At 62.5% G+C, this 56,086-nt stretch carries 57 protein-coding genes and 1 other RNA gene (2 of these 58 cut by a window edge); 19 read left to right on the plus strand and 39 right to left on the minus strand.

Annotation, left to right across the window (positions count from 1 at the left end; all coding sequences use genetic code 11):
- Positions 1-680, minus strand: partial view of a thymidylate synthase gene (locus tag B0G81_RS20450; RefSeq protein ID WP_134138150.1) — the 5' portion only. 292 nt of this gene lie to the left of the window's left edge; 680 of the gene's 972 nt are visible here — the first part of the coding sequence; the start codon lies at positions 678-680; the stop codon falls past the left edge of the window.
- Between the two features lie 96 nt (positions 681-776).
- On the opposite strand from B0G81_RS20450, the gene B0G81_RS43760 reads away from it, so the two are divergent.
- Complete coding sequence (locus B0G81_RS43760) at positions 777-923, plus strand: hypothetical protein (protein ID WP_166679044.1); 147 nt, start codon at positions 777-779, stop codon at positions 921-923.
- Positions 924-967: 44 nt separating this feature from the next.
- Here the strand turns inward: B0G81_RS43760 and B0G81_RS20455 are convergent, their stop codons facing one another.
- Positions 968-2,362, minus strand: a complete 1,395-nt coding sequence (locus B0G81_RS20455; protein WP_106283797.1) for a sigma-54 dependent transcriptional regulator — start codon at positions 2,360-2,362, stop codon at positions 968-970.
- Between the two features lie 535 nt (positions 2,363-2,897).
- Between B0G81_RS20455 and B0G81_RS20460 the strand changes: the two genes are divergently transcribed.
- Together B0G81_RS20460 and B0G81_RS20470 are read left to right on the plus strand one after the other, a co-directional pair.
- Complete coding sequence (locus B0G81_RS20460; RefSeq protein ID WP_134138151.1) at positions 2,898-3,380, plus strand: hypothetical protein; 483 nt, start codon at positions 2,898-2,900, stop codon at positions 3,378-3,380.
- A gap of 323 nt (positions 3,381-3,703) precedes the next feature.
- The gene (locus tag B0G81_RS20470) at positions 3,704-4,204 is read left to right on the plus strand and encodes a dihydrofolate reductase (protein ID WP_106283800.1); all 501 of its coding nucleotides are present in this window, start codon (positions 3,704-3,706) and stop codon (positions 4,202-4,204) included.
- A gap of 155 nt (positions 4,205-4,359) precedes the next feature.
- On the opposite strand, the gene pmbA is transcribed toward B0G81_RS20470, so the two are convergent.
- Positions 4,360-5,730, minus strand: coding sequence for a metalloprotease PmbA (gene pmbA, locus B0G81_RS20475; protein ID WP_106283801.1), 1,371 nt, complete (start codon positions 5,728-5,730; stop codon positions 4,360-4,362).
- Between the two features lie 321 nt (positions 5,731-6,051).
- Here pmbA and yjgA point away from each other — a divergent pair, with 321 nt between their 5' ends.
- Positions 6,052-6,660: a ribosome biogenesis factor YjgA gene (gene yjgA, locus B0G81_RS20480; RefSeq protein WP_134138153.1), complete on the plus strand. Its 609-nt coding sequence runs from the start codon at positions 6,052-6,054 to the stop codon at positions 6,658-6,660.
- Positions 6,641-7,285, plus strand: coding sequence for a molybdopterin adenylyltransferase (mog, locus tag B0G81_RS20485; RefSeq protein ID WP_134138154.1), 645 nt, complete (start codon positions 6,641-6,643; stop codon positions 7,283-7,285). Before yjgA ends, mog begins: the two co-directional genes overlap by 20 nt.
- Positions 7,286-7,291: 6 nt before the next feature.
- On the opposite strand, the gene orn is transcribed toward mog, so the two are convergent.
- Positions 7,292-7,903 carry an oligoribonuclease gene (orn, locus tag B0G81_RS20490; protein WP_116118010.1) on the minus strand — a complete coding sequence of 204 codons (612 nt, stop codon included), beginning with the start codon at positions 7,901-7,903 and terminating at the stop codon, positions 7,292-7,294.
- A gap of 145 nt (positions 7,904-8,048) precedes the next feature.
- Here orn and B0G81_RS20495 point away from each other — a divergent pair, with 145 nt between their 5' ends.
- Genes B0G81_RS20495 through B0G81_RS20505 form a run of 3 tightly spaced genes read left to right on the plus strand, consistent with a single transcriptional unit; the run spans position 8,049 to position 10,577 of the window.
- Positions 8,049-9,308, plus strand: coding sequence for a M48 family metallopeptidase (locus tag B0G81_RS20495; RefSeq protein WP_106283804.1), 1,260 nt, complete (start codon positions 8,049-8,051; stop codon positions 9,306-9,308).
- On the plus strand, positions 9,305-10,255 hold the full coding sequence (rsgA, locus tag B0G81_RS20500) for a ribosome small subunit-dependent GTPase A (protein ID WP_134138155.1): 951 nt from the start codon (positions 9,305-9,307) through the stop codon (positions 10,253-10,255). The genes B0G81_RS20495 and rsgA overlap by 4 nt, the downstream gene beginning before the upstream one ends.
- 1 nt (position 10,256) lies before the next feature.
- Positions 10,257-10,577: a DUF2007 domain-containing protein gene (locus B0G81_RS20505; RefSeq protein WP_106283806.1), complete on the plus strand. Its 321-nt coding sequence runs from the start codon at positions 10,257-10,259 to the stop codon at positions 10,575-10,577.
- Positions 10,578-10,777: 200 nt separating this feature from the next.
- Here the strand turns inward: B0G81_RS20505 and B0G81_RS20510 are convergent, their stop codons facing one another.
- The 6 genes from B0G81_RS20510 to rpsP form a co-directional block, all read right to left on the minus strand.
- The gene (locus tag B0G81_RS20510; RefSeq protein WP_106283807.1) at positions 10,778-11,716 is read right to left on the minus strand and encodes a CobD/CbiB family protein; all 939 of its coding nucleotides are present in this window, start codon (positions 11,714-11,716) and stop codon (positions 10,778-10,780) included.
- 113 nt (positions 11,717-11,829) lie between these two features.
- Positions 11,830-12,552 carry a CoA pyrophosphatase gene (locus B0G81_RS20515; RefSeq protein ID WP_116118011.1) on the minus strand — a complete coding sequence of 241 codons (723 nt, stop codon included), beginning with the start codon at positions 12,550-12,552 and terminating at the stop codon, positions 11,830-11,832.
- 92 nt (positions 12,553-12,644) lie between these two features.
- On the minus strand, positions 12,645-13,034 hold the full coding sequence (rplS, locus tag B0G81_RS20520) for a 50S ribosomal protein L19 (protein ID WP_106283809.1): 390 nt from the start codon (positions 13,032-13,034) through the stop codon (positions 12,645-12,647).
- Positions 13,035-13,179: 145 nt separating this feature from the next.
- On the minus strand, positions 13,180-13,947 hold the full coding sequence (trmD, locus tag B0G81_RS20525; RefSeq protein WP_106283810.1) for a tRNA (guanosine(37)-N1)-methyltransferase TrmD: 768 nt from the start codon (positions 13,945-13,947) through the stop codon (positions 13,180-13,182).
- Positions 13,948-13,972: 25 nt separating this feature from the next.
- The gene (gene rimM, locus B0G81_RS20530) at positions 13,973-14,701 is read right to left on the minus strand and encodes a ribosome maturation factor RimM (protein ID WP_134138156.1); all 729 of its coding nucleotides are present in this window, start codon (positions 14,699-14,701) and stop codon (positions 13,973-13,975) included.
- 120 nt (positions 14,702-14,821) lie between these two features.
- Positions 14,822-15,076 (minus strand): 30S ribosomal protein S16, encoded by a 255-nt coding sequence (gene rpsP, locus B0G81_RS20535; RefSeq protein ID WP_007180912.1) that lies wholly within the window; start codon positions 15,074-15,076, stop codon positions 14,822-14,824.
- Positions 15,077-15,248: 172 nt separating this feature from the next.
- Here rpsP and B0G81_RS20540 point away from each other — a divergent pair, with 172 nt between their 5' ends.
- Both B0G81_RS20540 and B0G81_RS20545 read left to right on the plus strand, forming a co-directional pair.
- The gene (locus B0G81_RS20540; protein WP_134138157.1) at positions 15,249-16,433 is read left to right on the plus strand and encodes a PQQ-dependent sugar dehydrogenase; all 1,185 of its coding nucleotides are present in this window, start codon (positions 15,249-15,251) and stop codon (positions 16,431-16,433) included.
- Between the two features lie 352 nt (positions 16,434-16,785).
- On the plus strand, positions 16,786-17,253 hold the full coding sequence (locus B0G81_RS20545; RefSeq protein ID WP_134138158.1) for an NINE protein: 468 nt from the start codon (positions 16,786-16,788) through the stop codon (positions 17,251-17,253).
- Positions 17,254-17,269: 16 nt separating this feature from the next.
- Here B0G81_RS20545 and B0G81_RS20550 read toward each other — a convergent pair whose 3' ends face one another.
- Both B0G81_RS20550 and B0G81_RS20555 read right to left on the minus strand, forming a co-directional pair.
- Entirely contained in the window at positions 17,270-18,415 is a 1,146-nt protein-coding gene (locus B0G81_RS20550) for a PA0069 family radical SAM protein (RefSeq protein ID WP_134138159.1), read from the minus strand.
- 106 nt (positions 18,416-18,521) lie between these two features.
- Entirely contained in the window at positions 18,522-19,010 is a 489-nt protein-coding gene (locus B0G81_RS20555) for an Lrp/AsnC ligand binding domain-containing protein (protein WP_106283820.1), read from the minus strand.
- Between the two features lie 167 nt (positions 19,011-19,177).
- Between B0G81_RS20555 and B0G81_RS20560 the strand changes: the two genes are divergently transcribed.
- Entirely contained in the window at positions 19,178-20,464 is a 1,287-nt protein-coding gene (locus B0G81_RS20560; protein ID WP_116118016.1) for a D-amino acid dehydrogenase, read from the plus strand.
- A gap of 124 nt (positions 20,465-20,588) precedes the next feature.
- Here B0G81_RS20560 and B0G81_RS20565 read toward each other — a convergent pair whose 3' ends face one another.
- The 6 genes from B0G81_RS20565 to B0G81_RS20590 all read right to left on the minus strand — a co-directional run bounded on the left by B0G81_RS20565 (position 20,589) and on the right by B0G81_RS20590 (position 26,929).
- Positions 20,589-22,379, minus strand: coding sequence for an acyl-CoA dehydrogenase (locus B0G81_RS20565; protein WP_134138160.1), 1,791 nt, complete (start codon positions 22,377-22,379; stop codon positions 20,589-20,591).
- Positions 22,380-22,482: 103 nt separating this feature from the next.
- Positions 22,483-23,418, minus strand: coding sequence for an FAD-binding protein (locus B0G81_RS20570; RefSeq protein ID WP_116118018.1), 936 nt, complete (start codon positions 23,416-23,418; stop codon positions 22,483-22,485).
- A gap of 14 nt (positions 23,419-23,432) precedes the next feature.
- On the minus strand, positions 23,433-24,182 hold the full coding sequence (locus B0G81_RS20575) for an electron transfer flavoprotein subunit beta/FixA family protein (RefSeq protein ID WP_116118019.1): 750 nt from the start codon (positions 24,180-24,182) through the stop codon (positions 23,433-23,435).
- Between the two features lie 237 nt (positions 24,183-24,419).
- Positions 24,420-25,217 carry a MetQ/NlpA family ABC transporter substrate-binding protein gene (locus tag B0G81_RS20580; RefSeq protein ID WP_134138161.1) on the minus strand — a complete coding sequence of 266 codons (798 nt, stop codon included), beginning with the start codon at positions 25,215-25,217 and terminating at the stop codon, positions 24,420-24,422.
- A gap of 34 nt (positions 25,218-25,251) precedes the next feature.
- Entirely contained in the window at positions 25,252-25,905 is a 654-nt protein-coding gene (locus tag B0G81_RS20585) for a methionine ABC transporter permease (RefSeq protein ID WP_106283251.1), read from the minus strand.
- Positions 25,895-26,929, minus strand: a complete 1,035-nt coding sequence (locus B0G81_RS20590) for a methionine ABC transporter ATP-binding protein (RefSeq protein WP_012433961.1) — start codon at positions 26,927-26,929, stop codon at positions 25,895-25,897. Before B0G81_RS20590 ends, B0G81_RS20585 begins: the two co-directional genes overlap by 11 nt.
- Positions 26,930-27,169: 240 nt before the next feature.
- Here B0G81_RS20590 and B0G81_RS20595 point away from each other — a divergent pair, with 240 nt between their 5' ends.
- Entirely contained in the window at positions 27,170-28,087 is a 918-nt protein-coding gene (locus B0G81_RS20595) for an alpha/beta hydrolase (RefSeq protein ID WP_134138162.1), read from the plus strand.
- 18 nt (positions 28,088-28,105) lie between these two features.
- On the opposite strand, the gene B0G81_RS20600 is transcribed toward B0G81_RS20595, so the two are convergent.
- Both B0G81_RS20600 and B0G81_RS20605 read right to left on the minus strand, forming a co-directional pair.
- Positions 28,106-28,915 carry an enoyl-CoA hydratase gene (locus B0G81_RS20600; RefSeq protein WP_134138163.1) on the minus strand — a complete coding sequence of 270 codons (810 nt, stop codon included), beginning with the start codon at positions 28,913-28,915 and terminating at the stop codon, positions 28,106-28,108.
- Between the two features lie 48 nt (positions 28,916-28,963).
- Entirely contained in the window at positions 28,964-29,887 is a 924-nt protein-coding gene (locus tag B0G81_RS20605) for a histone deacetylase family protein (protein ID WP_106283255.1), read from the minus strand.
- Between the two features lie 294 nt (positions 29,888-30,181).
- Here B0G81_RS20605 and mltB point away from each other — a divergent pair, with 294 nt between their 5' ends.
- On the plus strand, positions 30,182-31,330 hold the full coding sequence (mltB, locus tag B0G81_RS20610; RefSeq protein ID WP_243856783.1) for a lytic murein transglycosylase B: 1,149 nt from the start codon (positions 30,182-30,184) through the stop codon (positions 31,328-31,330).
- A 105-nt stretch (positions 31,331-31,435) separates the two neighbouring features.
- On the opposite strand, the gene cysM is transcribed toward mltB, so the two are convergent.
- From cysM to serC, 15 genes are all read right to left on the minus strand, one after another.
- Entirely contained in the window at positions 31,436-32,338 is a 903-nt protein-coding gene (gene cysM / locus B0G81_RS20615) for a cysteine synthase CysM (RefSeq protein WP_134138165.1), read from the minus strand.
- 272 nt (positions 32,339-32,610) lie between these two features.
- Positions 32,611-32,976, minus strand: coding sequence for a helix-hairpin-helix domain-containing protein (locus B0G81_RS20620; protein ID WP_106283258.1), 366 nt, complete (start codon positions 32,974-32,976; stop codon positions 32,611-32,613).
- Positions 32,977-33,053: 77 nt separating this feature from the next.
- The gene (rfaD, locus tag B0G81_RS20625; RefSeq protein ID WP_134138166.1) at positions 33,054-34,046 is read right to left on the minus strand and encodes an ADP-glyceromanno-heptose 6-epimerase; all 993 of its coding nucleotides are present in this window, start codon (positions 34,044-34,046) and stop codon (positions 33,054-33,056) included.
- Between the two features lie 145 nt (positions 34,047-34,191).
- Entirely contained in the window at positions 34,192-35,199 is a 1,008-nt protein-coding gene (gene rfaE1 / locus B0G81_RS20630; protein ID WP_116139604.1) for a D-glycero-beta-D-manno-heptose-7-phosphate kinase, read from the minus strand.
- On the minus strand, positions 35,165-36,568 hold the full coding sequence (locus tag B0G81_RS20635; RefSeq protein WP_106283261.1) for a UDP-glucose/GDP-mannose dehydrogenase family protein: 1,404 nt from the start codon (positions 36,566-36,568) through the stop codon (positions 35,165-35,167). The genes rfaE1 and B0G81_RS20635 overlap by 35 nt, the downstream gene beginning before the upstream one ends.
- Before the next feature lie 156 nt (positions 36,569-36,724).
- Positions 36,725-37,900 carry a lipopolysaccharide assembly protein LapB gene (gene lapB / locus B0G81_RS20640; protein WP_134138167.1) on the minus strand — a complete coding sequence of 392 codons (1,176 nt, stop codon included), beginning with the start codon at positions 37,898-37,900 and terminating at the stop codon, positions 36,725-36,727.
- Positions 37,901-37,968: 68 nt separating this feature from the next.
- Positions 37,969-38,262, minus strand: a complete 294-nt coding sequence (locus B0G81_RS20645; protein ID WP_012433972.1) for a LapA family protein — start codon at positions 38,260-38,262, stop codon at positions 37,969-37,971.
- A 598-nt stretch (positions 38,263-38,860) separates the two neighbouring features.
- Positions 38,861-39,184, minus strand: a complete 324-nt coding sequence (locus tag B0G81_RS20650; protein WP_012433973.1) for an integration host factor subunit beta — start codon at positions 39,182-39,184, stop codon at positions 38,861-38,863.
- A gap of 21 nt (positions 39,185-39,205) precedes the next feature.
- Positions 39,206-40,939 (minus strand): 30S ribosomal protein S1, encoded by a 1,734-nt coding sequence (gene rpsA / locus B0G81_RS20655; RefSeq protein ID WP_106283263.1) that lies wholly within the window; start codon positions 40,937-40,939, stop codon positions 39,206-39,208.
- Positions 40,940-41,103: 164 nt separating this feature from the next.
- Complete coding sequence (gene cmk, locus B0G81_RS20660) at positions 41,104-41,790, minus strand: (d)CMP kinase (protein WP_116118029.1); 687 nt, start codon at positions 41,788-41,790, stop codon at positions 41,104-41,106.
- 35 nt (positions 41,791-41,825) lie between these two features.
- Entirely contained in the window at positions 41,826-43,130 is a 1,305-nt protein-coding gene (gene aroA, locus B0G81_RS44755) for a 3-phosphoshikimate 1-carboxyvinyltransferase (protein WP_243856558.1), read from the minus strand.
- An 18-nt stretch (positions 43,131-43,148) separates the two neighbouring features.
- A complete protein-coding gene (locus tag B0G81_RS44760; RefSeq protein WP_243856560.1) occupies positions 43,149-44,090 on the minus strand; it encodes a prephenate dehydrogenase/arogenate dehydrogenase family protein in 942 nt (313 codons plus the stop codon).
- Positions 44,091-44,142: 52 nt separating this feature from the next.
- Positions 44,143-45,255, minus strand: a complete 1,113-nt coding sequence (gene hisC / locus B0G81_RS20670) for a histidinol-phosphate transaminase (protein ID WP_134138168.1) — start codon at positions 45,253-45,255, stop codon at positions 44,143-44,145.
- A gap of 78 nt (positions 45,256-45,333) precedes the next feature.
- Positions 45,334-46,416, minus strand: coding sequence for a prephenate dehydratase (gene pheA, locus B0G81_RS20675; RefSeq protein WP_106283266.1), 1,083 nt, complete (start codon positions 46,414-46,416; stop codon positions 45,334-45,336).
- Positions 46,417-46,494: 78 nt separating this feature from the next.
- A complete protein-coding gene (gene serC, locus B0G81_RS20680) occupies positions 46,495-47,541 on the minus strand; it encodes a 3-phosphoserine/phosphohydroxythreonine transaminase (RefSeq protein ID WP_243856561.1) in 1,047 nt (348 codons plus the stop codon).
- Between serC and B0G81_RS20685 the strand changes: the two genes are divergently transcribed.
- Complete coding sequence (locus B0G81_RS20685; protein ID WP_243856818.1) at positions 47,431-47,880, plus strand: hypothetical protein; 450 nt, start codon at positions 47,431-47,433, stop codon at positions 47,878-47,880. The two genes, serC and B0G81_RS20685, sit on opposite strands and share 111 nt — an antisense overlap.
- 6 nt (positions 47,881-47,886) lie before the next feature.
- On the opposite strand, the gene B0G81_RS20690 is transcribed toward B0G81_RS20685, so the two are convergent.
- A complete protein-coding gene (locus tag B0G81_RS20690; protein WP_134143180.1) occupies positions 47,887-48,489 on the minus strand; it encodes a DUF2059 domain-containing protein in 603 nt (200 codons plus the stop codon).
- Positions 48,490-48,612: 123 nt separating this feature from the next.
- A complete protein-coding gene (gene gyrA / locus B0G81_RS20695; protein WP_106283268.1) occupies positions 48,613-51,249 on the minus strand; it encodes a DNA gyrase subunit A in 2,637 nt (878 codons plus the stop codon).
- Between the two features lie 488 nt (positions 51,250-51,737).
- On the opposite strand from gyrA, the gene ompA reads away from it, so the two are divergent.
- The 5 genes from ompA (at position 51,738) to B0G81_RS20720 (ending at position 55,150) form a co-directional block, all read left to right on the plus strand.
- Positions 51,738-52,385 carry an outer membrane protein OmpA gene (gene ompA / locus B0G81_RS20700; protein WP_106283269.1) on the plus strand — a complete coding sequence of 216 codons (648 nt, stop codon included), beginning with the start codon at positions 51,738-51,740 and terminating at the stop codon, positions 52,383-52,385.
- A 193-nt stretch (positions 52,386-52,578) separates the two neighbouring features.
- Positions 52,579-53,277, plus strand: coding sequence for a bifunctional 2-polyprenyl-6-hydroxyphenol methylase/3-demethylubiquinol 3-O-methyltransferase UbiG (gene ubiG, locus B0G81_RS20705; RefSeq protein WP_134143181.1), 699 nt, complete (start codon positions 52,579-52,581; stop codon positions 53,275-53,277).
- 31 nt (positions 53,278-53,308) lie between these two features.
- Positions 53,309-54,022: a phosphoglycolate phosphatase gene (gene gph / locus B0G81_RS20710; protein WP_106283271.1), complete on the plus strand. Its 714-nt coding sequence runs from the start codon at positions 53,309-53,311 to the stop codon at positions 54,020-54,022.
- Between the two features lie 125 nt (positions 54,023-54,147).
- Positions 54,148-54,517, plus strand: a transfer-messenger RNA (tmRNA) gene (ssrA, locus tag B0G81_RS20715).
- Positions 54,518-54,790: 273 nt separating this feature from the next.
- Complete coding sequence (locus B0G81_RS20720) at positions 54,791-55,150, plus strand: hypothetical protein (RefSeq protein ID WP_134138171.1); 360 nt, start codon at positions 54,791-54,793, stop codon at positions 55,148-55,150.
- 106 nt (positions 55,151-55,256) lie between these two features.
- Here the strand turns inward: B0G81_RS20720 and B0G81_RS20725 are convergent, their stop codons facing one another.
- Together B0G81_RS20725 and B0G81_RS20730 are read right to left on the minus strand one after the other, a co-directional pair.
- Positions 55,257-55,523: a hypothetical protein gene (locus B0G81_RS20725; protein ID WP_116139586.1), complete on the minus strand. Its 267-nt coding sequence runs from the start codon at positions 55,521-55,523 to the stop codon at positions 55,257-55,259.
- Positions 55,524-55,631: 108 nt separating this feature from the next.
- A protein-coding gene (locus B0G81_RS20730) for a substrate-binding domain-containing protein (RefSeq protein ID WP_134138172.1) crosses the window boundary here: on the minus strand, positions 55,632-56,086 show its 3' end. The gene runs 625 nt beyond the window's last position; only the last 455 of its 1,080 coding nucleotides appear in the window; its start codon lies beyond the right edge, outside the window; the stop codon is at positions 55,632-55,634.

The following is a 56,086-nucleotide window of genomic DNA, read 5'->3' on the forward strand; positions in this document are numbered from 1 at the left end:
GTCAGATTGAACGGCGTGCCGAGCCCGATGTCATTACTGCGAATGTACAAGCACAGCGAAATCTCCTTGGTCACCACATTGGGCAGGAACTGATACAGCAGGTGGCAAGCCGGCAACGCGATCTGGTCGAGCACAGCGGGGTTCCACGCATGAAACAGAATGCGCCGGTCCGCAGGGTTCTGCATGATCGTGTCCAGACATTGGCGCAGCTGGTCGATCGCCTTGTACAACAGGATTTTGTTAGTGCCGTCTTCCTCGAATTCGGTCACCACCTGGAAGCCGCGTGCGGTCGCGTCGGCCAGCTGCGCGCCCGCAGTCGCGTCCAGCACCTTGTAGGCCGGCCACTGGCGCCACTGCACGCCATATACGTCGCCGAGGTCGTCCGGACCCTGGCGATACGGATTGGCGAGCCATTGCGGATTCTGGTTCGCGTTCGCGTCCCACACCTTGCAGCCGAGATCGCGGAAATCCGCGGCGCTGCGCGAGGCGCGCAGGAACCCGACCAGTTCGCCCACCGCCGATTTGAACGCCAGTTTCTTCGTGGTGACCGCCGGAAAACCTTGCTGAAGGTCGAAGCGCAACATCGCGCCCGGCATGCTGATGGTGCGGATGCCAGTGCGATTCTCCTGCCACGTGCCGGTGTCGAGAATCGTGCGGACGAGGTCGAGGTATTGTTTCATTCGGGTTCCTTCGAGGCGCGTGCGAGTCGATCCGGGCGCCACGGAGATTGAGCGGAAAACCCGATTTTAACAAGCGCGGCGGGACGACGCCCGGTCGTGGCGCGCGGCATCGAAAATATCAAGGGAAAAGGTGAGACGAAGTATTGCGAGTTCGGCGCGAGCGAACGGCACACGGCCGGTCGCAGGATTGCTCGAAAGGTGCTGAACGCGCTGCTGGAATCCGCTGCTGGAATCCGCTGTTGAAATCGTTTACCGGCCCGCGAGACCCGCGAGGCCCGTCAAACGATTTACAGATGCGGCACCGAAGCCGGCAATTCGCCGTGCGGGGTGGCGAGCGGCTCCCCTTCCATATGGCGCATGCCATGCGAGCACAGCAGCCGGTACAACGTAACGCGCGAGATGCCGAGTTCCTGGGCGGCGTCGCCGAGACGCCCGCGGTGACGCAATAGCGCCAGCTCGATCGCCTGACGTTCGGCCGCTTCACGCGCCTGCGCGAGCGACACCGGCACGATCTCCACGTACTCGGCAAGCTCGAGATCGCGCGCCGTGATCGCACGCCCTTCCGACATCACGATGGCGCGCCGCACGCGGTTGATCAGCTCGCGCACATTGCCCGGCCAGCCGTAGTTGTGCAGCGCCGCGATCGCGTCCGGCGCGAAGCCGCGCAAGCGACGGCTTGCATCTTTCTTGAAACGTTCCAGCATGTGCCGCGCGAGCAGTTCGATGTCCTTACCGCGTGCGCGCAGCGGCGGTTCATCGATCTGCAAAACGCACAAACGGTGGTAGAGGTCGGAGCGGAACCGTCCTTCGATCATCGCCGCCGTCATGTCCACGTGCGTGGCCGAGATGATGCGCACGTCGACGTCGATCGCGCCGTGTCCGCCGAGGCGCTCCACCTTGCGCTCCTGCAAAAAGCGCAACAGGCTCGCCTGACTTTCGAGCGGCAGGTCGCCGATCTCGTCGAGGAACAGCGTGCCGCCGTTCGCCGCTTCCACCCGGCCGATCTTGCGCTGATTGGCGCCGGTAAACGCACCGCGTTCGTAGCCGAATAGTTCGGATTGCAATAGATGCGGCGGGATCGCGCCGCAGTTGATCGGCACGAACGGCGCATTGCGCCGCGCCGAGCGTTCGTGAATGGCGACCGCCGTCAGTTCCTTGCCGGTGCCCGATTCGCCCGAGATGAATACTGGCGCGTCGGTCATCGCCACTTTGCGGATTGAACGGAACAGCGCGAGCATGGCGTCGCACGAGCCGACCATTTCGCCTTCGGCGCCTTGCGATGCATCGTTGGAAGCCGTTTCGCCGAGGGAAATCATGCCGTAGGCGTGACCCACCGAATCGACGATCCTGTCGCCCGAATACGGCACCGTGACGTAGTCGAAACAGTAGTCGCGCACGAGCCGGCGCAACGCGGCGTCTTGCAGTTGTCCCGGCATGGTGGCCGCGACCCAGCCGACATTCGGCATGGTCAGGCAGGATTCGAACGCAGCGATTTCGTGTGGCTGAAATTCGCTAGACAGATCCAGCAGGCCGCCAGCAGCCATTCCGGCGCGAACAGCCCGGCGCACGTCGCGCGCCGACCCCACGACTTCGACATGCCAGCCGCGCTGGTGAAACCGAGTATTCAGCTCCGCGCTCGGATCGCGCGAAACGTAAATCAGTTGCCGCGTTGCGGGTTCCATTATTCAGATCCTCTCGTCAACGAACGTTAAGGATGACGCACGCACCTGAAACGAGTTCAGACACGCTGACTCATTCGGGATTCGCGATATGGCAAAAACCGAACGGCCATTCCATTCCGTGCGGACAGCTGATCCCCAAGAAAGCGGCGTGTGTGTTTGAGACGGCCCGTTAGCGGGCTTTTTTAAATGTGAAGTTCTTTTTCGAGAGCTTACTATACGCGCGCCGCTTGGAAAACAATTATGCGAATTTAATCGCGCACTCCTTATGCTGTGTGGTTTCGCAGGCGATAAACAGTTATTCAGCCGACGAATAAAAGCTTAGTGGAAGCGCTTCTCCTTGTGTAGACCGCAAGGTAGTTCGTACCGGCCAAATTAACGAATTACAGGTATTTCCTGCCTATCGTTTCAGCGTTGAAACGTTTTTCTCCCATTTCCGGATTGTGACTTCCACGTTTTCACTCGCATCCTCATCCCTCAATGGATTGCGCTTGATGGCACATGTTTCGCTAATTGCCGTGCACCAGGGAGACACATCATGCAACTCGCTTTCCGCATCAATCTGGGCGGCATTGCACCATGCGCGGCACTTTGCACCGCCATCGCGCTGAGCATGCTGCCCATTGGCGCCAATTCACAGGAAGCCGGACAGGCTCCGTCCGCCACGCTGACGGAATCCGCCGATACAGGCTCCGCCACCTTCCCGAACGGCGCGCTCGCCACACTCGCCCCATCCGATCCGGCGACGCACGCCGCCAATCTGTTCTCCCGGCTTGCCGGCAACGCGCTGAGCATTCCGGCCGATGCTGCATCGGTGAACGATTTTTCGCTCGACGACCAGGCGCTCGCGCGGCAAGGTGGCGGCGCGGTCGGCATGGTGATGGTGGCCGCGACGCCGCAGCTCATGCGCGGCAACGGCGGCAGCGGCAACAACGTGACGCTGTGGGACGAGATCGCCCCGCCCGCGCCTTTACCGATTCCGATCGACGCGACGCGCGCCGCCCAAGGCAACGCCGCCTGAATGTTTCGCGTGTGACGCTGTATCGGCTGATGGGTCAGCATGGGTTGCGCGAATTGAGGACGACCGACGAGAAAGCGGCGTCTGCCGCGGACGATAGCGCGCCGGAACGAGGCGGCGCGGGCCGGAGCGGCCGGTGGCGTTTCGTGAACCTGTATGACGCTGCGTGAACCTGCGTGGTCAGGCAGCCGCATCCACTGCGGCGAGCGCGCGGCTTGCCGGGCGCGTTCCGGCCGACTACACGGCCGCCGTGCCGAAACCCGTCGCCGCGGCGCGCAGCCGCGCGTCAGGTAGAATCAGTCCGGTTACGTTCCCCTTTCCATTCGATGACGACGCTCACCCTGATCGTCGCTCGCGCCAACAACGGCGTGATCGGCCGCGACAACCAGTTGCCCTGGCGACTTCCCGAAGACCTCGCGTTCTTCAAGCGCACCACCATGGGCGCGCCCATCATCATGGGACGCAAGACGCACGAGTCGATCGGCCGGCCGTTGCCGGGACGCCGCAACATTGTCGTGACACGGGATGCCGCCCGGCGTTTCCAGGGCTGCGACGCGGCCACCACGCTTGAAGACGCGCTCAAGCTCGCCGCTCAGGATCAGGCGCCGGAAGCGTTTCTGATCGGCGGCGCGCAGTTGTATGCAGAAGGTTTGCGGCAGGCGGACAAGCTGATCATCACCGAGATTTCCGCCGACTTCGAAGGCGACGCCACCTTTCCCGCGCTCGACGAAAACGAATGGGAAGAAGTCGCGCATGAAACGCATCGCGCGGATGCGCCGAACGATTTCGACTACGCGTTCGTGACATATAAGCGCAAAGGCGCTTAAAGGTTCTTTGGCTTGAGACGTTAGCGCCGCGCGCAAAGCAAACGGTCGGCGCGGCCGTCCGATCATGAATAAAAAACGCCACGCAGTGACTTGCGTGGCGTTCTGCTTTTTACGGGCCAGCTGAAAAACGCTGGCCGGACAGGGGCTAAACCCGCTTACTGCCCCGCGATCGTCATCCGTTCGATCAGCACCGAGCCGGTCTGCTTGGTGCCGCGCGTGATCGTATCCGCGCCGATCGCGACGATGTGGTGGAACATCTCCTGCAGCGTGCTCGCCACCGTGATTTCCTCGACCGGATACTGGATCTTGCCGTTCTCGACCCAGAAGCCCGACGCGCCGCGCGAGTAGTCGCCCGTCACGTAGTTCACGCCCTGCCCCATCAGTTCGGTCAGCAACAGGCCCGTGCCGAGCTTGCGCAGCATCTCTTCGAAGTCGTCCTCGGGACGCGTGTTCGAGCTGCGCAGCGACAGGTTGTGCGAGCCGCCCGCGTTGCCGGTGGTCTGCATGCCGAGTTTGCGCGCCGAATAGGTGGACAGGAAATAGCCTTCCACCACGCCGTCTTTCACCACCGAACGCTGCTTGGTGCGCACGCCTTCTTCGTCGAACGGCGCGCTGCCCATGGCGCGCGCGACATGCGGGTCTTCGACCACTTGCACGTGCGGCGCGAACACCGGCTTGCCAAGGCTGTCGACGAGGAACGAGGTCTTACGATACAGCGCGCCGCCGCTCGTGGCTTGCACGAATGCGCCGAGAATACCCGCGGCGAGCGGCGCTTCGAACAGCACCGGCACCTTGCGCGTATCCAGACCGCGCGCGCCGATGCGCGCCAGCGCGCGTTGCGCCGCGTAACGGCCGACCGCTTCCGGATCGGCCAGTTCTTCCGCGCTGCGGGTGGAGGTGTACCAGTCGTCGCGCTGCATGTTGCGGGCGCTGCCCGCAATCGGCGCGCACGCGATGTAGTGGCGCGAGTACGGATAACCCGCCAGGAAACCGCGCGAGGTGGCCAGCACGAATTGCGAGTGCTGTGCCGAGACGCTCGCGCCTTCCGAATTCTTGATCTGCGGATCGGTCGCGAATGCGGCATCTTCCGCACGGCGGGCGATTTCCACCGCTTCGTCTGCGGACAGATTCCACGGGTGATAGAGATCGAGATCGCGCGGCGCCGTTTCCAGCAGTTCCGCTTCGGCGAGGCCCGCGCAATCGTCTTCCGCCGTGAAGCGGGCGATGTTGTAGGCCGCCGCGACCGTGTCCTTCAAAGCCTGCGAAGAAAAGTCCGAAGTGCTCGCATTGCCGCGCTTGTTGCCGATGAACACCGTCACGCCGACCATCTTGTCGCGGTTGTGTTCGATCGTCTCGACTTCGCCGCGCCGCACGGAGACGGACAGGCCGTCGCCTTCGGAAATCTCGGTCGCCGCGTCGGTGCCGCCGAGCGACTTCGCGTGACGAAGGATGTCCGAGGCGATTTCCTTCAGTTCATCCTGGGTATGCGGAAAAAAGCGCTGCTTGACGTCCATGTCTGCTGCCATTGTCGTTGCCGTCCTGTTCGGGGCCGAGCGGCCCAGGGTGGGTTCGCTATATTCGCTGTGTTTGCTATGTTCGCACCGGTCACGCTCACGCCTGACTCCTGCACGCGCGCCCGTGTTTGCGCGTGTGTGCTGCGCGTGTGTCTGGTTGCGTATCCCGCGATCATAGCAAGGTACGCGACGCCGTACCTGGCATTCGCTGCGCCTTGCGTCAGGTCGGCCGAGCGCCGCCGGAGCGCCGCAGTGTGGTCGCTTCGCAATGCGCGAGTCCTTGCGCGCGGCGGCACCGCGGGTTCGGTGGGCGCGGCACGTTACAATATCGGTATGACACGCAAAACCCGCATTCAACCCATCGAAACCGCCGAGCCGGAAGTCGACGAGAACGGCTACGACCGTCCCAGCAAGTCCCAGCTCAAGCGCGAAATGCACGAGCTGCAGGAACTGGGCTCGGCGCTGATCGCGCTGCCCAAAGACGCGCTCAAGCGCATGCCGATGCCCGAAAAGCTCGACGACGCCGTGCGCGAAGCGCGCCGCATCACCGATCACGAAGGCAAGCGCCGCCAGGTGCAATATGTCGGCCGCGTGATGCGCTCGCTGCTGGACGAGGAAACCGCCGCGCTGCGCACCGCGCTCGACACCTATAACGGCGTCAACAAGGCGGAAACGGCCAAACTCCACTGGATCGAGCGCACCCGCGAAAAGCTGCTCGCCGACGACGCCGCGCTGACCGATTTCATCCGCCAGCATCCGAACGCCGACCCGCAACAAGGCCGCACGCTGATCCGCAACGCCCGCAAGGAAGCGCAGCAGAGCAAGCCGCCGCGCTATTTCCGCGAACTGTTCCAGTGGATCAAGAACGCGGACGGACCGTCCGCGCAGACCGATTCCGACGACGCCCCGGACGAAGACGACGATGACGACCGCGACGCCTAAGGCAGCACGTCAGCACCCCGATGAGATCGTAATCGGTCTCGTGTCGATCAGCGATCGCGCGTCCACCGGCGTGTACGAAGACAAAGGTATTCCGGCCTTGCAGGAATGGCTCGGCGCGGCGCTCACATCGCCGTGGCAAGTGGTCACGCGCCTGATCCAGGACGACGCGCCGACCATTTCCGCCACGCTGACCGAACTGGTCGACGAGGTGGGCTGCGATCTGGTGCTGAGCACCGGCGGCACCGGCCCGTCGCGCCGCGACGTGACGCCTGAGGCGACGCTGGCGGTGGCCACCAAGGAAATGCCGGGTTTCGGCGAGCAGATGCGGCAGATCAGCCTGAATTTCGTGCCGACCGCGATCCTGTCGCGCCAGGTCGCGGTGATCCGCGAAACGGCGGAGCACGCGGCGCTGATCATCAACCTGCCGGGTCAGCCGAAGTCGATCAAGGAAACGCTGGAAGGTTTGCGCGACGCCGAAGCAGGCGGCGCGGTGAAGGTGCCGGGCATTTTCGCCGCGGTGCCGTACTGCATCGACCTGATCGGCGGACCGTATGTGGAAACCAACGCCGACGTGGTGAAGGCGTTCCGGCCGAAGAACGCGCAGCGCGCGCCCCGGCCGGCTTAGGCGATTTTATTCGGCGCCGTTGGCGCTCTCCGGTGCCGACGGAATCAGAAAGTGCTCGCGGTAGTACTTGAGTTCGTCGATCGACTCGTGGATATCGGCCAGCGCCGTGTGCATCGCGCGCTTCTGGAAACCCTTGTAGATGGTCGGCTGCCAGCGGCGGCACAGTTCCTTCAGCGTGCTGACGTCGAGATTGCGGTAGTGGAAGAAGCGCTCCAGATCCGGCATCCAGCGCGCCATGAAGCGGCGGTCCTGGCAGATCGAGTTGCCGCACATCGGTGATTTGCCCGGCGGCACGTAGACGCTCAGGAAATCGCGGATCTGTTCGGTGGCGTCGGCCTCGCTCACCGTCGAGGCCTTCACGCGATCGATCAAGCCCGAACGGCCATGCGTGTTCTGATTCCACTGATCCATTTTGGCGAGCGTCTCGTCGCTCTGATGAATTGCGAGAACGGGGCCTTCAACTAGCCTGTCGAGCGTCGAATTCGTCACCACCACCGCGATTTCAATGATGCGGTCGGAATCGGGCTCGAGCCCGGTCATTTCCATGTCCAGCCAGACGAGATTCATGTCGCTGCGCACGAGCGGCGGCTGTTCGGTGGATGCGAGGATGTCAGTCATGAAGGCAACCCTGAGGGCCGCGCAAACGGCTTGGTGCAAGCCCGTCTGCCACGGCGATTGTTCGTTTGAGATTGGTTTGAGCGTGTTCCCGCCGCGCGGCGGGAAGAAACATATAATTCTCGCATAGATACCACGGAATCCCCGGATGCCTACCCTGTACTTCACCGTTCTGTTCGTTGTCGCCGTCGTGGCGATGGTCGGCACCAAACTGTGGCTCGCGTCGCGGCAAATCCGCTTCGTGGCCGGCCATCGCGAGCAGGTGCCGAGCCAGTTCGCCGGCACCATCGCGCTGACCGCGCATCAACGCGCCGCCGACTACACCGTCGAGCGCACGCGTCTCACCATGATCGAGATCGTCGTCAGCGCAGCCGTGCTGATCGGCCTCACGCTGCTCGGCGGTGTGCAGGCGCTCGATCTGGGCATCTCCGACTGGCTCGGCCGCGGTTATGTCGGCCAGATCGCGCTGGTCGCCGCGGTGATCGCGATCACCAGCGTGATCGACCTGCCGTTCGATTACTACCGGCAGTTCGTGGTCGAACAGCGCTTCGGCTTCAACCGCATGAGCAAAGGCATTTTCTTCGTCGACCGGATCAAGGGCGTGCTGCTCGGCGCCGCGTTCGGCCTGCCGCTGCTGTTCGTCGTGCTGTGGCTGATGAATCAGGCCGGCAGCCTGTGGTGGCTATGGACGTGGATCGTGTGGGTCGCCTTCCAGATGCTCGTGCTGGTGCTGTATCCGTCGTTTATCGCGCCGCTTTTCAACAAGTTCGAACCGCTCAAGGACGAAGCGCTGAAAAGCCGCATCGAAGCGCTGATGCAGCGCTGCGGCTTCGCCGCCAAGGGCCTCTTCGTGATGGACGGCAGCCGCCGTTCGGCGCACGGCAACGCGTACTTCACCGGCTTCGGCGCGGCCAAGCGGATCGTGTTCTTCGACACGCTGCTCGCGCGCCTGTCGGGCAGCGAGATCGAAGCCGTGCTCGCGCATGAGCTCGGCCACTTCAAGCGCCGTCACGTGATCAAGCGCATGCTCGTCACCTTCGCAATCAGTCTCGCGATGCTCGCCCTGCTCGGCTGGCTCACGCAGTGCGTGTGGTTCTATGAAGGACTGGGCGTACGGCCGTCGCTGATCGGCGGTAATAGCGGCCTCGCGCTGGTGCTGTTCTTCCTCGCGCTGCCGGTGTTCCTGTTCTTCGTGACGCCGCTCGGCAGCCTCAGCTCGCGCAAGCACGAGTTCGAAGCCGACGCATTCGCCGCAACGCAGACCGACGCGCAAGACCTGGTCAACGCGCTCGTCAAGCTGTACGAGGACAACGCGTCTACCCTGACGCCCGATCCGCTCTACACCGCGTTCTACTATTCGCATCCGCCGGCGTCGCAGCGGATCGACCGCCTGCTGCGGCACGCATGAGCGGCCGCTCCCCGAAAGCGCCGCGCGCGCCGTCCAGCGCACGCGTAGGCGGCCTCGTGGTGGCCGCGCATGGCCGCCACTATCTGGTCGCGCCGGATGACGGCAGCGCCATGCTCCAATGCTTCCCGCGCGGCAAGCGCAGCGAGGTGGCGGTCGGCGATCGCGTGATTTACGAGTTGGCTTCGGCGGATCAGGGCGTGATCGTCGAGATCGGCGAACGGCGCAATCTGCTGTATCGCTCGGATCAGTACAAGTCGAAGCTGTTCGCCGCCAACCTCGATCAACTATTGGTCGTATTGGCCACCGAACCGCATTTCAGCGAAGACCTGCTCGGGCGCGCGCTCGTCGCGGCCGAGGCGAACGAGTTGAAGCCGCTGATCGTGCTGAACAAGACCGACGTCACCGCTGAACTCGCAGGCGCGCGCAAGCGGCTCGAGCCGTATCGCGCGCTGGGTTATACGGTCGTGGAGGTGTCGATCAAGACACAGCCTGAAGCCGCGCGAGCCGCGTTGATCGAACATCTGCAGGGTCATTCGACACTGCTGCTCGGCCAGTCCGGCATGGGCAAATCGACGCTCGTGAATCTGCTTATTCCCGATGCCGAAGTCGCGACCCGCGAGATTTCGACTGCACTGAACAGCGGACGCCATACGACGACCTTCACACGTCTTTATCCGTTGCCGGGTATCGCGGACGGCGAAGGCGGCGCATTGATCGACTCGCCGGGCTTCCAGGAATTCGGTCTGCACCATTTGACCGAAGGACGGCTGGAGCGCGCCTTTCCGGAGTTCCGGCCGCTGTTGCCGAACTGCCGGTTCTACAACTGCCATCATTTGCAGGAACCCGGTTGCGCGATTCTCGAAGCGGTCGCGGATGGCCGCATCCGCCGCGAACGGCATGCGCTGTACGCGCAACTCGTGCACGAAGCCAGCCAGATCGTCCGCTGACATGAGACTGATGCGCGCGCCGAATCTGATCATCGGCCAGCATTGGGTCAATGTGCTGGCCACCGCCGGCATAGCTTGCGAATTGCACAATCGTTATCTGAACGGTGCGCTGGGGGATATTCCAGCGGATCAGTGTTCGCCGGAGCTTTGGCTCGTCGATGAGCGCGACGAGGCGATGGCGCGTAGGCTGATCGCCGCGGCTTCGCATGGTCCGGCGGCGGGGTCGCCTGGATGGACGTGCCGTCAGTGCGGCGAGGCGCTCGAGGCGCAGTTTACGGTCTGCTGGCAGTGCGGGACGGCGCGCGATCCGCTGGATGGGTGACGCGGCTTATCGCTGACCGGCGGATTGCGCACGGCGCCGCGGCATGAACGGAAAAGGCCGGGGGCGGTGCGCCCCACTACACGATTGATTCCCCCATGCCTGAAAAGCGAAACCCTACGCTTCGAAGAAACGTAGGGTTGGGCGACAGACTGACTGCGGATTGCGCTTTCTTTACAGTTAGTAGCGTCGGCTTGGCGACGTTACGCCAGCCACACCGCAATCGTCAGCATCAGCAACAAAATCATCCACAGCACCACCGCGCGCCACACCAGACCGACGGCGGATTGCAGCGTGCGTGGCGTGCAGTCGTCGCCGACTTGCATCGGGCCGCCGTCGCCAGTGGCGAGCGCGTCGAGGCTTGACGGCTCAGCCAGCGGCCCGCTCAGACGGGCGCCCAGCGCACCACTACCTGCCGCCAGCAACACGCCGTCGTTCGCGTCCGGCCATTGGCGCGCATGGTTGCGCCATGCATAAATCGCGTCTTCGAAATTACCGACGATCGCAAAACCCATCGACGTCAGCCGCGCCGGCACCCAGTCAATCACGAAGAAAGCACGCTGCGCAAAGCTCGAAAACGCGACGGTGCGATCGTCGACCGGCCGCGCCCACGTGCGCGCCAGATACTCGGCAATCCGGTACAGCACCGCGCCCGCCGGGCCGACCGGAATCAGAAACCAGAAGAACACCCCGAACACGTGCCGGTGCGAAGCGACCACCGCGTGAATCAGCGTGTGACGCACGATCTCGCTGACCGGCATGTCGACGGTATCGAGCCCGGTCCATTCGCTGAGGACTTCGCGAGCGCGCGGCACGTCGTCGTTATTCAACGCGAGGTGGATGTCGGTGAAATAGTGGCTGAACTGGCGGAAGCCCAGCGTGAAGTACAGCACCGCCACGTTCCACAGGAACGCCAGCGCAAAGTGAATGTGATACAGCACGTAGTAGACGAGCGCGACGACCAGCGTCCACGGCACCACCACCACGAGCCAGGCGAGCAGGCCATGCTTCGGCTTGCCGGCATCAAATCCGTGCGCTGCCGACTCCGCATGGTATTGAAGCAACGCGGACACCGGGTTATTCGGTGACAACGCGCGTATCTGTTCAATGATCAGAGCCAGTAATACGGAGAAAAAAGTCATGCGATGCGCCGTGCTTTTCGAGTTTTACGATTGTTTTATAACGATAGCACAGGGTCGGATGCCACTGAGCAAGGACCTCGACAAACACCCGACAAGTGCACAAGTCATGCGGCTCATGCCGCGAGGAAGCGATAGAAGTTGCGCAGCATGGCGGCCGTCGCGCCCCAAATGAAATGGTGGCTACCGACTTCGCTGCTGCTCTCGTCACCTTCAGCTTCAGCCGATGCGGCGCGCGGATACGGCATCGCGAAAAAGCGGCGCTCGCCGCCTTCATAGCGGAACACGCGCACTTCGTGGTGCGCAGGGTTCATCAGAAACGCGAGCGGCACTTCGAAAACTTCGGCGACCTCGAGCGCGTCCGCCTTCACCGTGAACGGCGGATGCACGAGGCCGATCACCGGCGTCACGCGAAAACCGGTGCCGGTCAGATAGTCGGGCAATGCGCCGAGAATTTCCACACGCGAGGGATCGAGGCCCACCTCCTCTTCCGCTTCCCGCAGCGCGGTTGCGGTGGCGTCGGCGTCGAAGGGTTCGTGACGGCCGCCGGGAAAGCTCACCTGACCTGCGTGATCGTTCAGATGGTCGGCGCGCTGAGTCAGCAGGACGGTCAGGCCGTGTTCGCGGACCACCAGCGGCACCAGCACCGCCGCGACTCGCGGATCGGCGTGGGTATCGCGCCAGGGCGCATCGACGACCATCTCGGGGGTCCAGTGAAGGCGTTGCTCGAAGCGTGCGCGCAGGCCATCAGGTGTGAGACGGTCGGCCGCCACCGGCGGCAGATCGGCGCCTGTCGCTTCGACAGGCAGGGTTTCAGGCTCAAAGACGGGGCGGGTCAACGGGTCTCTCGAAATGAGCGGATAGGGACATGCCGCTATTTTGACCTGGCAAACAAAAAAGCACCCGCGAGGGGTGCTTTTTCTTACAGCATTTACGCTTCGGCAGCGTTGCGATCTTTCTTCGCAACCAGCTTTTCCTTGATCCGGGCCGACTTGCCCGAACGGTCGCGCAGGTAGTACAGCTTCGCACGACGCACATCGCCACGACGCTTCACGACGATGCTTGCCAGCAGCGGCGAGTACGTCTGGAACGTACGCTCGACGCCTTCGCCCGACGAAATCTTGCGGACGATGAACGACGAATTCAGACCACGGTTACGCTTGGCGATCACGACGCCTTCGTAAGCCTGAACACGCTTACGCGTACCTTCAACCACGTTCACGCTGACGATCACCGTATCGCCGGGGGCGAATTCGGGGATGGTTTTCTCGCCGAGAGCGCGGCCGATTTCTTCCTGCTCGAGAATTGCGATCAGATTCATCACTGACTCCTAAGTCCATCTTGTCGACGTTCGTACCTGCCTCGTGAAAACACTTGGCTACGGCCCCGATAGAGGATGGGTTCACATCTGGCACCGTGCACGCATGCGCGGCGCCGCCTAATGTCCGCTTGCAAGACCCAAGGCTTTACGCCTTCGACTCTTCCTTCGCGAGACTCGCAAGCCATGCCTCGTCGGCACGGCTCAACATCTTGTTCTTTCTGGCCTTCACGATCAGATCGGGCCGCTTGTTCAACGTATTGCGCAAGGCTTCACGCCGGCGCCACGCCTCGATCTCCGCATGATGGCCGCCGAGCAGCACATCCGGCACACGCACGCCGTTGTATTCCTCGGGGCGCGTGTAATGCGGGCAATCCAGCAGCACGTCGACAAAACTATCCTGCACCGCCGACTGCGAGTCGTTAAGCACGCCGGGCAACTGACGCACCACGGCGTCCATCAAGGCCATGGCCGGCAATTCGCCGCCCGACAGCACGAAGTCGCCCAGGCTGACTTCTTCGTCGACCACACGGTCGAGCAAACGCTGATCGATCGCTTCATAGCGCCCACACAACAGGATCAAACCTGGCTCGGCCGCGAACTGCATGACGCGGTCGTGATTCAACGTGGCGCCTTGCGGCGACATCATCACAACGCGCGACGCGCCGATGCCCTGCTCCGCTTGCGCTGCTTTCGCGGCGCCGATCGCATCTTCCAGCGGTTTCGCCAGCATCACCATGCCGGGGCCGCCGCCGTACGGGCGATCGTCGATCGTGCGGTAGTTGTCGGTTGTGAAATCGCGCGGATTCCACGTACGCAACCCGTAGCGCTCCTGCTTCGCGGCACGGCTGGTGATACCCCAGTCGGTCAGCGCGCGAAACATGTCAGGAAAGAGCGTGACGACATCGAACTGCATCGCTCTCTCCATTCAGCGAAATTATTTAGTAATCAGCTTCCCAGTCGACAGTGATCTGCTTCGCCGCCTGGTCCACCGTTTTGACAAAGACGCCGACGAACGGGATCAAACGCTCGCCGGTGACCGGCTTGCCGCTTTTGTCGGTATCCGGGTATTCGATGCGCAACACCGAGTGCGCACCGTTGTCTATCATGTCTGCAACCTTGCCGAGATTGACCCCGGCAACGTTCACCACATCCAGGCCGAGCAGGTCGACCCAGTAGAACTCGTCGGCTTCGAGAGCCGGAAATTCGCTGCGGCTGATATAGACGCGGGAGCCGCGCAGTGCCAGCGCCACATCGCGGTCAGTGACGCCGCCCAGATGGGCAACCACACTGTCGCTATGCGTTTTCGCCTGCAACGACGGCGCCGATTTGCGCTCCTGGCCTTTAATCAGCCACCAGCGCTTCGCGCTCAGCAACGCATCGCCGCCGTGGCCGGCATCCGCGTGCGCGGCCACCTTGACCCAGCCTTTGAGGCCGTAAGCGTCGACGATTGCGCCGACCTCGACCGCGTCGGCAGGCCAGCTTCCCACCGTTTCCATGCGCATTTCTGCCGCACCGGACCCGGCGTTTGCAACTTGGGCTTTCGCCTTGCCTTCGGCTTTTTCGACCGGCTTGCGGACGAATGCACCGAACGGCGCCTGACCAGACGTCTTCGCGCGCGGGGCTGCTGCCTTTACGCGACCTGAACTGCCGGAATCACGTTCAGACATAAAAACACCTTGAAGAGAACCTCGCTGCCAGCTTCGACGCCTGCTTCAGCAAAACACCTTGCGCATCGCACTGCTCACGCGAATCGCGCGAACCGACGACGATACGCATGCTAGCCGCCATTAAGCAGCCGGCTGCGCCTTTGCAGCTTCCTTCACGAGGCGCTCGACGGTCGGCGACAGTTGTGCGCCAACGCCTTGCCAGTACGTCAGGCGGTCCTGAGCGATACGGAGGGATTCACCCTTCGTAGCGACCGGGTTGTAGAAGCCAACGCGCTCGATGAAGCGGCCGTCACGACGGTTACGCGAATCGGTTGCGACGATGTTGTAGAACGGGCGCTTCTTGGAGCCGCCACGAGCCAAGCGGATGATGACCATACTAGAATCCTTGAAAACCGGGGTTCGGAACGACTGAAACACGCGATTATAGCGGGAAACCGACGCCATAACAAACACTTACCCGGATAAACTGAACGACGGGGTTGCGCCGGCCGTACAGGCGGGAGCCCCAAACCACGCCGAAACGCCCGAATTACCTGACGGAGCGCCCGTGAAACTCCTGCCGCCCATTGTGTTTTTGCGCGCTTTCCGTACCGCCGCCACGCGATTCATCGCCTCGGCGCGCGATTTGCGAAGCCGGGCGCTTCGCACGGGCACGGCCGTGTTGCTCGCCGCAACTGCCCTGCCATGCCTCGCCGCGCTACCCGTGGACCGGATCAAACTGCCGCCGGGCTTCCATATCGAGGTCTTGTCGGATGCCGTGCCGAGCGCGCGAGCCATGGCGCTCTCGCCGAAGGGCATTCTCTATATAGGCAGCCTCGACGGACACGTTTACGCGCTCGAATTGCAGAACGCACGTGTGACGGCCCGCCACGTGATCGCTTCCGGCCTGGAAACGCCGGCGGGTGTAGCGTGGCACGATGGCGCGCTCTATGTATCCGCGGTGTCGAAAATTGTACGCTTCGATGCGATCGATACTCACCTGAACGGTCCGCCCAAACCCGCCGTCGTAATCGACACCTTGCCCACGGAGACGCACCACGGCTGGAAATTCATCGCGTTCGGCCCGGACGGCAAGCTCTACGTGCCGCAAGGCGCGCCCTGCAACGTCTGCCTGAAAGATCGCAACCGTTTCGGGCTAATCGGCCGCATGGACCCGGACGGCAGTCACTACGAGATCGTGGCGCGTGGCATCCGCAATTCAGTCGGCTTCGCGTGGCATCCCGCGACGCATGAACTGTGGTTCACCGACAACGGCCGCGACCTGCTTGGCGACGACGTGCCGGACGACAAGCTCAACCGCGCGCCGCGCGCCGGGATGGATTTCGGTTTTCCGTACTGCCATGGCGGCGACACGCCCGATCCCGAGTTCGGCAAGGACCATCCGTGCAGCGAGTTTACGCCGCCCGCGGTCAAACTGGGTGCGCATGTCGCGGCGCTAGGCATGCGCTTTTACGACGGCCCGATGTTTCCAGCCGCCTACCGGAACAGTATTTTTATCGCCGAGCACGGTTCGTGGAATCGCAGCAAGAAGGTCGGCTATCGCGTTGTGCACGTGGTTACGAATCCGGATGGCAGCAATGCCCGCCAGGAGGTGTTTGCCGAAGGCTGGCTGCAATCCGGCGAAACCGAGTGGGGACGTCCCGCCGACGTGCTGCCACTGCCCGACGGTTCGCTACTCATCAGCGACGACTACGCCGGCGCAGTTTATCGCGTCACCTACTCGGCGCCGTAGCCCGCTTCGCGTGGCAAGCAGCGTCAGACGCCGTGCGCTCGAAAAGTCTGGACAGAAACGAGCGTCGGCACCCACGCCACCTATCCGGCCGGGTTCGGCGCTCGTCACGCCACTTGCCAAGCCAGCCTGATCAGCCGCCGCACCGCCGCCATAATCACGCCCCTAGGACTCGTGGTCAACGCGGCCCCGCCCATGGCTGCCCTACCCTTCACCCTGCGGCAGAGAGCGCCTTCGACCCTGCCGCGACTACCCGTCACGTGACCGGCGGCCCATGGCGGGCGTAGAATGCGCGTCGGTCCGCGCGCGCTGCGCGCCGCTCCTTTCGACCGCCTGTCACTCTGCTCTGGCCTACATGTCCACCCTTGTCTCGACTTCCCCGCGTTTCAGATCCAAGACGATTACCGCCGCACTGGCGTTCTTCTTCGGCAGCCTCGGCGCTCACCGGTTCTATCTGTACGGCATGCGCGACATCTACGGATGGGCACATGTGCTCGGCACGCTGATCGGCATTCCGGGAGCCATGCTCCTCGTGGCGAGCGAACGCGCTTCGATGCTCGGCTGGATGCTGGCCTTTCCCGGCGCGATCTCGCTGCTCGCCGCGTTTCTCGCCGCGATCGTCTACGGGCTGCGTCCGGACGAAAAGTGGGACACGCAATTCAACGGCCAGACCCAGCGCAAAAGCCACTCCGGCTGGACGGTCATTTTCATCGTGATCTTTTCGCTGCTGATCGGCGCCTTCCTGCTGATGACGGGTCTGGCCATTTCGTTCCAGACGTACTTCGAAAGCCAGGTGCAGGCGGCCAAAGCGCTCTCGCAATGATCCGCCGCGCGGCGCGCTAGAAAAGATTCAGTTGAGGATCGTCGTGTGCCGGTTTATCGGCACGCGGCACGTTGACCGGGCGAAAGTGCGACATATCCAGAATGCCGCGGTCCCGGCGGTTCAACCCCAAACGGCGCACCGCCTTGTGGAAGCGCTGCTTGAGCAGATCCGCCCACAAGCCCTCACCTTTCATGCGCGTGGAGAACGAAGAGTCGTAGTCCTTCCCACCGCGCATGTCCCGCACGCGACTCATCACCCGATCTGCACGATCTGGAAAGTGCGCCGCGAGCCAATCCTTGAAAAGCGGCGCGACTTCCCACGGCAGACGCAGCACGATGTAGCTCGCGTTGCTCGCGCCGGCTTCCGCGCAGGCCTCCAGCACGCGCTCCATGTCCGGTTCGGTGACGAACGGAATCACCGGCGCGATGCTGACGCCGACCGGAATGCCCGCCTCGCTCAACGTGCGAATAGCGCGCAAGCGCCGCGACGGCGTGGCCGCGCGCGGCTCGAGCGTGCGAGCGATCTCGGCGTCCAGCGTGGTGATGGTGATGGCCGCCATGAATTGCCCGCGCGCCGCCATGGGCGCCAACAGATCGAGATCGCGTTCGATCAGCGACGACTTGGTGATCGCCGCAAACGGATGCTGACGTTCGCTGAGCACTTCGATCACCCTGCGCGTGAGCCGCAAGTCACGCTCGACGGGTTGCCAGGCGTCAGTATTGACGCCCAGCGCGATCGGCTCCGGCACATAGGACTTCTTCGACAATTCCCGCTCGAGCAACTCCGGCGCATTTATCTTGGCGTAGATCCGGCTTTCGAAGTCGAGGCCCGGCGACAGTCCCAGATAAGCGTGCGTGGGCCGCGCAAAACAATAAATGCAGCCATGCTCGCAACCACGATACGGGTTCAGCGACACGCTGAACGGAATATCCGGCGACGCATTGCGCGTAAGAATGGTCTTGGCCCGTTCTTCGAAGACCTGCGTGCGCAAGACCTTGGGCCCGTCATCGTCCTCCGGCGCCGACAGCCAGCCGTCGTCCACCGCTTCGCGCTGGTCGACTTCGTAGCGGCCTTGCAGGTTCGTCACCGCGCCACGGCCTTTGCGAGGCGCGGGCGGCGCGATCGGAAATTCGTTGACGGAGTGGGAGTCGGAGTCGGTCACGGCTGGAACACGTAAAGACGCAAAACGGAAAAACGGCGCAAAACACCTGTACAAATATACAGTGTTTACGCCGTTTGTCGAGCCCCGCCGAGTGCCGTCGCGTGGATCAATCCCCTACCGGAATCGTCAACGTTTCCTTGATCTCCTCCATCACCACGTAGCTCTTCGACTGCACCGCGCCAGGCAGTTGCAGCAGGATGTCGCCTAGCAGCTTCCGGTAATCGGCCATTTCACCGATGCGCGCCTTGATCAGATAGTCGAAATCGCCCGACACCAGATGGCATTCCAGCACCTCGGGAATCTTCTGCACCTCGCGGCGGAACTGGTCGAACATGTTGCCGCTCTTGTGATCCAGCGTGATCTCGACAAATACCAGCAGCGCCGCGCCCAGCTCCGCGGGATTCACGCGCGCGTGATAGCCGGTGATCACGCCGTCGCGCTCCATGCGCTTGACGCGCTCGATACATGGCGTGACTGACAGTCCGACCTGTTCGGCCAGATCCTTCATGGCGATGCGGCCGTCCTGCTGCAGCAGCCGCAGGATCTTGCGATCAAGCTTGTCGAGGGCCCGGACCGGTTGGCGCTGTGTACGCATGGTGTTTTTGCTGAAAATCTTGAAAATACAATAACAAAACCTGCCTGACTGTTAATAGTATAGCGGTTAAGACTGGGCGATCCGCGATACACCTTGTTAATCGAACGAATTCCACCGAATCGACGAGCGCACCGTCCTCAGACCTCATTTGAATACCTGGAGCATCTATGCGAGTCGTCATTTTGGGCAGTGGCGTCGTCGGCGTGACCAGCGCGTATTACCTGGCGCGCGCGGGGCACGAAGTGACCGTGATCGATCGCGAGGCCGGCCCGGCGCTCGAAACCAGTTTCGCCAATGCGGGCCAGATCTCGCCCGGCTATGCGTCGCCGTGGGCCGCGCCTGGCGTGCCGCTGAAGGCCGTCAAGTGGATGTTCCAGAAACACGCGCCGCTGGCAATCCGCCTCGACGGCACGCAATTCCAGTTGCAATGGATGTGGCAGATGCTGCAGAACTGCACGTCGTCGCGCTATGCGGTGAACAAGGGCCGCATGGTTCGCCTCGCCGAATACAGCCGCGACTGCCTGCAAGCGCTGCGCGCCGAAACCGGTATTCAATATGAAGGCCGCACCGGCGGCACGCTCCAGGTGTTCCGCACCCAGCAGCAATTCGAAGGCGCCGCGAAAGACATCGCCGTGCTGCAGGAAGCCAATGTGCCGTATGAACTGCTGTCGCCGGCCGAACTCGCGCGGGCCGAGCCGGCGCTCGCCGCGGTGTCGCACAAGCTGACCGGCGGTCTGCGCCTGCCAGGCGACGAAACCGGCGACTGCCAGATGTTCACCACGCGCCTCGCCGCGCTGGCTGAGGAACTGGGCGTCAAATTCCGCTACAACACGCCGATCGACGCACTCGCAATGGCCGGCGACCGCATCGCCGGCGTGAAGTGCGGAGAAGAACTGGTGCGCGCGGATTCGTTCGTCGTCGCGCTGGGTTCGTATTCGACCGGCTTCCTGTCCGGTCTCGTGAAGATTCCGGTTTATCCGCTCAAGGGTTATTCGATTACCGCGCCGATCGTCAACGAAGCGTCGGCGCCGGTGTCCACTGTGCTGGACGAAACCTACAAGATCGCGATCACGCGTTTCGACGACCGGATTCGTGTGGGCGGCATGGCCGAGATCGTCGGCTTCGACAAATCGTTGCGCCAGGCGCGCCGCGAAACGCTGGAACTGTGCGTGAACGATCTGTTCCCGGGCGGCGGCGATACGTCGAAGGCGACCTTCTGGACCGGTCTGCGCCCGATGACGCCGGACGGCACGCCGATCGTCGGCCGCACTCCCGTGCCGAACCTGTTCCTCAACACGGGCCACGGCACGCTGGGCTGGACGATGTCGTGCGGGTCGGGCCAACTGCTCGCCGACGTGATGTCGGGCAAGCAACCGGCCATCAAGGCGGACGATCTGTCGGTGCATCGCTATCTCGGCGAGGTGGGTGCCGCGCATCGCCCGGCTTATGCCTAAGTTTTAGCAGCGACGCTTCACCAGAACGGTAGCGCTGATTCGTGATCTCACAGACCAGCGCCACAAAAACAACCGGCGCCTGTCAAGGCGCCGTTTGTTTTTTCAAGCGTAGTGAAAAGCCGCGTCAGAACTGATCTTCCGACAAAGCCAGCACACTCTCTCCACCCTTCGCGTTGACAATCGACGCCTCGAACGCCGACGCCAGCGGCAGCACATGCTCGGCGTAAAACTGCGCGGTCGCGATCTTGGCGCCGTAGAACGAAGGGTCTTCGTCGCGCTTTTGAGCCGCCACCAGCAACGCACGCGCCATCTGCCAGCCGCCCAGCACGACGCCCGCGAGTTTCAGATACGGCACGCTGCCGGCGAACACCGCGTTCGGATCGCCCTTTGTATTGGCGACAACGAAATCCACCGCGGCGCCCAGCGATTGATGGCCCTGCGCGAGGTACTTCTTCATCGAGTCGAACGCCGGGCCTTGCTGCGCGCCGAGTGCCTCGATCGTCGCAGCCACTTCGGCGAGCAGCGACTTCGCCACCTTGCCGCCGTCGCGCACGGTCTTGCGGCCGATCAGGTCGTTGGCCTGAATCGCGGTCGTGCCTTCGTAGATGGGCAGAATGCGCGCATCGCGGTAGTACTGCGCGGCGCCGGTTTCTTCGATAAAGCCCATGCCGCCGTGTACCTGCACGCCGAGGCTCGTGACGTCGATCGACAACTCCGTGCTCCAGCCCTTCACGATCGGCACGAGGTATTCATAGATCGCCTGATGCTCCGCGCGCTTTGCTTCGTCGGGATGACGATGCGCGATGTCGCAGTGCGCCGCGGCCACATAGGCCAGCGCGCGCGATGCTTCGGTGAGGCCGCGCATGGTCGCGAGCATGCGGCGCACGTCGGGGTGCTGAATGATCGCCACTGATTGCTTCGCGGAACCATCCACGGGACGGCTTTGCACGCGATCTTTCGCGTACGCCACGGCCTTCTGATAAGCGCGATCCGAAATGCCGACGCCTTGCATGCCGACAGCAAAACGCGCCGCGTTCATCATGATGAACATGTACTCGAGGCCGCGATTCTCTTCGCCGATCAGATGACCGATCGCGCCGCCGTGGTCGCCGAATTGCAGCACCGCGGTCGGACTCGCCTTGATGCCGAGCTTGTGTTCGATCGAGACGCAATGCACGTCGTTGCGCTCGCCGAGCGAACCGTCTTCGTTGACGAGAATCTTCGGCACGATAAAGAGCGAAATGCCTTTCACGCCTTCCGGTGCATTCGGTGTGCGCGCCAGCACGAGATGGGCGATGTTCTTCGCCATGTCGTGCTCGCCCCACGTAATGAAAATCTTCGTGCCGAACAGCTTGAACGAACCGTCGCCCTGCGGCTCGGCGCGCGTGCGCACCAGCGCGAGATCGGAACCGGCCTGCGGCTCGGTCAGGTTCATCGTGCCGGTCCATTCACCGGAAATCAGCTTGGGCACATAGGTCTGTTTTTGCGCTTCGGTGCCGGCGGTGAGCAGCGCTTCGATCGCGCCGTCGGTCAACAACGGACACAGCGCGAACGACAGGTTCGACGCGTTAAGCATTTCGACACACGGCGTCGCGATCAGCTTCGGCAGGCCCTGGCCTTCGTAGTCGACGGGATGTTGCACGCCTTGCCAGCCGCCTTCGCCGAACTGGCGAAACGCTTCCTTGAAGCCGGGCGTCGCGGTGACCACGCCGTCTTTCCAGCTACTCGGATTGCGATCGCCTTCGACATTCAGCGGCGCCAGCACGCCGCCGCACAGTTTCGCCGATTCTTCGAGGACGGCTTGCGCCGTTTCGAGGTTCGCATCTTCGAAGCCCGGCAAGCTCGCGATGTCTTCGAGACCGGCCAGTTCTTTCATCACGAACAGCATGTCCTTGATGGGCGCCGTATAGCTCATTTCAGTTCTCCTCCCGCTTCTGATATAAAAAAAGGGCGCTGGACTCGATCGGTCCCGCGCCCTTCCTGTGCTGCCAGACGCCTTTTATGCGGCGTTACGGCGCTTAGCCGAGTTCGCTAACGAGCTCGGGCACGAGCGTGAACAGATCGCCCACCAGTCCGTAATCGGCGACGCTGAAGATCGGCGCTTCTTCGTCTTTGTTGATCGCAACGATCACCTTGCTGTCTTTCATCCCGGCCAGATGCTGGATCGCGCCCGAGATGCCGACGGCGATGTACAGCTGCGGCGCGACGATCTTGCCGGTTTGACCGACCTGATAGTCGTTCGGTACGAAGCCCGCGTCGACCGCGGCACGCGATGCGCCGAGCGCTGCATTCAGTTTGTCCGCCAGCGGTTCGAGGACCTTCGTGTAGTTCTCGCCGTTGCCCAAACCGCGGCCGCCCGAGACGATGACCTTCGCCGACGTCAGTTCCGGACGGTCAAGCTTCGTCACTTCGCGGTTCACGAAGGACGAGATACCGCTGTCCGCCGCCGCTTCGATTTTCTCGACCGTTGCGCTGCCGCCTTCAGCCGCGACTGCATCGAAACCCGTCGTGCGGACCGTGATGACCTTGATCGGGTCAGCCGATTGCACGGTTGCGATGGCGTTGCCGGCGTAGATCGGACGCTCGAACGTGTCCGGACTGTCCACCGCGGTGATATCGCTGATCTGGGCGACATCCAGCTTCGCTGCGATACGCGGCGTGATGTTCTTGCCGTAGGCGGTTGCCGGCGCGAGGATGTGCGAATAGTCCTTCGCGATGTTCAGCACCGTCGCTTCAATGTTTTCCGCGAGGCCTGCTTCGAGTTGCGGCGCGTCGGCCAGCAGTACTTTGCTCACGCCTGCGATCTTCGCTGCTGCATCCGCCGCGGCTTGCGCGTTGTGCCCTGCCACCAGCACGTGAATGTCGCCACCAATCTTCTGTGCCGCTGCGATCGTGTTCAGCGTCGCGGCCTTGATCGACGCGTTGTCGTGTTCCGCAATTACCAGATTCGTCATTTGCTCTGTCTCCCTCACAGCACCTTGGCTTCGGTCTTCAGCTTCTCGACCAGCGTCTTCACATCCGGCACCTTCACACCGGCGGAGCGCTTGGGCGGCTCGACAACCTTCAGCGTCTTCAGGCGCGGCGTGACATCAACGCCGAGGTCTTCCGGCTTGAGGACTTCCAGCGGCTTCTTCTTCGCCTTCATGATGTTCGGCAGCGTGACGTAGCGCGGCTCGTTCAGGCGCAGGTCGGTCGTGACGACAGCGGGCAGCGTCAGCGACAGCGTTTCCGCGCCGCCATCCACTTCGCGCGAAACGGTCGCCTTGCCGTCAGCAACAACCACTTTCGATGCAAACGTGGCTTGCGGCAAACCAGCCAGCGCGGCGAGCATCTGGCCGGTCTGGTTCGAATCGTCGTCGATAGCCTGCTTGCCGAGAATGATCAGCGAAGGCTGCTCCTTGTCAACCAGCGCCTTCAGCAGCTTGGCCACGGCCAGCGGCTGCAGTTCCTGCGAAGACTCGATCAGGATCGCGCGATCCGCGCCGATCGCCAGCGCCGTGCGCAGCGTTTCCTGCGATTGCGTCACGCCCGCCGACACGGCGATCACTTCCGTCGCCACGCCCGCTTCCTTCAGACGCACGGCTTCTTCAACCGCGATTTCGTCGAACGGATTCATCGACATCTTCACGTTCGCGATGTCGACGCCCGTGCCGTCCGACTTGACTCGAACCTTCACGTTGTAATCGACCACTCTTTTGACTGGCACCAGGATTTTCATGCACACGCTCCAAAGTTACGAATACGTCAACCCAACGAACATTATAACGACTGCCCTCACGGCAGCCCGGTCGCGGGTGCTTTAGCAGGAGGATATCGCTCCTCAATGGCGTGACGGCAATATCGAACGGTCGTTCTATTTTAATCCCGAAAAAACCCGGGCGACAACCCCGGGTTAAGCCCTACGACTCTAAATTTGCATTGCCGTCGTGTTCTGCGTGCTCTGCAGGCCGCCGTCTCACCAGGCGGTGATGACCGCTCCGCCGAATTTGCTTTCGATGAACTGTTTCACTTCCGGCGAATGATACGCCGCGACCAGCTTGGCGACCCACGGCTTGTTCTTATCTGCTTCGCGGATTGCGATGACGTTCACGTAAGGACCCTTGGGGTCTTCAATCGCGATGGCGTCCTGCTTGGGCTTCAGACCCGCTTCCATCGCGAAGTTCGTGTTGATCGCGGCCGCGTCCACGTCGTTCAGCGAGCGCGGAATCTGCGCGGCATCGAGTTCGACGATCTTCAGCTTCTTCGGGTTGTCGACGATGTCGAGCGGCGTCGCCTTCAGCCCCGCGTCGGCGCGCAGCTTCAGCAGACCCTGCTTTTGCAGCAACAGCAGCGCGCGGCCGCCGTTGGTCGGATCGTTCGGCACCGCGATCTTCGCGCCCGGCTGCAGTTCGGCGAGCGTCTTCACTTTCTTCGAATAGATACCCATCGGATACGTGACCGTGTCCGCGATACGGATCAGCTTGTAGCCGCGGTCCTTCACCTGCGCCTGCAGATACGGGTCGTGCTGGTAGCTGTTCGCGTCCAGATCGCCGCCGGCGAGCGCCGCGTTCGGCTGCACGTAGTCGGAGAATTCGACGATCTTGATGTTCAGACCGTTCTTCGCCGCGACCGTCTTCACGACTTCCATGATCTGTGCGTGCGGACCGCCGGTCACGCCGACCTTGATCGTGTCTTCGGCGTAAGCCACGTTGGCGGCGACGAGCGATGCGGCACCGAGCGCGGCAGCCAGCTTAAGAATGAAACGACGTTGCATGATGGACCTTTCCAAACCTGTCGACTGTGTTGTTTTATTTATGGCTCAAACGACGCACGAGCCAATCCCCGAACGACTGCACCAACTGCACGAAGACGATCAGAATCACCACGACCGTCAACATCACTTCCGGCAAGAAACGCTGATACCCGTAGCGAATGCCGAGGTCGCCGAGACCGCCGCCGCCGATCGCGCCCGCCATCGCCGAATAACCGACCAGCGAGACGAAAGTGATCGTCAAGCCGGCGACCACGCCCGGCAGCGATTCCGGCAGCAACACCTTGAAGACGATCTGGCTGGTGGTCGCGCCCATCGCCTGAGCCGCTTCGATCAGACCGCGATCCACTTCGCGCAGCGCCGTCTCGACCAGGCGCGCGATGAACGGCGCGGCGGCGATCGTCAGCGGCACGACGGCGGCCGCCGTACCGATTGACGAACCGACCACGAGACGCGTGAACGGAATCACCGCAACCAGCAAAATGATGAACGGCGTCGAGCGCACCGCATTGACGACTACGCCCATCACGCGATTCACGGCGATGTTCTGCAATACGCCCTGGCGATCCGTCAGATACAGCAGCACGCCGAGCGGCAAACCCACCAAAGCGCCGACCAGTCCGGAAATGCCAACCATGACGAGCGTTTCCCAGAACGACTGGACGAACATATCGAACATTTCACTCAACATACGAGAGCTCCTCCACCACCACGCCCTGTTCACGCAGATACGTCAGCGCCTGCGCCACCTTCGCCGGTTCGCCGCCCGCGAGCACCGCGAGCGAGCCGAACGCCTGTCCCTGGATCTCGTCGATCTGGCCGTGCAGGATGTTGAAATCGAGTTCGTAGCGGCGAATCGTTTCCGACAGGATCGGTTGATCGACGCCTGAGCCGGTGAAGGCGAGCCGCAGCAAGTGGCCGCTGCCGGTCTTCAGGCGTTCCGCGACACGCGCCTTCATGGCGGGCGGCAATTCCTGCGCGATCACGTCGCCGATCAACGCGCGCGTGACTTCGTGATGCGGTTGCAGGAACACGTCGATTACCTTGCCCTCTTCGACCACACGGCCGGCATCCAGCACGGCGACGCGGTCGCAGACCTGCTTGATCACGTCCATCTGGTGCGTGATCAGCACGATGGTCAGGTTCAGTTCGCGGTTGATGCGCTTAAGCAGGTCGAGAATCGCGCGCGTGGTTTCGGGATCGAGCGCCGAGGTCGCTTCGTCGGAGAGCAGTACCTTGGGCTTGCTGGCCAGAGCGCGCGCGATGCCGACGCGCTGTTTTTGCCCGCCGCTGATCTGCGCCGGATAGCGGTCTTTCTGTGCCGACAGGCCGACCAGTTCGAGCAGCGGCAGCACGTTCGCTTCGATTTCGTCGCGCTTCATGCCGGCGAGTTCGAGCGGCAGCGCGACGTTCTCGTACACCGTGCGCGAAGACAGCAAATTGAAGTGCTGGAAGATCATGCCGATCTCGCGGCGCGCCTCGCGCAATTGCGCGGCGGGCAGCGTCGTCAGATCGCGGCCGTTGACGACGATATTGCCTTCGCTCGGGCGCGTCAGCAGGTTGAGAGTGCGCACAAGCGTACTCTTGCCCGCGCCGCTGCGGCCGATGATGCCAAACACCTCGCCGGCCGGAATCGACAGATTGACGTTGTGCAGCGCCTCGACCCAGCCCCGGGGCCCGGCGAACCGCTGGGAGATATTGCGTATTTCGATCATGGAAAAACGAAACGGCGGAGTCTGCCGGCGAGCGTTGTGTGCTCCCGACAAGCGGCCGCCGTTGCTTTTATTGGGATTTGAGCCCGCAATTCTACCGCAGCGTCGTCATTCCCTTTAATAATCAATTACGATCTTTTCATAACCTGTGGGCATTAGAGGCATGCTCAATGCAAGACCCTCGCGCCCGCATGGTCGCTGCGACTATGATCGGGCGGAACCAGATCAAGATAAGCGGCGGTTATGCAGACATCATCTCAAAGCAGCGACGTGCGGCCCGGCGCGGGCAAGCGCGGCGGCAACGGCAACGCGGGCGAACCGCAGCGCGCCTCGGTGACGACCGCCGACGGCGTCGACTTGCCACTGTACCGCTGGCCGGCCGCCGCGCCACTGCGCGCCACGGTTGCCCTGCTGCACGGTCTCGCCGAGCACGCCGGCCGCTACGCAGCGCTCGCTGCGCGGCTGAACGCGGCCGGCATCGAACTGGTGGCGATCGATCTGCGCGGCCACGGCCACGCGCCCGGCAAGCGCGCCTACGTGAAGCGCTTCGACGACTATCTGCTCGACGCGCAAGCTTTGCTCGACGCCGCCGCGCCAAGCTGCGCCCCGCTCTTCCTGATGGGCCACAGCATGGGCGGCGCCGTGGCCGCGCTATATGCGATCGAACGCCTCGACGCGAGCGGCCGGCGCCTGAATGGCCTGATCCTGTCGAGCCCGGCGCTCGCACCCGGCCGCGACGTGCCGCGCTGGATGCTCAAGCTGAGCCAGGTGATCAGCCGTCTCTACCCGAGTTTCCCTGCGATGAAAATCGACGCGGCTTTGCTCTCACGCCTTCAGCCCGTGGTGAACGCCAATCGCAACGATCCGCTCGTGCATCACGGCGCGATTCCCGCGCGCACCGGCGCGGAACTTCTGCTGGCGATGGCGCGCATCGAACGCGGCCGTGCGGGCTTACGGGTACCGCTGCTGGTCTATCACGGCACCGCCGACAAGCTCACCGAACCCGAAGGCAGCCGCGAATTCGGCCAGCATGCAGGTTCGCCGGACAAAACGCTCACGCTGCACGAAGGCAGCTATCACGAGACGATGAACGACCTCGACCGCGATCGGGTGATCGGCGATTTGATCGAGTGGATTGAAAGACGGCTGGTGATCCGATAGAGCCTGAGTCGCGCGTGGCTAGCCGGCGTCACGCTTCCAGTCGGGCGCCCGTTTGTCGATGAAAGCCTGCACGCCTTCGAGCGCCGACTCGTCCATCATGTTGCAGGCCATGGTCTGGCCGGCGAGTTGGTAAGCCGCCTCGATACCCATCTCCAACTGACGATAGAAGAGACCTTTGCCGGCGCTCACGGCTTCGACGGGTTTCGCGCAGATGCTGGTGGCGAGCCGCACGATTTCCGCGTCAAGTGCGTCCGCTGGGACCACGCGGTTGACGAGACCTTGCTGCTTTGCCGCGGCGGCATCGATGAAATCGCCGGTGAGCAGCATTTCAAGCGCTGCCTTGCGCGACAGGTTGCGCGACAACGGCACGGAAGGCGTCGCGCAGAAGAGCCCGAGGTTCACACCCGAAACGGCAAACCGCGCCGTGTCGGCGGCGACCGCCAGATCGCACATCGCGACGAGCTGACAGCCGGCCGCCGTGGCAATGCCCTGCACCCGCGCGATCACCGGTTGCGGCAAGCGCTGGATCGTCATCATGAGCTTCGTGCAACGGGCGAACAGCGCCTGGTAGTAAGCCAGCGACGGCGCCGCGCGCATTTCCTTCAGATCATGTCCTGCGCAGAAAGCCCGGCCCGCGCCGGCGATCACGACCACCCGAGCATCTGACCGCGCGATTTCGCTTAATGCCGTCTGAAGCTCGTCGAGCAAAGCTTCTGAGAGCGCGTTGAAGGCATCGGGCCGGTTCAACGTCACACGCACGACGCCCGGCACGCCGTACGCGCCGTGTTCGATCTCGATCAGTGAAGCGTTGCCCGCATCGGCATTCATGATTCAGTCCTAATGCGTTTTGAGTGGATGGCGCCGCGGCTTGGCGCCTCAGATCCCTGCCAGCGAGCGCACGTGCGCGACTACGCTGCGCCCGAGCGCGGACAGGTTGTAGCCGCCTTCGAGACAACTGACGATCCGTCCGTGCGCATAACGCTTCGCGATCTCGCGCATCTGATCGGTGATCCAGGCGTAATCGTCTTCGACGAGGCCCATGTTGCCGAGGTCGTCCTCGCGATGCGCGTCGAAGCCGGCCGAGATGAACAGCATCTCCGGCTTGAACTCATGCAGGCGCGGCAACCACAGCAGGTCCACCGCTTCGCGCACCGCCATGCCTTTCGAGCGCGCCGGCATCGGCACGTTGCACATGTTGGGCGCCTGATTGTCGGCACCGGTGAACGGGTAAAACGGATGCTGGAAGATGCTGCACATCAGCACGCGCGAGTCGCCCGAGAAAGCCGCTTCGGTGCCGTTGCCGTGATGCACGTCGAAGTCGATGATGGCGACGCGCGCGAGGCCGTGCACTTCGAGCGCATGACGCGCGGCTATGGCGACGTTGTTGAAGAAACAGAAGCCCATGGCGCGCGCCGGTTCCGCGTGGTGGCCGGGCGGCCGCACGCTGCAGAAAGCGTTGTCGTAACGGCCTTCGATCACCGCATCGGTCGCGGCGACCGCGGCGCCCGCGGCACGCAACGCGGCTTGCAAACTATGCGGATTCATCGTCGTATCGGGATCGATTTCGGCGGTTCCTTCAACGGGCGAGCGGCTGCGGATATAGTCGACGTGAGCTTGCGTATGCACGCGCAGCAGCGCGGCATCGTCGGCGAGCGGCGGCGACTCGCGTTCGATCAGCGAGTCGATGCGGCTCGCGATCAACTGATCTTCGATTGCCTGCAGACGCGCGGGGCATTCGGGATGCCATTGCCCCATGTCGTGCAGCAGACAGTCGGCGTGGGAATAGAAGCCTGTTGCCATGATTCTCTTTCTGCGGCGTCACGCCTTCGAGGCGCGCGCGGCATGTCTCCATCCAGGGGCGCGCGCCCTCGGCGCGCCAACATTCATCAAGTTACCACACGATGCGGCTGTGACGCGTCAGGCACAGTTTTGCCGGAGGCGTCGGGTATACTGCCCCGATCGGTTTTTCCCCGTCTTTCCCTTGTCTCCTGCGCCACGCGCCTTTAGCTCACTATGACCGTCAAGCTTGCTCTGTCTGCACGAAACCGGCTACGTATCAGAACCATGGCCGCCGCACTGTCCGTCGCATCGTGCATGTTCATGGCAACCAGTCCGGCGAGCGCGCAAAGCGCCGGCAAAAAACCGCCGGTGCTGCTCGCGCAAGGCCAGCCGCAACCCGCCGTGCCGCAAGGGCAAACGTTTGAAGAAGAGATCATCCCGCAGCGCTACGCGAACAATGCCGACGTCAATGCGTTCATCAACGACATGGTCGCGCGCTACGACTTCGACGAAGCCTCGCTGCACTCGCTCTTTGCCCGCGTCAGTTATTCGGCCACCGCGGTCAAGCTCGTGACGCCGTCGCCCTCGCCGTCGGTCAAGAACTGGCGCGTGTATCAGTCGCGCTTCCTCGACCAGGTCCGCATCAATGCCGGCGTGCGCTTCTGGCGCGCGAACCAGGCCACGCTGCAACGCGCCTATGAAGAGTTCGGCGTGCCGCCGGAAGTGATCGTCGGCATCATTGGTGTCGAGACGATCTATGGGCGCTTCATGGGCAACTTCCGCGTGCTCGATGCGCTGACCACGCTCAGCTTCGACTATCCGAGCACGGCCAATCGCGCGGATCGCCAGGCGACCTTCCGCAAGAACCTCGAAGACTACCTGGTGTGGACGCGCGACTCGCAGATCGATCCCACCACGGTGCTCGGCTCCTATACCGGCGCGATCGGCATTCCGCAGTTCCTGCCGAGCAGCATCGTGCAATACGCGGTGAGCTACGACGGCAACAAGCAGATCGATCTGCGCACGAGCCAGGCGGATGCGATCGGCAGCGTGGCGAATTATCTGCGTCAGAACGGCTGGGAAAACGGCCGGCCGGTCGTGTGGAAGATCGGCTCGGACGCCGGCAGCCTGGGCGTCGCGCAAGCGGCCGCGGACGGTCAACCGGAACCGCACTGGCCGCTCGATCAATTGCTGCGCGCCGGCTTGCTGCTGAACGAACCGGGTGTGGATGTGGCGTCGGAAGCCGGCACACCGGTGACGGTGGTGGACCTGCCTTCACCGGGACGCGGAACCGAGTTCATGCTGGGCCTGAAGAACTTCTATGTATTGACGCGCTATAACCGCAGCTTCTTTTATGCGCTCGCGGTGTATCAGTTGGGTCAGCGGGTCAAGGCACAGATGGAAGCCGGCGACGCGACGAACTCGGGCAATAACGCGGCGCCGCCGGCTGCGGCATCGCAATAATTTCCATGCGGTCGCCGGGTGCGCCTGGCGGGTCGACGAGATGAAAAAAAGCGCCGGTCTCGAACCAGCGCTTTTCGTTGGCGAGCGAGACTTTGAGCGACGCGCTTACGCGGGAAACACACCCGTCGACAGGTAGCGATCACCGCGATCGCAAACGATGAACACGATCGTCGCGTTCTCGACCTGCCGCGCGACACGCAGCGCGACTTCACACGCACCGCCCGACGAGATGCCTGCAAAAATCCCTTCCACCGACGCCATGCGGCGCGCCATCGCTTCCGCGGCGGCCTGGCTCACGCTCTCGACGCGGTCCACGCGGCTGCGATCGAAAATTTTCGGCAGATAGGCTTCGGGCCATTTGCGGATGCCTGGAATACGCGAACCTTCTTCCGGTTGCGCACCGATGATCTCGATGGCCTGATTCTGTTCTTTCAGATACGTGGACACGCCCATGATCGTGCCGGTCGTGCCCATCGACGACACGAAGTGGGTAATGCGCCCTTCCGTATCGCGCCAGATTTCCGGACCCGTGCCTTCGACGTGCGAAGCCGGATTGTCCGGGTTGGCGAACTGGTCGAGGATGATGCCCTTGCCTTCGCGCTGCATCTGCTCGGCCAGATCGCGCGCGTACTCCATGCCGCCCGTGACCGGCGTGAGCACGATCTGCGCACCATACGCGGCCATGCTCTGACGTCGTTCCACCGACAGATCTTCCGGCATGATCAAGACCATCTTGTAGCCACGGACCGCGGCCGCCATGGCGAGCGCGATGCCCGTATTGCCGCTGGTCGATTCGATCAGCGTGTCGCCCGGTTTGATGCGGCCACGCGCTTCCGCCTTCTTGATCATCGACAACGCCGGGCGATCTTTCACCGAGCCCGCCGGGTTGTTACCCTCGAGCTTCGCAAGAATTACGTTATTGCGGCTGCGGATCTCGTCGTCGGGAAGCCGGACGAGTTGTACGAGCGGCGTATTGCCGATCGTGTCTTCAATCGTTTTGTAAGCCATATCGGTCTGGAGCTGTCGATGCGCGGAGTCTTCAATCGTTCGATTCTAAACCACCGTGCCCGCCGCTGCCGTGCGGCCCTTCTGCCCGCATGGATGCAGGCGCCCGTGTGCGAGCGCCCGCAACGCAAAAAGCCCGCGGCTGAGTACCGCGGGAGCCAGTCATCTGCATGACAGCTGAAGGAGCGTTATTGCCAACTCCGACCATGAAGGGGAAACGAAGGAGCAGGCTCCGCGCGCGGGTCACGAAACCCACGCGCGGAGTCCGCGTCAGGCTATTTCTTCACTGCCACCGTGGCGTTGCTCTTCGGCGTGGCGGCCGGAACGGCCGTGCCTTTGGTCTGTGCAGCCGCCGCAGCCTGCGGGTTAGCAGCCGCGCCAGCCGGACCGACAGCGAGACCCTCCGCCTGCAGGCGCTCGACGGTATGCCCGCCCATGCCTTTGACGCGCTTGCCGAGGTCGGCCGGATCCTTGAACGGACCATGCGCTGCACGCTCGTCGAGAATGGCTTTCGCTTTGGCAGGACCGATGCCCTTGATGCCGCGCAACGCATCCTCATTAGCCGTGTTGACGTCGACCGCCGCATAAGCGTGGCCAAAAGCGGCGAGCATGGCCGCGGTAACCAGAATTTTTCGAAACATATGGAATCTCCCTCGTACAACCGGTTGGCGACCATCACCAACCGGGAGATTCCAGTTTAAAGAGGGATCCGAATTATTTACACCTGGCCGAATAGCCAACGCACGTAACGGTCGACACCTTCCTGCACGCTCAGGAACGGCGCGTCGTAGCCGGCCGCGCGCAGTTTCGACTGATCCGCCTGCGTGAAGCACTGGTACTTGCCGCGCAACGCGTCGGGGAAGGGAATGTATTCGATCAGCCCGCGCTGCACCTGATCGGCGAGCGAGAGCGCCGGTTCGTTGTTCAGCGAGCGCAGCGTGTTGACCACCGTGCTGGCGATGTCGTTGAACGGTTGCGCGCGGCCGCTGCCCAGGTTGAAGATGCCCGACTTGTCCGGATTGTCGAAGAAGAACAGGTTGACCTTGACCACGTCTTCCACCGAGACGAAATCGCGCGTCTGCTCGCCTGCGGCGTAGCCGTTGTATTCGCCGAACAGCTTGACTTTGCCCTCGGCGCGGAACTGGTTGAAGTTGTGAAACGCCACCGACGCCATGCGCGCCTTATGCGTTTCGCGCGGCCCGTAGACATTGAAGTAACGGAAGCCGGCGATCTGGCTCTTCGCCGTGGGCAGCACGCGGCGGATCATCTGGTCGAACAGGAACTTCGAGTAGCCATACACATTCAGCGGCTGCTCGACTTCGCGCTCCTCGACGAAACGGCTCGAGCCGCCATACGTTGCCGCGGAGGACGCATACAGGAACTGGATGTTCTGCGCGAGGCAGACATCGAGCACGTCGCGGCTGTAGCGGAAGTTGTTGTCCATCATGTAGCGGCCGTCGGTTTCCATCGTGTCCGAGCAGGCGCCTTCGTGGAAAATCGCGCGCACCTTGCCGAAGTCGCCACGCTTGAAGCGTTCGACGAATTCGGTCTTGTCGAGGTAGTCGTCGATCTCGCAGTCGACCAGGTTCTTGAACTTGTCCGCGCGCGTGAGATTGTCCACGGCGATGATGCGTTGTTCACCGCGCTGGTTGAGCGCCTTCACGAGATTGCTGCCGATAAAACCGGCCGCGCCGGTGACGATGAGGGTCATGATTGATGATCCTGCGGTAGTGAGCTTGGCATTGGATCGGAGTCAGCGCGTGGCGCTCGCTCCGATCGACAGGTTCAGTCGACGCCACGCGGATCCCATTTGCACGCCGTTCACAGAAGCACAGCGAGGGACCCGGCGGGCCGCATCAGTGAAAAAGTTCGTCGTAGTCGACGGTGGCGGTGCCGAGTTTGCCGACCACGATGCCGGCCGCGCGATTCGCGAGCCCGACCGCCTCGACCAGCGTAAGACCCGCGCCGAGCATGGCGGCGAGCGTGGCGATCACGGTGTCACCCGCGCCCGAGACATCATACACTTCGCGCGCAACCGCCGAAGCGTGCAGGATGCCGTCGTCCGAGAACAGCGTCATGCCCTCTTCCGAACGCGTGAGCAGCAGCGCCTTGAACTGCAGATCGGCGCGCAGCTTTGTCACGCGCGCGATCAGATCTTCTTCCGATTTCCACTGGCCGACCACTTCCCGCAACTCGGCGCGGTTCGGCGTGATCAGCGTGGCGCCGCGATAGCGTTCCCAGTCGTCGCCCTTCGGATCGACCAGCACCGGCTTGCCCACCGCGTGCGCCTTCGCGATCATCTGCGTGACGTGGGTCAGACCGCCCTTCGCGTAGTCGGACATCAGAATCACGTCGTGCGACGGCAGCAGCTCGTCGAACCGCGCGAGACCCGCGAGCAGCACTTCGTGCGCCGGCGAGTTCTCGAAATCGACGCGCAGCAACTGTTGCTGGCGCGACAGCACACGCAGCTTGATGGTGGTGAGCAGCGCCGGATCGCGTTCGAGATGCGGCTTCACGCCGCTTTCGTCGAGCAGTTGCACGATGCGCTCGCCGGGTTCGTCATGGCCGACCACGCACAGCAAGCCGGCTTGCGCGCCGAGCGCGACCGCATTGCGCGCGACGTTCGCCGCGCCGCCGAGCCGGTCTTCCTGACGCTGCACGTGCACGACAGGCACGGGCGCTTCTGGCGAAATGCGATTCACATCTCCAAACCAGTAGCGATCGAGCATGACGTCGCCCACCACCAGCACGCGCGCGGCGGCGAGCTGTTCGCGCGGCACTACCGTGAGCTGCGGTGCGGGCGTGCTCGGCACGGCGCCCGGCGCGGTCTCAGGCAACGGCCGGAAGTTCAGAGGGTTGGGCATAAGGGCGTCCAATCGAGTGGTAGTCGATGCCGAGTTCGGTCATCGCGTCCGGTTCATACAGGTTGCGGCCGTCGAAAATCAGCGGCGACTTGAGCACCGATTTCAGATGAACGAAATCCGGGCTCTTGAATTCTTTCCATTCGGTCACGATCACGAGGGCGTCGGCGCCGGTGAGCGTTTCGTCCTGCGTAGCCGTGAAAGTGAGACGCGCGAACTGGTCCGGTGCGTCGTGCAGGTCCATGGCGAACACGCGGCGCGCTTCGGTCACCGCGACCGGATCGTACGCGCGCACCTGGGCGCCGCGCGCCAGCAGTTCCGAGATCAGGCGACGGCTCGGCGCCTCGCGCATGTCATCGGTATTTGGCTTGAATGCGAGGCCCCACACGGCGAACGTGCGGCCGCTCAGATCGTCGCCGAGCTTGCTTGTGATCTTGTGCACCAGCACGTCTTTCTGCTTGTGATTCACTTCCTCGACCGCTTCGAGGATGCGCAGATTGTGGCCGCTCTCGCTGGCCGTGCGGATCAGCGCCTGCACGTCCTTCGGGAAGCACGAACCGCCGTAGCCGCAGCCGGCGTACAGGAAGTGATAGCCGATCCGCGGATCCGAGCCGATGCCGCGGCGCACCGCTTCGATATCCGCGCCGACGCGGTCGGCCAGATTCGACATCTCGTTCATGAACGAGATGCGCGTGGCGAGCATGGCATTGGCGGCGTATTTCGTGAACTCGGCCGAGCGCACATCCATGTACAAAGTGCGTTCGTGATTGCGGTTGAACGGCGCGTACAGACGCTTCATCAGTTCACGCGCGCGCATGCCGGGTTCGTCTTCGTCGATGCCGATCACGATGCGGTCCGGGCGCATGAAGTCGTCGACCGCCGCGCCTTCCTTCAGGAACTCGGGGTTGGACACCACCGAAAATCGATGCTGCGCGCTGGCGGCGAGCCCGCGTTTAGCCAGTTCTTCCTCGACCACCGTACGCACGCGCTGCGCGGTGCCGACCGGCACCGTCGATTTGTCGACGATCACCTTGAAGCCGTTCATCGTGCGGCCGATATTGCGGGCCGCTTCGAGCACGTATTGCAGATCGGCCGAGCCGTCTTCGTCCGGCGGCGTGCCGACCGCGATGAACTGCACGTCGCCGTGCGCGACGCTGGCTTCGACATCCGTGGAAAACGTGATGCGGCGTGCCGCGCGCGTGCGGGCGATCATCTCCTGCAAACCGGGCTCGTGGATCGGCACGCCGCCGCTGTTGAGGATTTCGATCTTGCGCGGATCGACGTCGAGACAGAAAACGTCGTGACCGATCTCGGCGAGACACGCGCCAGTGACAAGACCCACATAGCCCGTGCCGATAATGGTGATTTTCATACGCTTTCCGGTAGAGGGTTCCGGTGAGGATTCCCGGCGATGAAGCCGGTCAGAAACACATTGCGAAATCCGCCCGCGCAGGGGCGGTTGCCATACGCCGGGCGGCGGCGCGACCGTGCGCCGGAAACCGGCGTTGCCGTCGTTGCCGCGCGAGCATCAGTTCGATGCGGTGATCGGCTCGACGCGGCGCGGCGCATAGGTTTCCCAACCGCTGCAACCCGGGCACTGCCAGTAGAAAAGCCGCGCCCTGAAACCGCAATTCTGGCACGTATACCGTGGCAGATTTTTGGTGCGCTGACGGATCAGCGTACGCATCAGTTCGAGTTCGCTGCGCCGCGGTTCTTCCGCGACGGCTTGCTGCGCCTCGAGCAGCCGCGTCATGCCCGCCAGATTCGGCGACTTCTGCATTTGCGAGCGCGCCAGCGCGTGGGCGGCGTCAGGTCCGCGCAGCGATGCGACGTGCTGATAGGCAACATCGAGCAGATCGTTGGTCGGATAGCGGTCCACCCACGTGGTCAGCAGATCGGCGCCATCTTGCGGACGGCCGAGCGCCTCGTAGGCCTTCATCAGCTTTTCCGCGACCAGCGGCAGATAGGCTGGATTCTGCTCCTCCACCCGACGCCATTGGGCGATGGCCGCTTCCTGCGCGCCGCCGGCCGCGTCGACATCGCCGAACAGGATCGTGGCACGTACGTTGGTGGGGTTCGCCTTCAGCGCGAAGCCGAGCTGCCGGCGGGCTTCGTCCGGCTTCTTCTGTTGTAGCGCTTCCTGGGCGAGTTCGCAGTGGAATTGCGCGATTTCCTTATCGAGCGACTCGGCGCCCATCGTTTCCAGATGACGGGCGGTATCAATCGACTTGACCCAGTCCTTCTCGATTTCGAAGATGGTGAGGAGCGCACGCTGCGCGCCCAACGCGTAGTCGCCGGTTTCGAGCGAGCGGAACGTTTCTTCCGCGCGATCGAGTAGGCCCGCTTTCAGGAAGTCTTGCCCCAACTCGTAAAGCGCATGATCACGCTCGCTGACCGGCAGATCGGCGCGGCTCAACAGGTTCTGGTGCACGCGAATCGCGCGATCCGTTTCGCCGCGGCGCCGGAATAGATTACCCAGCGCGAAGTGCAGCTCGACTGTTTCCGGATCGAGCTTGACCACTTCGATGAACGCGTCGATCGCCTGGTCCGGCTGCTCGTTGAGCAGGAAATTCAGGCCGCGAAAATACGAGCGAGGCAGGTTGGCGCTTTCGGACAGCAGCGTCTTGAGGTCGTAGCGCGCGGCCATCCAGCCGAACGCGAACGCGACGGGTATGACGAGCAGCCACCAGAAGTCTAGATCCATGCGATTAATGCAAATGTGCGGGAAAGCGAAGACGGAAAGCCGCGCTTAAAACGCGCGGCGCAAGGCATTCAGATCAGCGGCGGCATGGGCGGTTGTTCGACCACGACCGGGGTTTCGCGCGCCACCCGCAACTCGCGCTTGAGCCGGCCGTTTTCCATGCGCAAGCGCAGCATGGCCGGCATCGACGACACCAGCCCGGCCAGCAGCCCCACCACGAAGAACGCGAGGCCGATCAGGATCAACGGCGCCGACCATGCGTAGCCGGCGAGGAAATTCAGCGTAGCAGGTTGTGTATTGGCGAGCGCCAGCACCAGCAGCAGCACGAACACCAGCACACGGATCAGCCAGACGATAAATTTCATGAATAGGTCTCTTGACGGCAGTTGCGGGGTGACGCCGGCTTGATGACGCGTCGCGCCACGGTGTTGCCCGCGCCGAAGTGACCCGTATTGTAATTGAAGCCCTCGCGGCTGGGCAGGAAGTGGCGGATTGAGGGGTTATGGGAGGTTGTCTTGTGTGGGCGGTAGGTGAGCGGGTGCGGCGGTGGGTTAGTGCTCAGCGGCTGTGTTCGCGGGCCGTGCTGGCTTGCGTGCTTGCGGGCAGCGCGGTGCTTGCATGCGGATCATCGTGGCGGCGTGCGGTGGCCTTGCTTGCCTGCGAGGGCGTCTGTCAGCTGTTCGCGCGCCGTATGTATTTGCCACGCCGGCTTGCGCGCTCGCGGTACGTGTGCCGCCGCGTAAGCCTTGCTGCAGTTGCGCGTGACGCATGAACACGAGCTGCGGGCGTGCTCGCGCGCCACGCTTGTCGGTCACGCGCCGGCCCCGGGCGAAACGCCGCGGAGCAAACCGCCAACATACAGGCGAAAAAAAAGCGCCCGAAGGCGCTTTTTCTGGTCTTTTGCCGACTGGCTTTGGCCGCTGACGCTACCAATGCCACGCTGCAAACGGCACAGCGAAGCATTTACAGATCGTCATCCGGCTCTTCGGCCTTCAACGGCTCACCCGCGCGACGATCTACCCGTTCACGCAATTCCTTGCCCGGCTTGAAGTGCGGTACGTACTTCTCAGGTACCAGCACCTTCTCGCCCGACTTCGGATTACGCCCGACGCGGGAGGGACGGCGGTTAAGGCCGAAGCTGCCGAAGCCGCGAATTTCGATGCGGTGACCGTTGGCAAGTGCCTCCGACATCGCATCGAGCATCGTCTTCACCGCGAAATCCGCATCTTTAAGGACAAGTTGCGGAAATCGCGCAGCCAGTTGGGCGACCAATTCCGATTTGGTCATACTGCAGCAGACCTCTCAGACTTACTGGTTCTGGCCGTCGAGCTTGGCCTTCAGCAGCGCGCCGAGGTTCGTCGTGCCGGTGGCAGCCGAGCTCGAGTCCGACGAAGCCAGGCCACGAATCGCTTCCTGCTGCTCAGCCGAATCCTTGGCCTTGATCGACAGGTTGATGCCACGCGACTTGCGATCGATGTTGATGATCATCGCGTTGACCTTGTCGCCTTCCTTCAGCACGTTGCGAGCATCTTCCACGCGGTCTTGTGCGATTTCCGAAGCACGCAGGTAGCCTTCGACTTCCGTCGACAGCTGAACCACTGCACCCTTCGCGTCCACCGTCTTGACCACGCCGTCGACGATCGAACCCTTGTCGTTCATGGCAACGAAGTTGCTGAACGGGTCGCCTTCGAGCTGCTTGATGCCCAGCGAAATGCGTTCCTTCTCGACGTCGATGCCGAGAACGATCGCTTCCACTTCGTCGCCCTTCTTGTACTTGCGAACTGCTTCTTCGCCCGTTTCCGACCACGACAGGTCCGACAGGTGAACCAGACCGTCGATGCCGCCTGGCAGACCGATGAAGACGCCGAAGTCCGTAATGGACTTGATTGCGCCTTGCAGCTTGTCGCCCTTCTTGAAGTTGCGGCTGAAGTCGTCCCACGGGTTCGGCTTGCATTGCTTCATGCCGAGGCTGATACGGCGGCGGTCTTCGTCGATTTCCAGAACCATGACTTCGACTTCGTCGCCCAGTTGCACAACCTTCGACGGTGCAACGTTCTTGTTCGTCCAGTCCATTTCCGACACGTGAACCAGGCCTTCGATGCCCGATTCGACTTCGACGAATGCGCCGTAGTCGGTGATGTTGGTGACCTTACCGAACAGGCGCGTGCCCGACGGGTAACGGCGCGAGATGCCTTCCCACGGATCGTCGCCCAGCTGCTTGATACCCAGCGAAACGCGGTTCTTCTCTTGGTCGAACTTGAGGATCTTCGCGGTGACTTCCTGGCCAACCGACAGCACTTCGCTCGGGTGACGCACACGACGCCATGCGATGTCGGTGATGTGCAGCAGGCCGTCGATACCGCCGAGGTCCACGAACGCGCCGTAATCCGTGATGTTCTTCACCACGCCTTCCACGATCGCGCCTTCCTTCAGCGTTTCGAGCAGCTTTGCGCGCTCTTCGCCTTGGGTCGCTTCGATCACGGCGCGGCGCGACAGCACGACGTTGTTACGCTTGCGGTCGAGCTTGATGACGCGGAATTCCAGCGTCTTGCCTTCGTACGGGGTCGTGTCCTTGACCGGACGCGTGTCGACCAGCGAACCCGGCAGGAACGCGCGGATGCCGTTGACCATGACGGTCATGCCGCCCTTGACCTTGCCCGTGATCGTGCCGGTCACGAGTTCGTTGTTGTCGAGTGCCTTTTCCAGCGACAGCCACGAAGCGAGGCGCTTAGCCTTGTCGCGCGACAGGATCGTGTCGCCATAGCCGTTTTCCAGCGCGTCGATCGCGACGGAAACGAAGTCGCCCGCCTGCACTTCTACCTCGCCCGCGTCGTTCAGGAACTCTTCGAGCGGGATGTAGGCTTCGGACTTGAGACCAGCGTTGACGACCACAAAGTTGTGGTCAACACGCACGACTTCGGCGGAGATCACTTCGCCGGCGCGCATGTCTTGCTTGGTCAGCGACTCTTCGAACAGAGCCGCAAAAGATTCGGTATTCGGGGTAGAGGTTTGCAGGTCGGACATAAAAATCAAAATTTGCATGGTTCTCGCGGTGCCCGGCTGGCCGGACGGTCAGCAATTTCGGCTAGAGTGCGAATGCCACGCGGGGTTATAGGGTTAAACACAACGCTTCACGACGATCGCGAAGCACCTACTGACAACGGACTTCTACTGCGCCCACGCCTGAAGCACAACGCGTACTTTCATCAGGCATGTGGGACTAAAGCTTCATACCACTGCACCACTTGCTCGACCGCCTGGTCGACCGACAATGCCGAGGTATCAAGCAGCTTTGCATCCGCCGCGGGCTTGAGTGGCGCGGCTGCGCGCTGACTGTCACGCTCGTCGCGCTCACGCAAATCCCGGAGCAAGTCATCTATATTAGCAGAAAATCCTTTTTGGATCAATTGCTTATGCCGGCGCGCCGCGCGGGCCTCCACGCTGGCTGTCATGAACACCTTCAGCACGGCGTCCTGGAAGATCACCGTGCCCATGTCGCGACCGTCGGCGACCAGTCCCGGTTCCTTACGGAAAGCCCGCTGCCGCGCCACCAGTGCGGTGCGCACCGGCGCGTGCACGGCGATCGCCGAAGCGCGGGCGCCGACTTCCTCGGCGCGAATCTCAGCCGAAACGTCGACGCCATCGAGCTGCGCCAAGCCCTCGCGGAAGGTGATGTGCAGGTCGTCGATCAGTTTTACAAGGGCGTCGGCGTCGTCGGCCGCGATGTCGTAGCGCAGGCTGGCGAGCGCGGCGAGACGGTATAGCGCGCCGCTGTCCAGCAAGTGGAAGCCGAGGCTCGCGGCCACCAGCGCGGCCACGGTGCCTTTGCCGGAGGCACTCGGGCCGTCGATCGTAATGACGGGCGTCTGGTGAAAGGGACGGGTCGGTTTCATCGAAAAAGTCGCACGTCAATCGATTCGAAATCGAATCAGGGTTGGGCGAGCGCGGTAAAGCGCTCGAAATAATCGGGAAACGTCTTGCCGACGCATTTCGGGTCGTTGATCCGCACCGGCACGCCGCCGAGGCTCACCAGAGAGAAGCACATGGCCATGCGATGATCGTCGTAAGTGTCGATCGCGGCGTTCGGAGTCAGCTTTTCAGGTGGTTCGATAACGAGGTAGTCCTCGCCTTCCTGCACCTTGGCGCCGACCTTGCGCAGCTCCGTCGCCATCGCGGCGAGGCGGTCGGTTTCCTTCACGCGCCAGCTGGCGATATTGCGCAGCGTGGTCGCGCCTTCCGCGAACAGCGCCGCAACGGCGATCGTCATCGCGGCATCGGGAATCAGGTTGCAGTCCATGTCGATCGGTTCGAGCTTGCCGCTGTCGTGGCCGACGCCGCGCACTTCGATCCAGTCGTCGCCCATCTGCAGGTTCGCGCCCATCTTGATGAGCGCATCGGCAAAACCGACGTCGCCCTGGATGCTGGCCCGGCCGACGCCCTCCACTTTCAGCGGGCCGCCGCCGAGCGCGCCGGCCGCGAGGAAATACGAAGCGGACGACGCATCGCCCTCCACCATGATCGTGCCCGGCGACTGATACCGCTGCCCCGCGGGCACCACGAACTGATGCCATTCGTGACGCTCGACCTTGATGCCGAAGCGCTCCATCAGCTTGATCGTGATCTCGATATACGGCTTCGAAATCAGTTCGCCATCCACCTGCACGGTGCTCACGCCGCTTTCGGTGCGCAGAAGCGGCAGCGTCATGAGCAGCGAGGTCAGGAACTGGCTCGACACGTCGCCGCGCACGGTGATGGGCGCGTCGGCGTTGATCCGCCCCGGGCGAATCCGCAGCGGCGGATAGCCTTCGTTCTCTTCGTAGTCGATCTTCGCGCCAAGCTGGCGCAGTCCGTCGACCAGATCGCCGATCGGCCGCTCGTGCATGCGCGGCACGCCGTGAATGCGGTAGTCACCGCCGTTGACCGCCAGCGCCGCCGTCAGCGGACGCACCGCCGTGCCGGCGTTGCCGAGAAACAGATCAGCCGTGCGCGCCGTGAACGCGCCGCGCGTGCCGGTCACGACGCAGGTGTCGCCGTCGCGCTTCAGACGCACGCCGAGCTTTTCGAGCGCGTCGAGCATCACGCGGGTGTCGTCGGAGTCGAGCAGATTCGTGATCGTCGTCTCGCCTTCGGCGAGCGCGGCGAGCAGCAGAACCCTATTCGAAATGCTCTTCGAGCCAGGCAGACGAATCGTGCCGGACGCGCGGGAAAACGGTCCGAGATCGAGGAATTCCATGATTGAGTCCAGTTCCGGTTATTTCGACGCGTCGCTATTCGCGACGCCGGCCGCGCGCTGTTCCTGCCATTCGGTGCGCGCCACGCGCGAGCGCGCGAACACGGCTTCGAGGGCGGCGCCGTCGGCGGCTTCGATGGCCGCGCGCAGACGCGCGAGCACGGCCGTGTATGCGTCGAGTTCGTCGAGCAACGCGACGCGGTTGGCGACGCACACGTCACGCCACATTTCCGGGCTCGACGCGGCAATGCGCGTGAAGTCGCGGAAACCGCCCGCGGCAAACGAGAATTTCAACGCGGCGTCGGGCGAATTGAGAATCTGCTCGACCAGCGCGAACGAGAGCACGTGCGGCAAATGGCTGACCGACGCGAACACGCGGTCGTGCTGCTCGGGCGCCATGTTGCGCACGAGCGCGCCGGTGGCGCGCCACATCGCCGCGACGCGGTCCACGTCTGCCGGCGCATTCTCAGGCAGCGGGCACAACACCACATTGCGGCCGACATACAGGTCGGGCAACGCCGCTTCCACGCCGCTGGCCTCGCGACCGGCAATCGGATGCCCCGGCACGAACTGGCCGATGCGCGCGCCGAGCGCCGCCCGGGCGGCGGCGACCACGTCCGACTTGGTGCTGCCCGCGTCGGTGACGATCGTCGCGGCATCGAGAAACGGCGCGATGCGTTCGAGCAGCGGCTGCGTCTGCGCAACGGGTGCGGCCAGCAGCACGAAGTCGGCGCCACTCAGCGCTTCACTGAGCGCGGCGTCGTCGTTTAGCGCGGCCGTGCCGTCGATCACACCCAGTTCCAGAGCACGCTCAGTCGACGCGGACGAACGCCCCACACCGATCACCTTGCGCGCGCCATCGGCCTCGCCACGTTCGCGCAACGCACGCGCGAGCGATCCGCCGATCAGGCCGACACCGAAAATTACCAGCTTGTTAAATGAAAACGCGGCCACGTCGGTCACAAATAAAGCGCGCCTTTCATGCCGACGAGGCGCGCGGGTCCAAGGTTACCGCTTACGCGGCGGCGAGCGTCTTTTCGAGCGCCGCGATGAATGCTTCGTTTTCTTCCGGCAGGCCGATCGTGATGCGCAGCCACTGCGGCAAACCGTAGCTGCCGACCGGACGCACGATCACGCCTTGTTTCAGCAATTCGAGGTTGACGCGGTTGCCGGCCGCGTCGTCGTTGCCGACGCGCACCAGCACGAAGTTGCCGTGCGACGGCACATACTCCAGGTTGAGCTTGTCGAAAGCTTCAGTCAGACGGCGATAGCCCTGCGCGTTCAGCGCGGCGCTCTTTTCCAGAAACGCTTTATCGTTCAGCGCGGCGATCGCCGCGGCTTGCGCGAGCGTGTTCACGTTGAACGGCTGACGCACGCGATTCAGCAAATCGGTCAGCTCAGGTTGCGCGATCGCGAAACCCACGCGCAAACCCGCGAGACCGAAAGCCTTCGAAAACGTGCGCGACACCAGCAGATTCGGATAGCGGCGCACCCACGCGATCGCGTCGTAGCGCTTCTCTTCCGGCAGATATTCCGTGTACGCCTCGTCCAGCACGACGACCACGTGACGCGGCACCTTGTCGAGAAACGCCTCGAGCTTCGGGCCTTCGATGAACGTGCCGGTCGGGTTGTTCGGATTGGCGACGAATATCAGGCGCGTGTCGTCGGTGACGGCGGCGAGCATGGCGTCGAGATCGTGACCGTATTTGACGGCCGGCACGACAATCGCGCGCGCACCCAGACCTTGCGTGGCCAACGCGTAAACCGCGAACGAGTACTGCGCATAGACGATCGACTGGCCCTTTTCCACGAACGCGTGCGCGGCGATTTCCAGGATGTCGTTGCTGCCGTTACCGAGCGTGACCCAATCGGCGGGCACGCCGTAACGCTCGCTCAGCGCAGCCTTCAATTCGAACGCATTTGCGTCCGGGTAACGGCCCAGTTCGCTTGCGGCCCGCGCCATGGCGCGTTGCGCCGACTCCGGCATGCCGAGCGGATTTTCGTTCGATGCGAGTTTCACGATGGTCGCTTCGTCCAGACCGAACTCGCGGGCCACTTCCGAAATCGGTTTGCCTGCAGTGTAAGGCGCAATCGCGCGCACGTAGGAAGGACCGAAAGGCGCTGTCATGAAAATCTCCGAACGACTATGAGTAATTGAATGCGCGACTGCCGCTGCGCGATGCCGCGGGCCGCCGCGTGAATATCATTAGCGGGCGCGCGGATACGAGCCCAGAATCTTCAGGAACGCTGCCTTCTCACCGAGTTCAGCGAGCGCGGCGGCGACCGCCGGATCGTCGCGATGGCCTTCGACGTCGATGTAGAAGTAGTACTCCCACGTGCCGACGCGCGCCGGGCGCGATTCGAAGCGCGTCATGGACACGCTGTGACGCGCCAGCGGTTCCAGCAGTTTGACCATCGCGCCCGGTTCGTTGACGACCGACACGATCAGCGAAGTCTGGTCGTAACCGCTCGGACCGGCCGGCTGCTTGCCGATCATCACGAAGCGGGTGCGGTTGTGCGGATCGTCCTGAATCAACGCATACGCGACTTGCAGGCCGTAATGGGTCGCCGCCCGATCGCCGGCGATCGCCGCCACGCTCGGATCTTCCGCTGCCATGCGCGCCGCTTCCGCGTTGCTCGACACCGCCTGGCGTTCGAGATGCGGCGCGTTGGTCGACAGCCAGCGCTGGCACTGGGCGAGCGCCTGCGCATGCGCGCACACGCGCGTCACGCCCGTTAGCCCGCCGTTCAGCGTCAACAGATTGTGGTGAATCGGCAAAGCCAGCTCGCCGCCGATCGTGAGTTGCGTTTGCAGCAGCAGATCGAGCGTGCGCGACACGGCGCCTTCGGTCGAATTCTCGACCGGCACGACGCCGAATTCCGCGGCGCCGGCTTCGACCGAGCGAAACACTTCGTCGATCGACGGACATGGCAGGCCTTCGATCGACTGACCGAAGTACTCATGCATCGCCTGTTCGCTATAAGTGCCGACCGGGCCGAGATACGCGGCCTTGATGGTCTTCTCGAGCGCGCGGCTCGCGGCCATGATCTCGCGCCAGATCGCGCTGATATGTTCGCTCGCGAGCGGCCCTTCGCTCATGTCCTGCAGGCGCGCGATCACCTGTTGCTCGCGCTCGGGGCGGAACACCGGCGCGTTGAAATGCTTCTTGACCTCGCCCACTTCGAGCGCCACGGCGGCGCGCTGATTGAGAAGCGCGATCAGCTGCGCGTCGAGCGCGTCGATGCGTTCGCGAAGCGGTTTGAGTCGGGTATTGAGTTCGTCGTCCATGCGTGAAAACGGCCCTGCCGGTAGCTGCTGCAAAAATGCGTGCTGGAAAGGATGCGCGCGCCTGCTAGCCAGTGTGGCTCAGGCGCTGCGCTGTTCGAATTCCTTCATGTATTCGACAAGCGCTTTGACGCCCTCGAGCGAGACGGCGTTATAAATCGACGCCCGCATGCCGCCGACGGACTTGTGGCCCTTCAGCTGCACCATTCCCCGCGCTTTCGCGCCGGCCAGGAAATCCTCGTTGCGCGACTCGTCCGCGAGGAAGAACGGTACGTTCATCCGCGAGCGCGAGCCACGTTCGACCTTGTTCAGATAGAAGCTGCTCGAGTCGATCGCGTCGTACAGCAGTTTCGACTTCTCGACATTACGCGCTTCGATCGCGGCCAGGCCACCCTGCTTCTTCAACCACTTGAACACCAGCCCGGCGATGTAGATCGCATAAGTGGGCGGCGTGTTGTACATCGAATTGTTCTCGGCGACGGTCTTCCATTCGAACGCCGACGGGCAGATCGATTGCGCGCGATCCAGCATGTCCTCGCGCACGATCACCACCGTCACGCCGGCCATGCCAATGTTCTTCTGCGCGCCGCCGAACAGCACGCCGTATTTGGCGATGTCCATGGGACGCGACAGGATGTGCGACGAGGCGTCGGCCACGAGCGGAATATCGCCGAGATCGGGAATCTCGAATGTCTCGACGCCGTGGATCGTCTCGTTCGTGCACAGATGCACGTAAGCCGGGTCGTCCGACAGTTGCCATTCGGAGCGGGCGGGTGCGCGCGTGAAACCGTCAGCCGTCTGACCGCTCGCCGCCAGATGCGCGGTGCCGTACTTCTGCGCTTCCTTGAACGACTTCTGCGACCAGGAACCCGTCACGACGAAATCCGCACGCGCCTTCGCGCCCATCAGATTCATCGGCACGATTGCGTTCTCGCCGAGACCACCGCCTTGCAGGAACAGAATGCGATGGCTTGCCGGCACTTCGAGCAAGTCGCGCAAATCGACGAGCGCTTCCTCGTGGATCGACATGAACTCTTTCCCGCGATGGCTCATTTCCATGACGCTCATGCCGCTGCCTTGCCAATCGAGCATTTCGTCGGCGGCTTGACGCAGCACTTCTTCGGGCATGGCCGCAGGGCCGGCGGAGAAATTAAAGACGCGCATCGTGAGATCCTGGAAGCAGGCGCAAAAAAAGAAGAGCGCGCAAAGATCGGCGAAGTTGGCAGCCGAGGAAACAACCGCCACGACGCTGACCACGCAATTTTGCCGGCGCGATTTTCTGACGCGGATTTCAGACCATTTCGCGCCGAAAAAGAAAATGGCCGTCTGCGCGTGTGCGCAAACGGCCATTATCGCATTGTCAACGCAATGCCGCCAAACCCGGCGCGCCATATAGCCTACGAGGCGAACCTGCCGGGCGGCGGCCGGCGCGATGTCAGCGCAGCCTTTCGACCTTTTGTCTGTTGACCAGACTTACTTGGCCGGCTTGACCGAAGCGACTTCCTTGTCGGCCTGGTCACGCGTTGCCTTGATCGATTGCGGCATGTACTTTTGCATCAAGCCGTTCACGACGTCGCGGCCAACCTGGTCTTGCACCTGGATGAACTTGCGGCCAGTCGGGCTCTTGTAGAACGCGGTCAGATCCTTGATTTCCGACGTGCTGTAGTACTTCGCGTAAGCGTCGTACTGAGCTTGCATGGCGTCCTGACGGAAATTGTCCGTAGCGAACACCTGGCCTGCGCCGTCAACCAGCTTCGGCACTGCATTCTTTTGCAGCGTCGGGACGGAAGCCTGCTTCTGCTTGTCCGTCATCGTCTTGTTTTCGCTCAAAGCGTCCGACAGGATAGCCGGAACCAGCTGCTTGGCTTGCATCTGGGCGCTGTTGCCGATCGCGCCGACGAGCTTCTGCGCGTCGATTGCGTCCAACAGGTCCTTGATTGCAGCCTGCTTGGCCGGATCAACCGGTGCTGCGGCAGTAGCCGGAGCCGCCGGAGCCGAGCTCTGAAGCGCTTGAGCCATGGCAAAGGTCGGCACGAGGGCAGCCAGCAACACCAGTTGTTTGAATCGTTTTTGCATCATTACTCCCTAATAGAAATGAACTTGAGCAGCAAGCCGCGCGGGACACGTATCAGCCCGACACGCCATTATTCCCGGCGCAGCTTTCAACTAATCACTGAGACTGTAAGGCGCTGATGCGAATCAGGCCGCACCGCCCTCTTCGCCACCGTTGTCACCTTCTGCGGGACCTTCGGCGTCGCCTTCCGCATCACCTTCTGCCTCGGCCTCAGCAACCTGTTGCAGACCTGAAAGCTTGGTCCCTTCGTCAAGGCTGATGAGTGTAACACCTTGGGTTGCGCGTCCCATTTCTCGAATTTCCGAGACCCGCGTACGGATCAATACGCCGGTATTGGTGATCAGCATGATCTGCGCTTCCTGATCCACCAGCGTCGCGGCCACGACTCGGCCGTTACGCTCCGACGTCTGGATCGCGATCATGCCCTTCGTGCCGCGACCATGACGGGTGTACTCGGTGATCGGCGTGCGCTTGCCGAAACCGTTTTCCGTTGCGGTGAGCACCGACTGCTGCTCGTCGCCGGCCACCAGCAGCGCGATCACGTTTTGACCTTCCTCGAGCTGCATGCCGCGCACGCCGCGCGCTTCGCGGCCCATTGGGCGCACGTCGTTTTCGTCGAAGCGAACCGCCTTGCCGGAATCCGAGAACAGCATCACGTCGTGCTGGCCGTCGGTAATGGCGGCGCCGATCAGGTAGTCGCCGTCATCCAGACCGACCGCAATAATACCCTTGCGCAACACGCGGCCAAAGGCTTCAAGCGGCGTCTTTTTTACGGTTCCTAACGCGGTGCCCATAAAGACGAACTTGTCAGCCGAGAATTCCTTCACCGGCAGGACAACCGTAATCTTTTCGCCTTCCTGAAGCGGGAAGATATTGATGATCGGCCGGCCGCGCGAGTTCCGCGAACCTTGCGGCACTTCATAAACCTTTACGCTGTAGACACGGCCGCGATTCGAGAAGCACAGAATGTGATCGTGCGTGTTCGCGATGAACAGCGTGTCGATCCAGTCGTCTTCCTTCATTGCCGTGGCCTGCTTGCCGCGGCCACCACGCTTCTGCGCGCTGTATTCGGACAGCGGCTGCGATTTCACATAGCCGGCGTGCGACATGGTCACGACCATTTCCTGCGGCGTGATCAGGTCTTCGGTGTTCAGTTCGGTGGCGTTCAGCTCGATCTTCGAGCGGCGCGCGTCGCCGAATTCGGCTTTGATGGACGTGAGTTCGTCGACGATGATCGCCGTAATGCGCTCCGGGCGAGCCAGAATGTCCAGCAGGTCGGCGATTTGCGCCATCACTTCGCGGTACTCGCCGATGATCTTGTCCTGCTCCAGGCCAGTGAGGCGCTGCAGACGCATCTGCAGAATTTCCTGAGCCTGGGTGTCGGACAGACGGTAGAGGCCGTCGGACTGCATACCGAACGACGGATTCAATCCGTCAGGACGATAGGCTTCGCGACCTCCCGCCGTCGCGTTTTCCGTCTCGGCGCGCGACAACATTTCGCGCACCAGCGACGAATCCCACGGACGCGCCATCAATTCCTGCTTGGCGATCGGCGGAGTCGGCGCGGCCTTGATGATCGCGATGAACTCGTCGATGTTGGCAAGTGCAACGGCCAGACCTTCGAGCACGTGGCCGCGTTCACGCGCCTTGCGCAGTTCGTATACAGTGCGCCGCGTTAGCACTTCCCGGCGATGCGACAGGAAGCACGACAGCATTTCCTTCAGGTTCAGCAGCTTCGGCTGGCCGTCGACCAGCGCGACCATGTTCATGCCGAAGGTGTCCTGAAGCTGGGTCGCCTTGTACAGATTGTTCAGAACGACTTCCGGCACTTCGCCGCGCTTGAGCTCGATCACGACGCGCATGCCGCTCTTGTCGGACTCGTCGCGGATGTCGGAGATGCCTTCGAGCTTCTTCTCGTTGACCAGCTCGGCGATGCGCTCCAGAAGTGAGCGCTTGTTCACCTGGTACGGCAGTTCGTCGACGATGATCGACATGCGCTGACCGCGGTCGATTTCCTCGAAGTGCGTGAGCGCGCGCATCACCACGCGGCCGCGGCCGGTGCGATAGCCGTCGCGCACGCCGGCCACGCCGTAGATGATGCCGGCGGTCGGGAAATCCGGTGCCGGAATGATCTCGATCAGTTCGTCGATCGTGGCTTCCGGGTTCTTGAGCAGATGCTGGCACGCGTCGACAACCTCGTTGAGGTTGTGCGGCGGGATGTTGGTCGCCATGCCGACGGCGATGCCGGACGAGCCGTTGATCAGCAGATTGGGAATGCGCGCTGGCAGGATGGCCGGTTCGTTTTCGCTGCCGTCGTAGTTCGGCGTGAAATCGACCGTTTCCTTGTCGATGTCGGCCAGCAGTTCGTGGCCGATCTTCGCCATGCGGATTTCGGTGTACCGCATCGCCGCGGCGTTGTCGCCGTCGACCGAGCCGAAGTTGCCCTGACCGTCCACCAGCATGTAGCGCAGCGAGAAGTCTTGCGCCATCCGGACGATAGTGTCGTAAACAGCCGTATCGCCGTGCGGGTGATATTTACCGATAACGTCGCCGACAATACGCGCCGACTTCTTGTACGCCCGGTTCCAGTCGTTGTTCAGTTCGTGCATCGCGTACAGCACGCGCCGGTGCACCGGCTTCAGGCCATCGCGAACATCGGGAAGCGCACGCCCCACGATCACGCTCATCGCGTAATCGAGATACGAACGGCGCATTTCCTCCTCTAGGGAGATTGGCAGAGTCTCTTTGGCGAATTGATCCATTATCCGTATCTTTTACGTGCCAAGACGACGGCTTAACTTCAATTCGCCGCGCCTTCGCGTAAGCATTGCAGGCGCAACGCATCACGCGATTCTAACATGCCGCGAATCCGCTCCCGACGAACGTACGTATACCTATTAGCAGGGGTGCGCACGAGGCGTTCCTCGACGCTCCTTTTTTGAGACCCGTCAGGCTCGATTCGTGCGTGGGGCAATTCGCCGCTCAGCCATGACTGGCGGAGCCTCCAGGGAATTACTTCTGTTGCGCATGCACCACAATTGGAGGGTGATTCGATCGGGGGCAGATTTTTTTATCGTTGGACGGGAACGATATGGCAAAATGCCAACGCACAAAGAGTTAGACACGGCTCGAAGTCTACACAGCACGTTTTTTGTTCTACACCGATGTTATACTTCGAGCAATGTATGACTTGTCTTCGTCAACAGGCTCGCAGTAAACCTGCGGTAATCTCAATTTCGAGAGGAGAAATATGAATAAACTTTCAAAGCTCGCGTTCATTGCAGCTACCGCGGTTATGGCTGCATCCGCCATGGCACAGTCGGTGCCGGCGTCGCGACAAGCTACGAACGACAACTGGGTGAATGGTACCGGCGAATACGTGTGGATGAACGGCACGAACGAGCTGTGCTGGCGCGATGCGTTCTGGACGCCGGCAACGGCCAACGCAAAGTGCGATGGCGCTCTGGTTGCTCAAGCTCCGACTCCGCCGGCTCCGGTCGCACCTGCACCGGCTATTACGAGCCAGAAGATTACGTATCAAGCTGACGCACTGTTCGACTTCGACAAGGCCACCCTGAAGCCGGCCGGCAAGGAAAAGCTGGACGATCTGGCATCGAAGATCGGCGCGCTGAACCTCGAAGTCGTCGTCGCAACGGGTTACACGGACCGTATCGGTTCGGACAAGTACAACGACCGCCTGTCGCTGCGTCGTGCTCAAGCTGTGAAGGCATACCTGGTCAGCAAGGGCATCGAATCCAACCGTATCTATACGGAAGGCAAGGGCAAGCGCAACCCGGTTACGACCGGTTGCAACCAGAAGAACCGCAAGCAACTTATCGCCTGCCTCGCACCGGATCGTCGCGTGGAAGTCGAAGTTGTCGGTACTTCGAAGCAGTAAGCTACAAAATACCGCAGTATCAAAGCCCCGCTTCGGCGGGGCTTTTTTATGTCCGGCGACGCGCGCGGCGCCGCAGCCCGAACCGGCCTTGGACCTCGAGCGGGTGGCATTTTGCCGCTCAGTCCCTCGACCTATATACTCAGGGTTTATCCTCGAGCGCCCGCTCACCGCTCTCTTCGAGGCAGCTTCCGCCATGACCAACGCCGATCCCCACGAACTGCAGAAATTTAGCGATCTCGCGCACCGTTGGTGGGACCCGAATGCCGAATTCAAGCCGTTGCATGAACTCAATCCGATCCGCCTGGGCTGGATCGACGCACACGCGCATCTCGCGGGCAAGACCGTGCTGGATATAGGCTGCGGCGGCGGCATTCTGTCCGAGTCGATGGCGGGCCTGGGCGCCCACGTGAAAGGCATCGACCTGTCGACCCAAGCTCTGGGCGTGGCCGATCTTCACAGCCTTGAAAGTGGTGTAACCGTCGATTACGAAGAGATCGCCGCCGAGGCGCTCGCCGCTCGCGAACCCGCCAAATACGACGTCGTGACCTGCATGGAAATGCTCGAGCACGTGCCTCAGCCTGCCGCCATCGTCGAGGCGTGCAAGACGCTGGTGAAACCCGGCGGCTGGGTGTTTTTTTCCACCCTGAACCGCAATGTGAAGTCGTACCTGTTCGCCGTGATCGGCGCCGAATACATCGCGCAGATGCTGCCCAAGGGCACGCACGACTACGCGCGCTTCATTCGCCCATCGGAACTGGCGAGCTTCGTGCGCGACGCCGGCCTGCGCACGGCCGATATCAAAGGCATTGTGTATAACCCGCTCAGCAAGCATTTCACGCTGTCCGCCGACACGAGCGTGAACTACATGCTCGCCTGCCGCCGCGACGTTTGATCCGCCCCGACCTGCCGGACCTATCGAACCAATGAGCGATCCCACGCCCCTGCCCCAGCGCGAAGACAATGAAGACGCACTCGGTCTTTGCCACGCCGTCCTGTTCGACCTCGACGGCACGCTAGCCGACACCGCGCCCGACCTCGCGGCGGCCGTCAACAAGATGCGCCACGATCGCGGGCTGGAGATGGTGCCGCTCGAAGATCTGCGGCCGCTCGCATCCGCGGGCGCGCGTGGGCTGATCGGCGGCGCGTTCGGGATCGGCCCCGATAGTCACGAATTCGCGTCGATGCGCGAGGAATTCCTCGCCAACTACGAAGCGGATCTGTGCATCGAGACCACACTGTTTCAAGGCATTCCCGAGATGCTCGACGAGTTGGACGCACGCGGTGTGCGCTGGGGCATCGTCACGAACAAGGTGGCGCGGCTGACCGAGCCGTTAATCGCACAACTCGGCCTCGAAGAGCGCGCGGGCTGTGTCGTGAGTGGCGACACCACACCACATTCGAAGCCGCACCCGGCGCCGTTACTGCATGCGGCACGCGAACTGGACGTGGCGCCGGAGCGGATCGTCTACGTGGGCGATGATCTGCGCGACGTGCAGGCCGGTTTCGCCGCCGGCATGAAAACGGTCGCGGCGGCGTACGGATACTGCGGCAACGACATCCCGCCGACGCAATGGCATGCGCAACACGTCGTCCAGTCGCCGGCGGAATTGCAAAAGTTGCTGCGCGACATCGGCTGAGCCGCGACGTCGACCGGCGCAAAGGCGAAAACCAAGGCCGCGCCGGCCGCGCCAATGAGTCAGGACGTAGCCGTCAAACTATTGTAAAATCTGCGTCTGGCTCAGAAATTTGAGCAACGAACCGCGGGGGCGACCTGGTTTCGACAGGGGTTGCGAAGCGGCTAGGGCATGTCGAGGCCCCGTCACCTCGTAAATCAGCGGGAAAAACGTAACTGCAAACGACGAAACGTTCGCACTGGCAGCCTAAGGGCCGCCGTCCTCTGCCTAGTTCACTGACGGGCTAGAGTCGCAAGACCGGTAGCAATACCGACAGAGGTCATATACGTCAGTTAAGCCTGGGTGGTGTCACGACATCCGGGTCGAAAATCTAGTGAATCGCCGTAGTGCAGCGTGTTCGTCCGCGTCACTATGGTTAAATCAAAAGACAGAACTACACATGTAGAACTAGTCGTAGAGTGCTTCTGGACGCGGGTTCGATTCCCGCCGCCTCCACCAGAACATGTTTCACGCTGCACCATCAAGTCTCATCGAAAACCCGTAAGCGGCCTGCTGCTTGCGGGTTTTTTCTTATCCCTCGCGCCCTTCCCGCTGCGCGCTTTCCCGCACTATCCTTTTCTTATCTCATCCGCGCGCCGTCGCGTGACCGACCCTATCGCGATCCTCAGATGAAGAAGTGATTGGAATAAACGCATCCGCTCAGTCGTTTGATCCTCACGCGCGCACGCCGTGCCTCGCGTGAGACCAACACCAAAATCAGGAGCCGACATCATGCGCAAAACTCTTTTCTGCCTCGCCCTTCTCGCTCTGCAACAAAGCGCTTTCGCCGAAGCGCCGAAGATCGTGGACGGACGCTTCGTCAATGGAGACGGCATGACGCTCTATACCTTCGACAAGGACACCACACCCGGCGTGAGCGCCTGCACGGGCGGCTGCATGAACTACTGGCCGGCGGCCACGGCTAGCGCGTCGGACAAACCCTCCGGCGACTGGACCGTGATCACCGGCGCGGACGGCAAGCCGCAATGGGCGTACAAAGGGCATCCGCTCTACCGCTACGCAGCGGACAAGCAGGCGGGAGACATGAAGGGAGAAGGCTTCAAAGACATGTGGCACACGGCAAAACCTTAAACGCGCGCCGCGAGCCGGCAACACCACGCCACACTAAACCCGAGAGTCAAACGGAAGACGCCGGCAAAACGCCGGCGTCGCACTCACAACGGACACCTGCCTGCGCCTATTCGTCTTTAGGACACTGCAGATTGCAACCATTCGGATCGCCCAGATCGCCGCGCTTGCGCATGGCCGATTTTTTACCACTCTGGTATTTGTCCGAAGGAGACGACGCCGCAAACGGCATTTGCGGATGTTCGGCGAGACGGAACTGATCTTGCAGAATGCCGCCCGGAACACCTGGCGAATTCTGTGCGAAAGCAACTGACGCGGTGGCGAGGAGCACACCGGCCGTCGCAACGGCAGCACATACGTGAAGAATGACTTTCATATCGATCGGCGCGACATAGCGCGCGGTTTAGGCGGAAGCGGAAGCTTAGAGAGTATCCCAAACGGACGCCATACGCAGCGCCAAACATAGCCTGATGTTTACGGCCGCTTACGCCACCGCTTCGCCCAGGCCCTCTTCAAGATCCACCACCTTGCCGCAATCTTGCGGGTCATAGCCTTCGAGCTGATCGACGCTATGGCGAAACGCGCTGCCGCGCAGCAATCCGAGCACCGTCGCAAGCGGCACACGTTCGAGCCGCGCGCGGTCGCACGCAAAATAATAGTCTTCGTCGACAATCGGAATGAAGTCGAGACCGAAGTGATGCGCCGCGGGCTCCACGCCGAAACCCACATCCGCCATGCCGCTCGCGACGAACGCCGCAATCGCCGAATGCGTCAGTTCGGCCGACGCATAACCATTGACCCGATCCGGATCGACTCCGACTTTCCGTAGCGCGAGATCGAGCAACATGCGCGTGCCGGAGCCGGGTTGTCGATTCACAAAGCGGATATCGTCGCGCGCGAGATCGCTCAGGCCGGCGATTCTCTTCGGGTTGCCTTTAC

The sequence above is a fragment of the Paraburkholderia sp. BL6665CI2N2 genome, from assembly GCF_004366535.1.
Lineage (GTDB): Bacteria > Pseudomonadota > Gammaproteobacteria > Burkholderiales > Burkholderiaceae > Paraburkholderia.

Bases quoted from the DNA above. Each gene is read 5' to 3' on its own strand.
- B0G81_RS20455 (WP_106283797.1), bottom strand. From the start codon at position 2,362: ATGGAACCCGCAACGCGGCAACTGATTTACGTTTCGCGCGATCCGAGC.
- B0G81_RS20460 (WP_134138151.1), top strand. From the start codon at position 2,898: ATGCAACTCGCTTTCCGCATCAATCTGGGCGGCATTGCACCATGCGCG.
- B0G81_RS20470 (WP_106283800.1), top strand. From the start codon at position 3,704: ATGACGACGCTCACCCTGATCGTCGCTCGCGCCAACAACGGCGTGATC.
- pmbA (WP_106283801.1), bottom strand. From the start codon at position 5,730: ATGGCAGCAGACATGGACGTCAAGCAGCGCTTTTTTCCGCATACCCAG.
- yjgA (WP_134138153.1), top strand. From the start codon at position 6,052: ATGACACGCAAAACCCGCATTCAACCCATCGAAACCGCCGAGCCGGAA.
- mog (WP_134138154.1), top strand. From the start codon at position 6,641: ATGACGACCGCGACGCCTAAGGCAGCACGTCAGCACCCCGATGAGATC.
- orn (WP_116118010.1), bottom strand. From the start codon at position 7,903: ATGACTGACATCCTCGCATCCACCGAACAGCCGCCGCTCGTGCGCAGC.
- B0G81_RS20495 (WP_106283804.1), top strand. From the start codon at position 8,049: ATGCCTACCCTGTACTTCACCGTTCTGTTCGTTGTCGCCGTCGTGGCG.
- rsgA (WP_134138155.1), top strand. From the start codon at position 9,305: ATGAGCGGCCGCTCCCCGAAAGCGCCGCGCGCGCCGTCCAGCGCACGC.
- B0G81_RS20505 (WP_106283806.1), top strand. From the start codon at position 10,257: ATGAGACTGATGCGCGCGCCGAATCTGATCATCGGCCAGCATTGGGTC.
- B0G81_RS20510 (WP_106283807.1), bottom strand. From the start codon at position 11,716: ATGACTTTTTTCTCCGTATTACTGGCTCTGATCATTGAACAGATACGC.
- rplS (WP_106283809.1), bottom strand. From the start codon at position 13,034: ATGAATCTGATCGCAATTCTCGAGCAGGAAGAAATCGGCCGCGCTCTC.
- trmD (WP_106283810.1), bottom strand. From the start codon at position 13,947: ATGCAGTTCGATGTCGTCACGCTCTTTCCTGACATGTTTCGCGCGCTG.
- rimM (WP_134138156.1), bottom strand. From the start codon at position 14,701: ATGTCTGAACGTGATTCCGGCAGTTCAGGTCGCGTAAAGGCAGCAGCC.
- rpsP (WP_007180912.1), bottom strand. From the start codon at position 15,076: ATGGTCATCATCCGCTTGGCTCGTGGCGGCTCCAAGAAGCGCCCGTTC.
- B0G81_RS20545 (WP_134138158.1), top strand. From the start codon at position 16,786: ATGTCCACCCTTGTCTCGACTTCCCCGCGTTTCAGATCCAAGACGATT.
- B0G81_RS20555 (WP_106283820.1), bottom strand. From the start codon at position 19,010: ATGCGTACACAGCGCCAACCGGTCCGGGCCCTCGACAAGCTTGATCGC.
- B0G81_RS20560 (WP_116118016.1), top strand. From the start codon at position 19,178: ATGCGAGTCGTCATTTTGGGCAGTGGCGTCGTCGGCGTGACCAGCGCG.
- B0G81_RS20565 (WP_134138160.1), bottom strand. From the start codon at position 22,379: ATGAGCTATACGGCGCCCATCAAGGACATGCTGTTCGTGATGAAAGAA.
- B0G81_RS20570 (WP_116118018.1), bottom strand. From the start codon at position 23,418: ATGACGAATCTGGTAATTGCGGAACACGACAACGCGTCGATCAAGGCC.
- B0G81_RS20575 (WP_116118019.1), bottom strand. From the start codon at position 24,182: ATGAAAATCCTGGTGCCAGTCAAAAGAGTGGTCGATTACAACGTGAAG.
- B0G81_RS20580 (WP_134138161.1), bottom strand. From the start codon at position 25,217: ATGCAACGTCGTTTCATTCTTAAGCTGGCTGCCGCGCTCGGTGCCGCA.
- B0G81_RS20585 (WP_106283251.1), bottom strand. From the start codon at position 25,905: ATGTTGAGTGAAATGTTCGATATGTTCGTCCAGTCGTTCTGGGAAACG.
- B0G81_RS20590 (WP_012433961.1), bottom strand. From the start codon at position 26,929: ATGATCGAAATACGCAATATCTCCCAGCGGTTCGCCGGGCCCCGGGGC.
- B0G81_RS20595 (WP_134138162.1), top strand. From the start codon at position 27,170: ATGCAGACATCATCTCAAAGCAGCGACGTGCGGCCCGGCGCGGGCAAG.
- B0G81_RS20600 (WP_134138163.1), bottom strand. From the start codon at position 28,915: ATGAATGCCGATGCGGGCAACGCTTCACTGATCGAGATCGAACACGGC.
- B0G81_RS20605 (WP_106283255.1), bottom strand. From the start codon at position 29,887: ATGGCAACAGGCTTCTATTCCCACGCCGACTGTCTGCTGCACGACATG.
- mltB (WP_243856783.1), top strand. From the start codon at position 30,182: ATGTTCATGGCAACCAGTCCGGCGAGCGCGCAAAGCGCCGGCAAAAAA.
- cysM (WP_134138165.1), bottom strand. From the start codon at position 32,338: ATGGCTTACAAAACGATTGAAGACACGATCGGCAATACGCCGCTCGTA.
- B0G81_RS20620 (WP_106283258.1), bottom strand. From the start codon at position 32,976: ATGTTTCGAAAAATTCTGGTTACCGCGGCCATGCTCGCCGCTTTTGGC.
- rfaD (WP_134138166.1), bottom strand. From the start codon at position 34,046: ATGACCCTCATCGTCACCGGCGCGGCCGGTTTTATCGGCAGCAATCTC.
- rfaE1 (WP_116139604.1), bottom strand. From the start codon at position 35,199: ATGCCCAACCCTCTGAACTTCCGGCCGTTGCCTGAGACCGCGCCGGGC.
- B0G81_RS20635 (WP_106283261.1), bottom strand. From the start codon at position 36,568: ATGAAAATCACCATTATCGGCACGGGCTATGTGGGTCTTGTCACTGGC.
- lapB (WP_134138167.1), bottom strand. From the start codon at position 37,900: ATGGATCTAGACTTCTGGTGGCTGCTCGTCATACCCGTCGCGTTCGCG.
- B0G81_RS20645 (WP_012433972.1), bottom strand. From the start codon at position 38,262: ATGAAATTTATCGTCTGGCTGATCCGTGTGCTGGTGTTCGTGCTGCTG.
- B0G81_RS20650 (WP_012433973.1), bottom strand. From the start codon at position 39,184: ATGACCAAATCGGAATTGGTCGCCCAACTGGCTGCGCGATTTCCGCAA.
- rpsA (WP_106283263.1), bottom strand. From the start codon at position 40,939: ATGCAAATTTTGATTTTTATGTCCGACCTGCAAACCTCTACCCCGAAT.
- cmk (WP_116118029.1), bottom strand. From the start codon at position 41,790: ATGAAACCGACCCGTCCCTTTCACCAGACGCCCGTCATTACGATCGAC.
- aroA (WP_243856558.1), bottom strand. From the start codon at position 43,130: ATGGAATTCCTCGATCTCGGACCGTTTTCCCGCGCGTCCGGCACGATT.
- hisC (WP_134138168.1), bottom strand. From the start codon at position 45,255: ATGACAGCGCCTTTCGGTCCTTCCTACGTGCGCGCGATTGCGCCTTAC.
- pheA (WP_106283266.1), bottom strand. From the start codon at position 46,416: ATGGACGACGAACTCAATACCCGACTCAAACCGCTTCGCGAACGCATC.
- serC (WP_243856561.1), bottom strand. From the start codon at position 47,541: ATGCCCGAAGAAGTGCTGCGTCAAGCCGCCGACGAAATGCTCGATTGG.
- B0G81_RS20690 (WP_134143180.1), bottom strand. From the start codon at position 48,489: ATGCAAAAACGATTCAAACAACTGGTGTTGCTGGCTGCCCTCGTGCCG.
- gyrA (WP_106283268.1), bottom strand. From the start codon at position 51,249: ATGGATCAATTCGCCAAAGAGACTCTGCCAATCTCCCTAGAGGAGGAA.
- ompA (WP_106283269.1), top strand. From the start codon at position 51,738: ATGAATAAACTTTCAAAGCTCGCGTTCATTGCAGCTACCGCGGTTATG.
- ubiG (WP_134143181.1), top strand. From the start codon at position 52,579: ATGACCAACGCCGATCCCCACGAACTGCAGAAATTTAGCGATCTCGCG.
- gph (WP_106283271.1), top strand. From the start codon at position 53,309: ATGAGCGATCCCACGCCCCTGCCCCAGCGCGAAGACAATGAAGACGCA.
- B0G81_RS20720 (WP_134138171.1), top strand. From the start codon at position 54,791: ATGCGCAAAACTCTTTTCTGCCTCGCCCTTCTCGCTCTGCAACAAAGC.
- B0G81_RS20725 (WP_116139586.1), bottom strand. From the start codon at position 55,523: ATGAAAGTCATTCTTCACGTATGTGCTGCCGTTGCGACGGCCGGTGTG.